The organism is Acidimicrobiales bacterium, from assembly GCA_034521975.1.
GTDB lineage: Bacteria > Actinomycetota > Acidimicrobiia > Acidimicrobiales > SKKL01 > SKKL01.
On the sequence record JAXHLR010000006.1, the window covers coordinates 172,131 to 227,970 of the forward strand.

Genomic DNA, 55,840 nt, shown 5'->3' on the forward strand with positions numbered 1-55,840 from the left:
TAGATGTTGCCCGGCTGGGCGAGCGCGAACAGGTTCGCCGCGTGTTCGGCGCTGTCGAACCGGTACGACGTGGTCTGGTAGATGGGGACGGCCACCGCCCCGGTCGTGGGGTCAGCCTGCTGTCCAGCATGGATCTGGCGGGTCTCGAAACCCAGGTCGCGGTCGGTCATCGGTCCTCCTGTGACGAATCCGCCGCAGCCTAGACCCTCAATTCCCGACCTGGCCAGTCAGAATTAGCCCTGACCGCCCGACACGTCCTGCACCCGGGTCTTCCCCGCCGAGATCCACGGCATCATCTGGCGCAGCTCGGCGCCCACCTTCTCGATGGGGTGGTCGTGTCCCCGGCGCTCCAGCTCGAGGAACCGTGGACGCCCAGCACGGGACTCAGCGATCCACTCCTCCGCGAACTTGCCGGAACGGACCTCGTCGAGGATCACCTTCATCTCGGCCTTCACCGCGTCGTTGATCACCCGTGGGCCCCGTGTCAGGTCCCCGTACTCGGCGGTGTCCGACACCGAGTAGCGCATCCCGCCGATGCCCTGCTCGTACATGAGGTCGACGATGAGCTTGAGCTCGTGGAGGCACTCGAAGTAGGCCGACTCGGGCTGGTAGCCGGCCTCGACCAAGGTCTCGAACCCGGCTTGGACCAGCGCCGTCAACCCTCCGCAGAGCACCACCTGCTCGCCGAAGAGATCGGTCTCGGTCTCTTCCTCGAAGGTCGTGCGCAACACCCCCGCCCGGGTGCCGCCGATGGCGTCGGCATAGGCCAGCGCCAGCGCCTCGGCCGAGCCGCTGGCATCCTGGGACACCGCGATCAGACACGGCACTCCCCCGCCTTCGCTGTAGGTGCGCCGCACCAGGTGACCCGGACCCTTCGGCGCGACCATGGCCGAGTCGACCCCCGCGGGCGGCACGATCTGGCCGAAACGGATGTTGAACCCGTGGGCGAAGAAGATGGCATCGCCCTCTGAGAGGTGCGGCTCGATCGACTCCGCGTACACCGACCCCTGCTCGGTGTCGGGCAACAAGATCATGATGAGATCGGCCTCGGCGGCAGCGTCGGCGACCGAGAGCACCCGCAAGCCGGCCTCCTCGGCCTTGGCGACCGAGGAGGAACCCTCGCGCAAGCCCACCCGCACGTCGATCCCCGACTCCTTGAGGTTGAGGGCGTGGGCGTGGCCCTGCGAGCCGTATCCGATCACCGCCACCTTGCGATCGGCGATGAGCGATCGGTCGGCGTCCTTTGCGTACAACACGTTGGCCACTGAGGGTCTCCTGTTCAGGTCCGAGTTGGTTTCAGGGGGTTCGTTCGAGCTTGGGGAGCGCCACGCGACCGGTTCGCTGGAGCTCCACGATCCCATAGGGTCGCAGCAGCTCCTCGAAGTCGTCCACCTTGACCGGACTCCCCTCGAGGGCGACGGTGATGGCCGCGTGGGTGACGTTGAGGATCTTCGCCTCGAAGATCTGCACCAACTCGAGGACCCGGGCCCGCTCCTCCCCCTCGGCCTTGACGGTCGCGAGCAACAGCTCACGTTCGACCGAGTGCCGCGGATCGAGCTCGCTGATCGACACCACGTTGATGAGCTTGAACAGCTGCTTGACGATCTGGTCGAGCGGCGCCGACTCGACGTCGACGACGATGGTGATGCGGCTGAGCGACTCGTCGTCGGTCGGCGCCACCGCCAGCGACTCGATGTTGTAGCCCCGCCGGGCGAACAGACCCGCGACCCGCGCAAGGACTCCCGCCTTGTTCTGCACCAGGACCGTGAGGGTGCGGTGGCCGAACTCGGTCATCGGAGCTGCCCCTCCTGCGACGGCTGCACCACGACCTCGGAGTTGGTAGCCCCGGCCGGGACCATGGGAAACACCTTCTCGCGGGCGTCGGTGCGGAAGTCGATGACCACCGGCCGGTCGTTGATGGCGTTGGCCTTCTCGATCGCGGCCGGCACCTCCTCGGGCGACTCGACCCGCATCCCGACACACCCCATCGACTCGGCCCACATCTTGTAGTCGGGAAGGTCGGGCGACAGGTAGACCTCGGAGTAGCGCTCCTCGTAGAACATCTCCTGCCACTGCCGCACCATTCCGAGGTAGGCGTTGTTCAAGATGGCGACCTTGACCGGGATGCGTTCGGCCGCGGCGGTGACCAGTTCCTGGGCGGTCATCTGGAAGCAGCCGTCGCCGTCGATGGCCCAGACGGTGCGGTCGGGCTTGCCGACCTTGGCGCCGATGGCCGCCGGCACCGAAAAGCCCATGGTGCCCAGACCGCCGGAGTTCACCCAGGTGTAGGGATGGTCGAAACCCCAGTACTGGCTGGCCCACATCTGGTGCTGGCCGACCCCGGACACCAGGATCGTGTCGTCGGGGGTCGTCGGCGAGTCGCGCAGCTGCTCGAGCACGTACTGCGGCTTGAGCGCCTCGCCCGGATCGGACGGCTCGTAGGCGAGCGGATACCGCTCCTGCCACCCACTGACCCGGGATCTCCACTCGGAACGGTCGGCCTGGGACTCGGCGCCACCGCGTTCGCGCAGCACCGACACCAGATCCTCGATCACCAGACGGCAGTCGCCGACGATCCCGACATCGGGCCGGCGCACCTTGCCGATCTCGGCCGGGTCGATGTCGGCGTGGATGATCTTGGCGTCGGGAGCGAAGCCGTCGAGCTTGCCGGTGACCCGGTCGTCGAAGCGGCTGCCCAGCGCCACCAACAGATCGGCCTCCTGCATGGCGGTGATCGCGGTGTAGGTGCCGTGCATGCCCGGCATGCCGAGGGCCAGCTCGTGGCTGTCGGGGAACGCACCCCGGGCCATCAGCGTGGTCACGACGTGGATGCCGGTGAGCTCGGCGAGCTCGCGCAGCGCCTCGGCCGCCCGCGCCTTGAGGATGCCACCACCCACGTAGAGCACCGGTCGGCGCGCCTCGCAGATGAGGTCGGCCGCGGCGCGGATCGCAGCGGGATCACCGTGGGTCTCGGGCTGGTAGCCGGGCAGATCGACCGACTCGGGCCAGTACCACTCGAGGGCCGAGGCCGGGTTCTTGGGATCGACGATGTCCTTGGGGATGTCGACCAGGACCGGGCCGGGGCGACCGGTGGTGGCGATGTGGAAGGCCTCGCGGATGATGCGGGGGATGTCGGCCGCGTCGGTCACGAGCTCGTTGTGCTTGGTGACCGACCGTGTGATCCCGACCGTGTCGCACTCCTGGAAGGCGTCGGTCCCGATCGCCCCGCTCGCCACCTGGCCGGTGATGACCACCATGGGGATCGAGTCCATGTAGGCATCGCAGAGGGGGGTGACGATGTTGGTGGCGGCCGGCCCACTGGTGACCATGGCGACCCCGGGACGGCCGGTCGCATGGGCATAGCCCTCGGCCATGTGGCCGGCGCCCTGCTCGTGACGCACGAGGATGTGGCGGATCGGCGAGTCGATGATCGGGTCGTACACCGGGAGGATGGCACCGCCGGGCAATCCGAAGATCACCTCGACACCTTCCATCTCCAGACTCTTGATCAGGGCGTGTCCACCGTTGGTCAACATGTGGGGATCCTCGAGTTCGTACAGGTCAGCATTGGGGTCGACAGGGCTGAGTGGTCAGGGAGACATGGTCCGAAAAACGACGACGACCTCCCGATGGGGAGGCCGAGGAGCGCACGCGGGGAGAGCGACAGCGTGCGCTAGGACACTACGAGAAGCTCGAACACGGTGCTCACGTGCACCAGTCTGGCAGCCACGGTCACCTCCCCGCAACACGACTCGCCACTACGGCGGGATCAGGCCTCGGTGACCGCCCCTCGCTCGGCCCCCTGGACCAGCCGGGCGAACTTGGCCAGCACCCCGGTGGTGTAGCGGGGTTCGGGCAGCTTCCAGTCCGCCCGGCGGGCGGCAAGGGTGTCCTCGTCCACCAGGAGATCGATCCGGTGCGACGCGACGTCGACCAGGATCCGGTCGCCCTCCTCCACAAAGGCGATCGGCCCGCCGGCGACCGCCTCGGGAGCGACGTGGCCGATGCAGAAGCCGTGGGTGCCTCCCGAGAAGCGTCCGTCGGTGAGCAGCGCCGCGTCGCCACCGCGGCCCACGCCCTTCATGGCGCCGGTGATGGCCAGCATCTCGCGCATCCCGGGACCACCCTTGGGGCCCTCGTAGCGGATGACCACGATATCGCCGGCCTCGATGCGACCGGCGAGGACCGCCTCCATGGCGGCGTCCTCGCCATCGAAGACCCGGGCCCGACCTTCGAAGTGATCGAAGTCGATCCCCGCGACCTTCAGCACCGCGCCATCGGGAGCGAGCGAACCTCGCAACACGGCGATGCCACCGATGTCGTGGATCGGATCATCGAAGCGGTGCACGACCTCGCCATCGGGTCCCGGCGGGTCGATCATGGCCAGGTTCTCGGCCACGGTCTTGCCGGTGACGGTCACCTCGTCACCGTGCAGCACGCCGGCTTCGAGCAGCATCGCCATCACGACCGGAACCCCACCGATCCGGTCGATGTCCCACATGTGGTACTTGCCGTGGGGCTTGGTGTCGGCCAGATGCGGCACGCGGGCCGCCACCTTGTTGAAGTCCTCGAGCTGCAGGTCGACCTGGGCCTCGTTGGCGATGGCCAGCAGGTGCAGCACGGCATTGGTGGACCCACCGAGGGCCATCGTCACCGCGATGGCGTTCTCGAACGCGCCCTTGGTGAGGATGTCGCGGGGGCGGATGCCCAACCGCAACAGGTTCACCACCGCCGCACCGCTGGCGACCGCGAACTCGTCACGGCGGCGGTCGACCGCGGCCGCCGAGGCGCTGGCCGGCAGCGACATGCCCAGCGCTTCGGCCACCGACGCCATGGTGTTGGCGGTGAACATGCCGGCGCAGGCGCCGATGGTGGGACAGGCCTCGCGCTCGATGGCGTCGAGCTCGGCGTCGTCGATGTTCCCCGCCGCGCGAGCCCCCACCGCCTCGAACACGCTGGTGATGTCGAGCACCGTGCCGTTGTGGTTGCCGGGAAGGATCGACCCCCCGTAGAGGAAGACCGACGCCAGGTTGATGCGGGCCGCGGCCATGAGCATGCCGGGCAGTGACTTGTCGCATCCCGCCAGGGTGACCATGCCATCGAGGCGTTCGGCGTGCATCACGGTCTCGACCGAGTCGGCGATGACCTCACGGGAGACGAGCGAGGCACGCATCCCCTCGTGGCCCATCGAGATGCCGTCGCTGACGGCGATGGTGGTGAACTCGAGCGGGTAGCCACCAGCGTCGCGGACGCCCTGCTTGGAGCCCTTGGCGAGCCGGTCGAGCGGCATGTTGCACGGCGTGACCTCGTTCCACGACGAGGCGATCGCCACCTGGGGCTTGCCCCAGTCGGCGTCGGTCATGCCGACCGCACGGAGCATGGCCCGTGCCGGCGCGCGCTCGTAGCCGTCGGTGACCTCGTGGGATCGGGGCTTCATGGGATCGCTCATGCCCGCAGACTAGTGAGCCTCACGATCTAACATGACCTCGAATGACACCAGCGACCGACCAGCACGCCGCGGTGACCGGCGAGGGCATCACCAAGCGGTGGGGCTCGACGAGCGTGCTCGAGGCCGCATCGTTTCGCATCGGCAGCGGAGTGACGGGACTCCTCGGTGCCAACGGTGCCGGAAAGACGACCCTGCTCGGCATGATCCTCGGCCTGCACCGGGCCGACAGCGGCACCCTCACGGTCCTGGGCCACGATCCCACAGCGCTCGGGGCCGAGGTGCGGGCCAGGATCGGGTACTCACCGGAGCATCACGTGCTGCCGCCCGACATGCGGGCCCACGACCTCGTGGCCCTCATCGCCAGGGTGCATGGCATCCCCCGGCGGGCCGCCACCACCCGTGCCAGCGACGCCCTGTGGCTGGTGGGTCTGGGCGAGGAGCGCTACCGGGCGATCGGCACGATGTCCACGGGACAACGCCAGCGGGTCAAGCTCGCCCAGGCGATCGCCCACGATCCGGTGCTCGTGCTGCTCGACGAGCCCACCGACGGGCTCGACCCGGTGCAGCGCGAGGAGATCCTGGCGCTCATCCGACGTATCGGCACCGAGTTCGGCATCGACGTCGTGTTGTCCTCGCACCTGCTCGACGAGGTCGAGCGGGTCTGTGACTCGGTGGTGATCCTGGGCAACGGCGGCGTGCTCGCGTCGGGGGCCATCGAGGACATCCGGGGCGACAGCACCGGCATCGTGGCCGAGGTCGACGATCACCTCGACCTGGTGGCGGCCGCGCTCGAGGCTGCCGGTTGGATCGTTGCCATCGACGGCACGCGTCTGAGCGTGGACCTGCACCCCGCCGATGTCGACCGAGGGCTCGACGCCGTGCGCGACGCCGTCTCCGAGGCGAACGCCCCCCTGCGGTCGTTGGTCCCCCAGCGCCTCAGCCTCGAACAGGTCTTCCTGCAGGAGCTGGCGTGAGCGATGGTGGGCCGATGAGCGACGCGGCACGCATCGCCGACCAGGGCTACCGCTCCTACGGCGGGCCACGCCACGGCACCGCCGGGTCGATCCGTGCGGTCACCCTGCACAGCATCGCTCGGGTGCTCGGCATCCGACGGGGAGCGATGGCCAAGGTGCTCCCGGTGATCATCATCGTCTTGTCGATGCTGCCCGCGGCCGTGTTCGTCGGCATGGCGGCGGTCCTGCCGGGGTCGCTGATCGAGGAGGGGGTGCTCCCCAGCTATGGCCAGTACTACGGCTACATCACCTCGGCCATCGTCATCTTCGCCGCGTTCGTCGCCCCCGAGCTGCTCTGCACCGACCGGCGCACCCGACTGCTGGGGCTGCTGCTTGCCTCGCCACTCGATCGCATCACCTACCTCCTGTCCAAAGCGCTCGCCGTGGCCATCTCGCTCGCCGTGGTCACGATCGGCCCGCCCCTGCTGATGCTGCTTGCCTTCACCTTCGAAGGGGCCGGACCCGCATCACCGGCCGACTGGCTGACGGTGTTGGGCCGGATCCTCCTGGCCGGCGCCGTCATCGCCGCGCTCCACACCTCGCTGTCGCTGGCGGTGTCGAGCTTCACCGACCGCAACGCGCTGGCCTCGGCCGGGATCCTGCTCACCCTCCTGCTCAGCGGCATCGTGACCAGCGCGCTCATCAACGGCGCCGAGTTGTCCTCCACGCTCGCGGTGCTCGACCTCCTCGGTCTTCCCTTCGAGCTGATCACCCGCATCTACCCCGACGTCGATCCGGCACGGCCCGAGCTGGCAACCGGACTGGTCGCCGCCGCCAACGCAGGCTGGACCCTCGTCTTCGCGGTCGTGGTCGTGGTGCGGTACCGGCGTCTGGTGGTCACCCGATGAGCCCGGCGACGATCCACTTCGACGAGGCCTCGAAGCACTTCGGCGATCTCGTCGCGGTGTCAGAGGTGAGCTTTCGGATCGGGGGCGGGGTGACGGCGCTGCTCGGCCCCAACGGTGCCGGCAAGTCCACGGTGCTGCGGATGATGTGCGGGATGATCGCTCCCACCCTCGGCAGGGTCAGGGTCCTGGATCGAGACCCCCGACGCGAGACCTCGCTGGCCGGCGACATCGGCCTGGTGTCCCAGCACGACGGCCTGTTCGACCGCCAGCGAGCACTGGAGTTCGTCGCCCTTGCCGCCACCTTGCAGGGCATCGCCGACCCGACCGCGGCCGCAGCCGCTGCCCTCGAGACCGTCGAGCTCGATCCCGCCGACCGACGCGTCCTCGGCACCTACTCCAAGGGCATGCGCCAGCGGGTCAAGCTCGCGCAGGCGCTCGTGCACGATCCCCGTGTGCTGATCCTCGACGAGCCCCTCACCGGGCTCGACCCGCGGCAGCGCTCGCACATGATCGAGCTGTTCCACCGTCTGGGCGACGAAGGGCGGTGCGTGGTGGTGTCGAGCCACGTCCTCGACGAGGTCGAACGCATCGGCTCGCGCATCCTCGTCATCGCTCAGGGCCGGTTGGCCGCCGAGGGCGACTTCCGCGCCATCCGGGCGCTGATGGACGACCGCCCCCACCGCATCCGCCTCCGCTCCGACCATCCTCGCGAGCTGGCCGGGGCGCTCCTGGCCGCGGGAGCAGCAATGGCGGTGCGCCTCGACGGCGCCGACGGCGTCATGGTCGAGACCACCGACATCGTCACCTTCCGGACCTCGGTGGCCACCCTCGCTCGGCGGAGCGACGCTCGCCTCTATGAGTTGGTCGGCCTCGACGACGACCTCGAGAGCGTCTTTCGCTACCTGGTCGGAGGTCGGTGATGGGCCGGCTGAGGCCGTTTCGGGCCCTGACCACCACCCTGGTGTCGGTGTCGGTGAGCCGGGCGCGCCTGACCGGTCTCGTCGCCCTGGGCGCCCTCGCCGTCGTGGTCGGGTTCGCGATCGGAGCCGCCGGACCGTCCTCGGCGACCCAGGCCGGCGCCGACCTCGTCAACGCCTACGGGCTCACCATCCTCGCTCCGATCGTGACCCTGGTGATCGCCTCTGCCACCCTCGGCGACTGCCTCGAGGACAACACGCTGGTGTACCTGTGGCTGCGACCGATCCCCAGGGCGCTGATCGTCGCCTCAGCGGGCGCGGCCGCACTCCTGACCGCAGGACCCACCGTGGTGGTGTCGCTGGTGATCGCCGCCGCGCTCACCGGTGGTGGGGGCACTCTGGTGGCCGCCACCGCGCTGGCCGCGATCCTGGCGGTGGTCGGCTACCTCGGGCTGTTCGTCCTGCTCGGACTGCTCACCAAGCGCCCGCTCGCCTGGGGCGTGCTCTACATCCTGATCTGGGAAGGGTTCATCGCCAGGGCCGGCACCTCGTCCAGTCAGCTCTCGATCCAGTACTACGCCAGGTCGGTGCTGGCCGAGATGGCCGAGGTGAGCCTGCGGCTCGGCGACGCCTCGATCGGTGTCGCGGTGGTCGTCCCGGTGGCGGCGATGGTGGTCGGCCTTGCGGCGGCGACGTTTCGGCTCAGGCACCTCAGCGTGGCCTGAACCACGAGGGTCAGCTGCCGGCCCGTTCACGCAGCAGTGAGGTCACCACCTTGCCGTCGGCCTGTCCCTTGGTGGCCTTCATGACCGCGCCGACGAAGAACCCGGCGACCTTCTGGTTGCCGTCGCAGTAGCTCGCCCACTCGTCGGGGTGTTCGGCGATCAGCCCGTCGACGACCGACGCCAGCTCGCCGGTGTCCATGGCCTCGAACCCGTGCTCGGACGCGAGCTCCTCGGGGCCGCGTCCGGTTTCGACCATGTCGGCGAGCACCGTCTTGGCCTGGGTGGCGGTGAGCTCACCGCCGGTCTCCATGGCGATGAGGCGGGCGAAGGCCCGGGGGTCGAGGCGGTCGGCGCCGTCGACGGCGAGGTTGTTGTCGATGTGGGTGAGCACGCGGTCGGGAGCGGCGCCGGCTTCGATCGCCGCGAGGGCGAGGGGGTCGAGGTCGCGTTCGACGGTCATGGCCGCGGCCGACGGTTCGACCCCTGCTGCTTCGGCCACGGCCCGTCGACGGTCGGCGGGCAGCGGCGGGAGCGCCTCGTCGATGGCCCGGACATCGTCGTCGCTGGGCTCGAGCGGTACCAGGTCGGGTTCGGCGAAGTAGCGGTAGTCCTCGGCCTCCTCCTTGGAGCGCAACGTGTGGGTCCGACCGTCGGCCTCGTCCCAGTGGCGGGTCTGTTGGATCACCCGCTCGCCGGCTTCGAGCAGATCGACCTGTCGGAGGGCCTCGTAGTCGATGGCTCGGCCAAGCGACCGCAGGGAGTTGAGGTTCTTGATCTCGCACCGGGTGCCGAAAGGGTCGCCCGGGCGGTTGACCGACACGTTGGCGTCGACCCGCATCGAGCCCTCCTCCATCCTGGCGTCGGACACGTCGATGGCGAGGATGATCGCCCGCAGTTCGGCGACGTACTGGCGCGCCTGCTCGGCGGTGCGCAGGTCGGGCTTGCCGACGATCTCGATGAGCGGGACGCCCGCCCGGTTGTAGTCCACCAGGGAGTACCCGGCCTCGTGGATGCGACCGCCTCCTCCGACGTGGGTGCTCTTGCCGGTGTCCTCTTCGATGTGGGCCCGCTCGATCCCGACCCGGGTGCCGTCGGGCAGCTCGAGCCAGCCTTCGACGTTGGTGGGCAGGTCGTACTGCGACACCTGGTAGTCCTTGGGCATGTCGGGATAGAAGTAGTTCTTGCGGGCGAACACCGACCGGCGGACCTCGCAGTGCAGGGCACGACCGAGGCGCATCGCGTAGGTGACCGCAGACCCGTTGACCACCGGCAGCGAACCGGGCAGGCCGAGACACACCGGGCAGACGTTGGTGTTGGGCTCGGAACCGAACTGGTTGGGGCATCCGCAGAACAGCTTGGTGGCGGTGGAGAGCTCGCAGTGGACCTCGAGGCCGACGACCATCTCCCATCCCTCGGGCAGCACGGTGTCGCTCACGACGTCACCTCCTCGCGCACGGCGGCGGCTTCGAGCACCGCCGCGGTCCGGAACATGTCGATCTCGCCGAGGGACGGTGCCAACACCTGGACCCCGACCGGCAGGCCGTCGTCACCGGTACCGAAGGGGACCGACATGGCGGGGTCGCCGGAGAGGTTGGACGGGATCGTGCACACGTCGTTGAGATACATGGTGAGCGGGTCGGCGGTCTTGTCGCCGAGGGGGAAGGCAGTGGTGGGCGAGGTGGGCGACAACAGGACGTCGAAGCGCTGGTAGGCAGCGGTGAAGTCGCGGATGATCAGCGTGCGCACCTTCTGGGCCTTGCCGTAGTAGGCGTCGTAGTAGCCGGCGGACAGGGCGTAGGTGCCGAGCATGATCCGCCGCTTGACCTCGTCGCCGAACCCCGCGGTGCGGGTGGCCAGGTTCATCTCCGGGGTCGTGGCCGCGTCGACGCGGAGGCCATAGCGCACACCGTCGTAGCGGGCCAGGTTGCTCGACGCCTCGGCGGGGGCGATCAGGTAGTACGCCGACAGGCCGTAGACCGCAGCGGGGACCGACGCCTCGGCGACCTCGGCCCCGGCGGCGGCCAGGACCTCGGCCGCCTCGTTCACCCTGCGGGCCACATCGGGGGCGATGCCCTCACCGGAGAGCTCGGTCACGACGCCCACCCGCAGACCGGCGACACCGTCGGTGAGGTGACGGCGGACCGGTGGTACCGCTCGGGGGATCGAGGTGGAGTCGGCGGGATCGTGACCGCCGATGACCTCGAGGACCATCGCCGCGTCGTCGACGGTGGTGGCGAACGGACCGATCTGGTCGAGCGACGAGGCGAAGGCGATCAGCCCGTAGCGCGACACCAGCCCGTAGGTCGGCTTCACCCCGACCACGCCGCACAACGCCGCCGGCTGGCGGATCGAACCTCCGGTGTCGGACCCGAGGGCCAGCGGCGAGAACCCGGCCGCGACCGCGGCCGCCGAACCGCCGCTTGAGCCCCCGGGGACCCGGGAGGTGTCGTGGGGATTGCGGGTGGGGCCGAAGGCCGAGTTCTCGGTGGAGCTGCCCATGGCGAACTCGTCGAGGTTGGTCTTGCCGACCATCACCGCCCCCGCGTCGGCGAGGCGCTGCACCACGGTGGCGTCATAGGGCGGCCGCCACCCGTCGAGGATGCGCGACGAGCAGGTGGTGGCGACACCCCGGGTGCAGAGGTTGTCCTTGAGGGCGATGGGCACGCCGGCGAGGGGGCCGGGGTCCTCCCCCGCCTCCACCCGCTGGTCGATCGCGGCCGCGACCGAACGGGCGGCCTCGGCGGTGACCAGGTTGAAGGCGTGTATCTGGTCCTCACGAGCCTCGATGGCGGCGAGGTGCTCGTCGACGACGGCGAGCGCGCTGCGCTCGCCCGACCGGACCGCGGCAGACAGCGACGCGGCGGTCATGGTGTCTCCCCCAGCACGGGCGGCACCCGGAACATGGCGTCCTCGGCCGAGGGGGCCTCGGTGAGCACCTCGTCGCGGTCGAGGGTCGGGCGCACCTCGTCGGGCCGGAACACGTTCGCCAGCGGATAGGGATGAGCGGTGGGCTCGACGCCGGTGACGTCGAGGGCGCCGACGTCGCGTGCGTGCTCGAGCACCGCGGCGAGCTGTTCGGTGAAGTGGTCGAGCTCGTCGTCGGCGAGCTGCAGGCGGGCGAGATCGGCCACGTGGGCGACCTCGTCCCGGGAGATGGGGGCAGACATGGTCCCCGAGCCTACCGGTGGGCCGAGGGACCGCTGTCGTGGCCGTGGCACCCCTCGCTGACACCGCGACCGGCGCCCCTCCCTCCAGTCGACGGTCAGGTGGAGTGGCGGTCGACGATGCGCTGGGCGCGGGCCAGCACGGGTGCGTCTACCAGGGCACCCTCGAACCGGAACGCCCCCTCACCGGGACGGCGACCGGCTTCGGCCAGCACGGCCTCGGCCCAACCCAGCTCGGCGGGTGACCCGAACACCGAAGCGGCGACAGCAACCTGGCGCGGGTGGATGCAGAGCTTGGCCCCCATCCCGAGCGCCGCGGCGGACCTGCAGTCGGCTTCGAGACCTGCATCGTCGTCCATGGCGAGAAAGGGGCCGTCGATGGGCGGCGGCTTGCCGGCAGCCGCCGCCGCGAGTGCGAGCCGGGAGCGTGGCACCAGGAGCAGCGGCTCCGACGGGTCGACCCCAAGTGCAGCCGAGTAGTCGACCGCTCCGAACGCCAGCAGGTCGACCGCTTCGAGGGTTGCCAACGAGTCGCAACGAAGGATGCCCCGGGGGGTTTCGACCAGCGCGATCAGCACCTCGATCTGCGGGAGTGCGACGCGGACCCTGTCGACCACGGCTGCCGACTCCACCTTCGGGACCATCACTCCGCGGAGCTGTGGCAGTTCGGCGAGGACGGCCAGATCGGCCTCGAGGTGCTCGTCGGCGTTGAGCCGGACATGGACCGGCTGATCGGCGAGGTCGTCCACGAGCGACCGGCGGGCGGCATCCTTCGCCGACGGGGCCACGGCGTCCTCGAGGTCGACGATGACCGCGTCGGCGCCCGAGTCGAATGCCTTCGGCACACGGTCGACCCGTGTGGCAGGAACGAAGAGATAGGTCCTGGGCGTCATCGCTCGACGGCCGCGGTGGCGCTCATGGTCGTCGTCCCCCGCGGGTCGACCGCGACCAGCTCGACGGACTCTGCTTCGTTCCGATCGCCGCGGAGCCGGAGGGGGGCGCCGGCGAATGCAGGCGCTTGACCACGGAAGCGGAACCCAGCCAGGTGGTCCCGCTCGGAACCGAGCAGATCGAGGAGGAGAACCGCTTGCAGCGGCCCATGCACGACCAGACCTGGGTAGCCCTCGACGCCGGTTGCGTAGGCGAGGTCGTAGTGAATCCGGTGGGCGTTGTAGGTGAGCGCGGAGAACCGGAAGAGCATCCGGGAATCTGGAACGACCGTTCGTTCGAGGTCGGCCGACGCAATGGGCTCGCGATCGTCGGTGCCCGACGCATCAGCCTGCGGCCGCGAAGGACTCGAGCTGGTCGAGGCCGGACGGTAGACGAGGTCCTGCTCTTCGACGACGCCGAGCTGGCCCTCCGATGAGATCTCGTGCCGGACGGTCACAAAGATCAGCCGACCGCTGCGCCCCTCCTTCTCGACCGGGTCGGAATAGGTCGTCGTACGAGTCAACGGCGAACCGACCGCGAGCGGTGAGCGGAACTCGACCCGCCCGCCTGCGAACATCCGTCGATAGGTACCGTCGGTGGGCGCGGCGGGCATCGGGACATGTCCGTCTTCCTGCAACCCAGACTGCCGCGACTCCGGGAGGAACGCGAGCCAGTGCCACAGCGGAGGGAGCGGATCGCCCGGTCCCGGTGGTGGACCCTCGGCCTCGATCAGGTCGTGCAACGCCCGGACCGATCGAGGGTTGACCTCGTCGTGGGCAGTGAGGGGTTCGCGCGTCATCCCGATCTCGTCGCCTGGTCCGATCCACCGATGAGTCCGGAGGCACGCAACTGCTCGAGCCGTTCGGGGCCGAGACCCAGCAGCTCGGTGAGCACCTCATCGGTGTGCTCGCCGAGGAGGGGCGCCAGACGGACCTCGGGTGGGTTGTCGGCCGACCGCAGCACCGAGCCGGGCGCCGGGTATGTTCCGATGCCGGGCTGGTCGACCGACGCGAAGATCTGACTCTGGGCGAGCAGAGAGTCGTCATCGATCACCAGTTGCTCGACCGTGCGGTACGAACCCCACAGGACCCCGCTCGCGTCCAACTCCTTGGCCACCAAGTCATAGGGACGACTCGAGAACCAGGGGCGAAGCAGCGCGGCAAGGACCTCACGGTGGCGGTACCGCTCCTCCTCTCGACTCAGATCGGCCTCGAGCGACGTCTCGAGCGCCGCGACGACCTGCTCGAGGCGAGTGACCTCCAGGAGGTGCTTCCATTGACGTGGGGTGAGCGCCACCACCATCACCCGCTCGCCGTCGGCCGTGGCGAAGTCGCAGCCGAAGCTGCCGTAGAGGTAGTTGCCTTCACGCAGGCGGCTCCTGCCGTTGATCGCCACGTCACCGACGAACCCCAGGTGAGCCATCGTCGCCACCGCCACATCGGCCAAGGCGACGGTGATCGACTGCCCCTCGCCGGTGATCGTGCGATGACGCTCTGCCGCGAGCACCGCCATCGCCGCGTGGACACCGGTGAGGAGGTCCCAGGCAGGCAGAACGTGGTTGACCGGTTGATTGAGCGTCTCGGGTCCGGTGATGAGGGGGAGCCCCACACCCGAGTTGATGGTGTAGTCGACCGCTGGTCCGCCGCTGCTGAGCCCCTCGATCTGGACATGGATGAGGTCCTCACGCTCGGCCCGAAGCGCCTCGTAGCCGAGCCACTCCTGTCCAACCGCGTTGGTGAGCAGGATCCCACCAGCGGGCGCCTGTGCGCGCAGGAGGTCGGTCACAAGCTCGCGCCCCTCATCGGAGCGCAGGTCGATCTCGATCGAGCGCTTGGCTCGGTTGAGCCCTGCCCAGTAGATGCTCACACCGCTCGGAGCGAGGGGAAGCCGGCCCACGTCGGTCGCTCCTCCGACCGGGTCCACCCGCACCACCTCGGCACCGAGCTGGGCGAGCGCCATGGCACCTGACGGCCCGGCGACATAGGTCGAGACCTCGATCACCCGGAGGCCTTCGAGCGGTTGCCAGGCACCTGCGGTCAACGGTTCACTCCGATGTCTCTCGGCTGGATGTGCATGCCCGGACTGTAGATGAGCGCTCACATACATGTCGAGGTCCAGGAGGGTGTAGCGTCGTGCCCACCATGGGGAGGGCCTACCGTCGCACTGTCGGACACGACCGGGACGCGACCTTCGATCCCCTTGCCGAGGCCAATCGGCAGTTCCTCGCTCATGATCTGGACCGACCGCGTTCGATGCACGCCGCGGTCTCGCTCATCCACGCCCACCAGGTCGTGAGCACCCGGATCGAACGCACGCTTCGGCCCCTGGGGCTGACCTTCGCCCGCTACGAGGTGCTCATGCTGCTCTCGTTCTCTCGCTCCGGCTCCCTGCCCATCACCAAGGTCGGCGAGCGGCTCCTGGTCCACCCCACCGGCGCCACCAAGCTGGTCGACAAGCTCGAGGCCCAGGACTTGGTGTGCCGCAAGCCCAATCCGCAAGACCGCCGCGGCACCTTGGCCGAGATCACTCCGGCCGGGCGTCGACTCGGCCAGCGCGCCTCATCACTGCTCGGCGAGATCGGCTTCGGCGTCGACCTGCCCGACCCAGACCTCGAGACACTGATCGAACTGCTCCGGACCGTCCGATCGATGGAAGCCTGACTCGCAAGGCGCGCCCCCTTCGGGCCGGGTCTGCCCTGACCGGCGACGCTAGGAGCCGACTCGCCGGGCGAACTCGACGGCACGCTCGTTGATGAGCTCGCGGTCGTGGTCGAGGGTGGCGACGTGGTAGCTGCGTTCGAGAGCGACACGTTCGACCGGCCCGCCGACCGACGCGGCGATGTGCTCGCTGTGCTCGGGGGCGACGACGTGGTCCTGGGGGCTGGTGAGCAGCAGCACCGGGCACTCGATGGACCCGAGTCGACCGGCGAGCTCCTCGCCCTCGGTGAGCAGGCTGATGAGCGGCTTGACCGGGGTCTGCTCGTAGGCGAGCTCGGTCTGGTCGGGGTCGGCGATGTCGTTGCCGATCGCGTCGAACGCCTCCACCCCGGCATCGGCGAAGGCCTCGAGCCCGGCGAGGGTCTCGGCCGAAGACCCAGGGGGCGGGCATGCGGGGTTGATCAACACGATGCCGGCGATGTCGTGGTGTCGGGACGCCAGCCACAGGGTGAGGGTGCCGCCCATGGACAGCCCGGCGACGACCACCCGTTCGCATCGACCGGCCAGGTCGACATAGGCGGCTTCCGCCGCGGAGGACCAGTCGTCCCAGGCGGTGTCGAGCATCTCGTCGAGTGAGGTGCCGTGCCCGGGGAGCAAGGGCATCTCCACGCTGAACCCGGCGTCGACGAACGCCTCGGCCAGGCCACGCATCGACTGGGGCGTGCCGGTGATCCCGTGAAGAACCAGCACCCCGATGGGGCCGCCCTCGGCCGACAGTGGCTCGGCACCGGGGAGCACTTCGGCCCGGGCCTCGCCTTCGCGACGAATGGCGGTGTCGGGGGTGGGTTCGGGCATGGTGCTCCTCGGAGGGTGTGCGACCGGGTGGCTCAGCGGTACGGATCGTCGGTCGCGGGCTCGTCCCACCAGTCGTCGGGCGCAGGTGACCAGTTCGGATCCTCGTAGATGCAGTCGACCGGGCACGGCTCGACGCACTTGCCGCACCCCGAGCACAGCTCGGGGATGATGACGACGTCGATGCCGTGGTTGAAGATCGCCCCGAACTGGGGCGGGCAGTGGCGGATGCAGGTGTCACAGTTGATGCAGATCGACATGTCGATCCACAGCGGGACGTTCTTCCACTTGGGGTTGCGGGCGCGGGTCTCGAGGCGCCCGGGGCGCGACGCGGGTGTGGCCTCGGTGGCGGTCGCGCTGGCGTCGTTGCCGATGTCCCCCATGTCGGTACCTCCCTCTCACTCCACCCTACCGGTGTCGCGGCGGCGTCTTGTAGCGTTCACGCCGTGAACCGGCATCTGTTCCTCAGTTCGGAGTGGATCGAGGCGGCGCGCCAGATCCGTGACGAATACCACGACCGGCTTCCGCCCGCCCCCGTCGCGATTCGGGCCAACGTCACCGTCACCGATGCCCCCTTCGCCGACCAGTCGATCGCGGCCTACCTCGACACCAGTCAGGGCACCCTGATGCTCGACCTGGGTTCGATCGAGGACCCCGAGCTCCACATCCGGGTCGACTACGCCACCGCACGACGCCTCTTCGTCACCCGGGACCAGGGCGCTGCCATGGAAGCGTTCATGACCGGTCGCCTCGTCGTCGAGGGCGACTTCGCCAAGCTGATGGCGCTGCAGGGCCAACCCTTCGACCCCGTCGCCGAGGAGATCGCCGCCCGCCTCAGCGAGCTCACCGAGACCTGAGACCCGCCATCTGGAGGTCGGGGGGCTGGTCCTTGGTGGATCGAACCGACAGGGCACACATCATGCCCGCCACCGCGACCCCGGCGCCGACGAGGTAGGCCTGGGAGTACGACCCCACCAGCCCCTCGTCGGACACCCTGCTGGCCTGGACGGTCTGCAGGATCTGGATCCCCGCCACCACCGAGATCTGGGTCATCATCTGCTGGGCGGCACCGGCGATGCCGAGATCTCGCTCGTCGACGGCATTGGCGATCGATGCGGCCATCGCCGGCGACGCCGCCCCCATCCCGACACCCGAGAGTCCGAGCACCAGCACGATGAAGGGGTCGGGCGTGCCGGGAGCGACCTGGGCGAGGCCGACCATGGACGCCACCACGCACAGCGCGCCGAACGTGCCCGAGTTGCGCTCGCCGACCCGCACGGCCAGGTAGCCGGCGATGGGACCGGCGATGGCGAACAGCAGTGGCCGGGCGATGGACAGCAACCCGGTGCGGGTCTCGCCGTAGCCGAGGACGTCCTGGAGCAGCAGTGGGGTCATGATGAACCCGCCCATGTAGGCGAAGTTGGTGAGCATCAAGGCCCCGATCGGCATCGCGAAGTTGCGGCGGCGCAGGTACTCGAGCGGGACGAGCGGGTACGCGAACACCTTCTGACGCCACAGGAAGAGCACGATCCCCACCGGCAGCCAGGCGAACCCGGCGATGACGACCGGATGGTCCCAGCCCAGCAGCGGCCCCCGGTTGAGGGCGAGGACCGCGAACGCGGCAGTGCCACCCAACAGCACCGATCCGACCACGTCGAAGGGCTGGCGTTCGGTGCGCTCGCTCTCGGGCAACAGCGCGAACGCGATCAACAGGCCGGCGAGCACGAAGGGCACCTGACCGAGGAAGATCCACCGCCAGCCGAAGGCCTCGACGATCGGACCGCCGGCGACGACGCCGAGCACCGGTCCGCCGGCCATGACCAGCGACCAGTATCCCATCGCCTGCACCCGAGCCTCGCGGCTGAACAGGCGGTTGATCATCGCCATCGATGCCGGACCGCAGGCCGCTCCCAGGGTGGCGCCCAACACCCGGAAGGCGATGAGCGACCCGGCGCTCCAGCTCACGGCGGTGGCGGCGGCAAAGACCGCGGCTCCGCTCAACCCGATCAGGTAGATCCGGCGGTGGCCGTAGGTGTCGCCCAGCTTGCCCGCGGTCGGCCCGATGATGGCGAAGGCGAGCATGGGACCGGTGATGACCCAGGTGAGGGTGGCTTCGGTGGCATCGAGATCGCGGGCCATGCGGGGTATCGCCACCGCGAGGATCGTGATCGTGAACCCGACGGTGAAGAGCCCGAACAAGGCGGTCGCCAGCACGATCCAGGGATAGCGGGCGCTGTCGCCGAGCCGCCGCTGCACCCGCTCTCGCCACATGAGCGGCCACGGGACCACACTGATCGGCGTGATCCCCGGGGCTTCGGTGGTGAGGTCGGTGGGGCCGGACCGTCCCTCAGTGTCCACGACGGCCGAGACTACTCATGCTCACCGTCGCCCCCTTCGGGTAGCCAGAGACTTCGGTCACCTCACCGAGGACGTCCGCTGACCGGGATTTCCACCCCCGAGTCCTCGTCGCACCGACGCGGCGTCCGACCACTCCCCCATGCTCGAGCGCAAGCTCCGTCGACGCGCCCGGAGAGGTTGGCCCCAACGATCTGTCGAGGCCGCCCCGCCCCCGGCGCCATGGGGGATCGACTCCGAACCTCCGCGACCCATCCTCAGCGAAGGTCCGTCCGGCTCGGTCATCTACGTGGGCCGCGCTCCGGTGTTCGACCGCCGTCTGGGAGTGGCGGGGTTCCAGCTGCTCATCGACGAGTTCGAGCCCGGCTCCGCACCCGATGAGCGCCGCCCCTCCCACGACGCGCGGCGCTCGCGTCAGCTGCTCACACGGGCGTTGCTGGAGGTGGGCCTCGACAGCCTCATCGGGGGCAAGCTCGGCTTCGTCGAGGTCCCCGTCGACGTGCTCGCCGACGGGGCGCACCTAGCCCTTCCTCCCCATCGGATGGTGCTCGAGGTCGGCGGTGAGATCGACGAGCGCGGAGTGGAGGTGCTGCGTCAGGTCCGAGCCGACGGCTACCGAGCGGTCATCGGGTCGCTGGACCGGTGCAGTGATCGGGCCGAGGCGGTCCGGTCCTGTGCCGGAATCCGGGTAGATCACCGCGACGCCGGAGCCGACGACGCCGTGGCCGAGGTGCTGAACCACACCCCTCGTGCCCAGGTGCTGGTCACCCACCTCCCCGACACCGGAGCGGTAGAACGGTGCCGCCAACTCGGCGCGACGTGGATGCGAGGCGATGTGTTGCGCCCCGCCGAGCAGATCGACGAACCGACGGTCCCGCTGCAGCGCTTCACCGTGTTGCAGCTGCTGGCTGCGCTGGAACGCCCCGAGGTCGACTTCGACGACATCGACGACCTCGTGAGCACCGACCTGGGCATGTCCTACAAGCTGTTGCGGATGGCGAACTCGAGCTACCTCGCGCTCGAACGGCGGGTCGAGCGCACCCGTGACGCCATCGTCTACCTGGGGATCGACACCGTGCGGGCCGCCGCCGCACTGCTCGCCCTGTCGGAGGTGACCGACCACCCGCCCGAGATCGTGCAGCTCAGCCTCATCCGGGCCCGACACTGCGAGGAGTTGGTGCGCCGACAGCATCCCGAGCTGACCCACGCCGCCTTCACCACCGGGCTGTTCTCCACCCTCGACACGCTGCTCGGACTGTCCATGGATCAGATCCTGTTGCGGATCCCCATCGCCGACCGCATCGCCGACGCCCTGCGGCACCGGGCAGGGGCGCTCGGATCCGTGCTCGAGATCGTCATCGCCTACGAGCGCGGGGACCTGGCGCGGCTCAACCTGCTCGGCGCCGACCCGTCGGCGACCGTGCTCGGCTACCGCCAGGCCCTGGCCTGGATGAACGACATCGTGCTCGGACTCGACGGCCCTCCCCGGCTGGCCCATCGCTGAACGCGCGGCCCCGGGAGGGGCCGAAGAGCGATGGCCGGCCTCAGGCGCCGGCAGCCGCCGAGCTGGTCACGCTCTCGCGATCGTCGACCACCCCGTCGATGCCAAGGTTGCGCATCGACTCCACCGACCGGTTCGACGCGTCGAGCCGGGTCCGCCAGTCGGCGTGAGCGGCGACCTCGGCGGCGAAGCGGGCCTTGCGGATCGCGACGCGACCGACCGGCTTGGTCTCGGTCCCGGGTTCGTACTGGGCGTCGATGGCATCGCGGATCATCTCGACCGCATCGGCGCGCAGCTGCGACACCCGGGACGGGGTCACGCCCAGGAACTCTGCCAGCTCCTCGAAGGATCGCTGCTCGATGTAGTGACCGACCACCACGATGCGGTGCCGCTCGGGCAGGTGCTTCAGCGCCGCACGGAGATAGCCCTTGAGCTCTTCCTGCTCGAGGACCTCATCGGGGCTGGAGGCGCTCCGATCGACCAGTCGCTCCAGCGGGCTGGTGCCCTCATCGTCGGTCGGTCGCAGCTCGAGCGACTGAACGACACCGCGATGCACCCGTCCACGCAGCTCCTGGATCTCCGATTCGGCGACACCCAGCTCGCCGGACAACTCGGTGTCCGATGGGGTGCGGCCGGTTCGGCTGGCGAAGGCCTGGGTGGCAGCATCGGCCTGACGTGCCATCTGGCGGGTGGAGCGCGGCGCCCAGTCGGCGCTGCGAACGGCGTCGAGCACCGCGCCCCGGATCCGACGGGCGGCGTAGCGACCGAAGGGCACGCCCCGATCGGCGTCGAAGCGCAGTGCCGCCTCGACCAATCCGAGGGTGCCGGCGGCGATGAGCTCGCCACGGTCGACGTGGCGAGGAAAGCCTGCGCTCGCTCGCAGCACGAGGTGCTCGACCAGCGGAAGGTGAGAGTCGACCAGTGCTTGCTGTTCGGCGTTCATCCTGGTGTTGCTCCCCTGCGAGTCCCGATGTTCCACGCACAGGGCATCGAGCGAACAACGCCAGAACTGGAGGGCTTTTCACGGCTCGAGCTCGAAATGATCCGCTGGCCCCATGCCGTTCGACCCATCTTGGTCCGCAAGCTCGGAGCGGGGTGGGTCGAACGACCTGTACAGCGTAAGAACGCGATGCCGGGAGGGTCGCTCGCGGGGACGCGGCGTCCGCGCGGTCAGGACGGTCGAGGAGCGCGGGGCAGACGGCCGAGATCGTCGGAGCGCACCGTCGCCGCCGACTGGTTGGCGCGCTGGATCTCGGCGTGGACCTCCTCGCGGTGCACCGTGACGCTTCGGGGTGCATCGATCCCGAGGCGGACCTGGTCGCCCCGGATCTCGAGGACGGTGACCACCACCTCACCGCCGATGACGATCGATTCGTTGGATCGGCGTGACAGGACCAGCATCAGGCCGCCGCCAGCGGCATGCGGGCGGAGTAGTCCGAGTCGCCGAGGACGATCTGGCGTCCCTCGCGCGTGGTGGCGTTGACGATCAAGGGACCGAGAAGGTTGGCGGTGACGGCTTCGTCGCTGAAGGTGAGCAGGCACAACACGAGTGCATCGGCAGGGTCGGTGAGTCCGAGCGTCTCTTGATCGGGCATGGACAGCTCGGGTTCGTAGTCGGGGAAGAACGCCCACGGCACCGCCGCCAGGAAGGCGAGTTGCGGATCGTCGAGGGCCTGCAACCAGAAGTAGGTGCCGTCGTCGCCGGCGTCGAGGAGGGCGAAGCGACGCGCGTCGGGGAAGCCGAGCAGACCGTCGGGAAAGGTCAGGACCTTGGTGTCGTCGACCTCGACCGCGCCCAGACGTTCGGACTCAATGAGCACCGTCTGAGCCTACCGATTCGGAGTGTGCGGGTGGGGACCCTTGGGGGCTGGGTGAGGAGGCGGCCGTCCCCGGCCGCGCCTGGTCCTCGGGCATCGCTCCCGCCTCGTCGACGGAGCGACCGCGGCCGGCGAGGGCCAACGCCCCTCCCAGGAGTCCGGCCAGCACCCACACGACCACGAGGGTGGCGGCGTAGATCGCGAGTGCGGTGGGCACCGACTGGCGGCCGAACAGCGCCGCGCCGAGGACCGGAGCGGCCACCACGGTGCCCACCACCAGGGTGATCCCGAAGTGCATGCCGGGCTCTGGGCTCGACAGCTCCCTCGCCACCCGTGATGCCAGCTGATGATCACTCATCGCGATGCTCATCGATCCTCCGTTCGTACAGCAGTGAGGCCCACAGCTCGCTGGTCGCCCGTCGCCCGTCGATGGCCAGCACCGGCAGGTCCAGCTCGAGGAACAGCTCGGGTTCGGCTGCGGTATCGACCTCGACGACGTCGAGCCCGTCCACGCCACCCAGCGCGAGGGCCTTGGCCGCCAGGTGGTCGCTGAGCTGCCAGGCCTTGGCCACCAGCCGCACCTGATCGGCCTGCACCGCCTGGAGCATCGACTCGGCCCAGGCATGGCCCTCGCGCCCGGGAGCGAGCTCAACCAGCAACACCGTCGCGTGACCGCTCCCCCGCCAGCGACTGGCCCTGGCCCGCGCCTGGCCCGGCGTCGTGATCTCCAGCCACGGTGGTGTGCCCTCGACCGGTTCGGACCGGGCGATCACCACGTCGGAGACATCGAGACCCAGCTGGGCAGTGAGCGCGTCCGCCGCCAACCGCGACGATGCCAGGTCCCCGACCACGGCGATTACCGGTGCCGCGGTGTCGGGAAGCGCCTCGCCGGGCACGAGCTGGTCGAGGTGGGCGAGCAGCGACCTCAGGTCGAGGTCGCGCAGGCGCCGGGTGCGTGGGGCCGGGACCGCAGCCAGACCCGACGACCGTGGGCGTGTCATCGGCGATACCGCGGCGCTCGGGGCAGCGACCGAGGCAGCGGCGGTCTGGTGGTGGGCATGGTCCGAACCCACCGCGGCGTCCCGCTGGGCAGACGCGAGTGCCAGGGCGAACTCCGCGACCTGCGGTGAGCCGACGTCGTCGACAGAGCCGCCGGTCTCGCGACGGTCGTCGACCGCCAGCGCCATGGCCAGGAACGGATCATCGTCGTGCCCATCGGCTCCCGCACCGTCCGCGGGGCGGCGCTGCTCGGGCCCATCGACCTGGTCGCGAAGGGTCGCACCGTCGTGCTCCACCACCACCTCGAACCACTCGTGGGCGAAGAAGCCGGCGAATCCGCCGCGGCGGCTGCGAGTGGCGTCGACGATCGTCACATCGGGTCCGAGCTCGCGTTGCACCCGCTCGAGGAGATCCTCGAGCCGGGGTCCGTCAAACTTGAGCAGGTTCTTCAAGGCTCACCGTCCCGAGGGTCTCGATGGTCAGATGCTCGGCCAGCTCGTCGTAGGAGAGGACCGGAAGCTGGGGAATGATGCGAACGAGGAACCGGCGCAGCGGGGACCGCAGCATCGGCGCACAGACGAGCACGGGCGATCGTCCGGTCGCCTCGGCTGCCATGAGGCGTTCGGCGACCGCCCGGCTGAACGCTTCGGCGTGGTCGGCCTCGATGGCCAGGACGCGTCCTTCCTCACCTGGCTGCACCGACGACACCAGCGCCCGCTCGAGCATCGGTTCGAGGGTCAGCACCGGCAAGCTGCCGTCCTGGGCGTAGCCCATGGAGATCGCGGGGCCCACCGCCGACCGGGCGGCGTCGATGAGCTGTTCGGTGTCGCGGGTCTGGCGGGCGCGCTGACCAACCGCATCGAGGATCCGGACGAGATCGCGGATCGACACCTGTTCGGCAAGCAGCCCCTGGAGCACCAGCTGGATCTCCCCGGGGGTGACCTGGGCGGCGGTCAGGTCCTCGACGATCGCCGGGTCCGAACGCTTCACCAGGTCGACGAGGCCCTTGACGTCCTGGCGACCCAGCAGGTCGGGGGCGTGGCGCCGACAGATCTCGGCCAGGTGAGTGGTGATGACCGAGGCCCGGTCCACCACCGTGCCGCCGACCGCTTCGGCGTGGGCCCGGTGACCGGTGGGGATCCACTTCGCGGGCAGTCCGAAGACCGCTTCGCGGGTCTCGGCCCCGGGGAGCGCGGCGAGGTCGTCAGCGATGACCAGCACCTGGCCGGGTGGAGCCGACCCCCGACCGACCTCGACGCCGTGGAGACGGACCACGTAGGTGCCGAGCGGTAGATCGAGGTTGTCGCGTGTGCGGACCGGCGGGATGATCACGCCCATCTCCATCGCCAGCTTGCGCCGCAGCCCGCGGACCCGGTCGAGCAGGTCGCCGCCGGCGGTGGGATCGACGAGATCGACCAGGTCGACCGCCAGCTCCAGGCTCACCGGCTCGACCTTCATGGAACGGGCGAGCTCAACCGGGTCGTCGGGATCGGGAGGCGGAGGCATGCGCTCGGGCTCGGCATCGAGCTCGGCGGCCTCCTTGCCGAGCCGCCGACCGACCACGAGCAGGGTCGATCCGACGACGAGGAAGGGAAGCACCGGGAGACCGGGCACGAATCCGATGCCGATCAAGGCGATGCCGCCGGTCTTGAGCGCATGGTGCTGGGCGGCGAACTGGCGGAACACGTCGGTGCCGAGGTCGGACTCGCCGGCGGCTCTGGTGACGACCAGGCCGGCCGAGATCGACACCAACAGGGCGGGGATCTGGGAGACGAGCCCGTCGCCCACGGTGAGGAGGCTGTAGCGCGAGACGGCGTCACCGACGGGCAGGCCCAACTGCGCGACCCCGATGACGAGACCGCCGATGAGGTTGACGACGGTGATGATGATGGCGGCGATGGCATCGCCCTTGACGAACTTGGACGCACCGTCCATCGCCCCGTAGAAGTCGGCCTCGGCGCCGATCTCGGCCCGGCGAACCCGCGCCTCGTTGTCGTCGATCACCCCGGCGTTGAGGTCGGCATCGATGGCCATCTGCTTGCCGGGCATGGCGTCGAGGGTGAACCGCGCCCCCACCTCGGCCACCCGGGTGGCCCCGTTGGTGATCACGACGAACTGAATGATCACCAGGATCAGGAAGACGACGAGCCCGACCACGATCGAACCGGCGATCACGAAGTTGCCGAAGGCGTCGATGACCTCGCCCGCTTCGCCCCGACTGAGGATGAGGCGGGTCGAGCTGACGTTGAGGCCCAACCGGAACAAGGTGGCGACCAGCAGCAGCGACGGGAACACCGCCAGGTCGAGCACCCGGCTGACGTTGAGGCTGGCGAGCAGCAACAGGACCGCAGCGGCGATGTTGATGGTCAGCAACAGATCCAGCAGCCACGTGGGCAGCGGGATCACCATCATCGCCACCACGAAGATGACGGCAGCTGGGAAGAGGGTCCTTCCGATGCGTCGGTCGCTCACAGCTCTCTGTCGGTTGCCGGGCGTCCGTGCCGGTGGGTCTCCGCCGTCCTGGCGGGAGAACTCGCTGTTGGTCTCGCTGGTGTTCGGCAGCAACCTGGCCGAGATGAGGCTAGGACGCGTGCTCTTCGGCGGCGCCCTGGTCCCGCAACCGTCGTCGGGTGCGGTTCGCGGCGGCCAGATCCGAGAGCGCGGGGTCCCAGGTCACCGGCACCTCGAGCAGGTGCTCGCCGCTGATCGAGGGATGCAGACGCAGACGGTGGACGAAGGCGAGGACGGTGGCGACACCCTCGAACAGAGTGCGGGGGATCTCCTCGTCGACCCGACAGGATGCATAGAGCGCACGGGCGAGCGGCCTGGACTCGACGATCGGCACCGACGCCATCCTGGCCTCGTGTCGGATCCTCGAGGCGACGGCGTCGGCTCCCCGTGCCACCACCCGGGGGGCACCGGTCTCGGGGCGGTACCGCAGCGCCACCGCGACGTGAGTCGGGTTGGTGACCACCACGTCGGCATCGCCGACGGTGGCGATCATCCGGTTGCGGGAGGCGCTCATGCGGATCGCCCGCTGGCGGGCCTTCACCTGTGGATCGCCCTCGGTGTTCTTGGTCTCCTGCTTGACGTCGTGTTTGGACATCATCATGTCCTTGTCGGTGCGCCAGCGCTGGAACGCGTAGTCGGCGAGGGCGATCACCAGACCGACCACCGCGGTGATCCTGACGATGGCAAGGGTGCTGCCGGCCACATAGGCGATGGCCGAACGAAGCTCGAACTGCATGTCGCCGCTGAGGTCCCTCGCCACGCCGTACAGCAGCGGGATGGAGACCAGCCCGACGACCGACATCTTGGCCACACCGGTGGCTGCCTGCCACGCGGTGCGGACCGAGAACAGCCGCTTGAACCCCTGAATGGGATCGATCCGCTTCGGCTGGGGCTTGAGCGGCTTGCCCGAGAGCACGAAGCCGACCTGGGCCAGGGTCACCCCGATCGACAGCAGCATCGCCCCCACCAGAAAGACCGAGAGCAGGCCGAACACCGACACCGCCAGCGATGACGTCACCTGGTGCATGGAAGCGACCTCGGGCCGCGCGATCACATCGGGGAGCCTGGTGAACAGGTCGGTGAGCCGGCCCCCGACGCCCGAGATGAGCAGCGGGATCACGAACGAACCGCCGAGCACCGCGACCCACCCGTAGAGATCCTGCGACTTGGCGATCTGGCCTTCCTTGCGCGACTCCCGACGCTTGCGCGGGGTGGCCTTCTCGGTCTTCTGACTCTTGTCCTCGGCCACCGCTCACCCCCCGAACCAGGCGTTGGGAGCCATGACCGACTGCTCCACGATCCGCGCCACGGCCGCGGGGAGCACCGCCAGGGTGAGCCCACCGAGGAAGATCAGCACCAGGATCTTGACGTTGAAGCCGATGACCAGGATGTTGATCTGGGGAGCTGCCCTGCTCAGCAGCCCCAACGCCACCTCGGCCAGGAACAGCGCGGCCAGCATCGGGAACGCGATCTGGGCCGCGGCCACGAAGAAGGTCGTGACGTCGCCGACGAGGAACTCGGCGTAGCCGTCGAGCTGGAGCCCGCTGAGCGGCGCCGCCTCGAAGCTGGCCATCAGGCCCCGGACCAGCATGAGATGGCCGTCGATGGCGAACAGGATCGTGATGGCCACGAGCTGGAACAGCCGACCCATCGGGGTGGACGACGCGTTGGAGAACGGGTCGTACAGCGACGCGCTGGCAAAGGCGCCTGCCATGTCGATCATCTGACCGGCAGCCTGGACCGCGGCGAAGAACAGCTGCACGACGAAGCCCAACGCCACACCGACCAGCGCCTGGTAGGCGAGCATGGTCACGAAGGTCGTCGTCTCGAGCACGCCGGGGTCGGCATCGAAGGTGGGCGCCAGCAGCATCGCCAGCGACACCGAGATGGCCAGCTTCACCCGGATGGGTACGGCGTTGGAGTTGAACGGCGGCGCCACCGCGATCCACGCTCCGGTACGCACCAGGGCGAAGAGGAACCCGGCGAGAAGCGTGGGGTCGATGTCGAGGACCATCGGGGCGCGTCGTCCGGCTCAGCTGAGGAGGGTGGGGACGAGCTCGAACAACGACTCGGTGAAGGCCACGGCCTCGGCCAGCATCCAGGCGCCACCGACGAGCAGCACCACCGCGGTGCCGATGAACTTGGGCACGAAGGTGAGCGTGGGCTCCTGGATCTGGGTGACCGACTGCACCAGGCCGACGCCCAGGCCGAGACCGAGGGTGGTCAACAGGATGGGGCCGGCCAGCTTGGCGGCCAGCAGCATGGCCTGGAGGCCGATCTGCACCACCATCGAATCGGTCATGACAGCTCCCTCATCGGTAGCTCTCCAGCAGGGTGCGGGCGATGAGCGACCATCCGTCGACCATCACGAACAACAGGAGCTTGAACGGCAGCGACACGAACACCGGTGGGAGCATCATCATGCCGAGCGACATCAGCACCGCGGAGACGACCAGGTCGATGATCAGGAACGGCACGAAGATCACGAAGCCGATGATGAAGGCACTCTTGAGCTCGGAGAGGATGAACGCCGGTGCCACCGTCGTGATCGGAAGGTCCTCGACCTCCTCGGGCGCGTCCTGACCCGACGCCTCCACGATCATCTGCAGCTCGCCCTCACGGGTGTTGATGAGCAGCCAGTCCTTCAGCGGCGCCGAGGCGGCGTCGTAGGCTTCGCCCTGGCTGATCTCTCCCGCCAGCAAGGGCTGGAGGCCCTCCTCGTTCATGGCGCTCAGCGTCGGAGCCATGACGAAGAACGAGAGGAACAGCGCTAGGCCGATCACGACCTGGTTCGGAGGCACCGTCTGCAGCCCCAGGGCGTTGCGGGTGAGCGACAGCACGATCACCATGCGGGCGAAGCTGGTGAGCATGATGAGCAACGACGGGGCGACCGACAGCACCGACAGGGCCAAGATGATGACCACGCTCTGGCTGGGCGCCTCCCCCTGGCTCAGGTCGATCGAGAGCGAGGCGTTGGGCCCCTCCGGCTCATCGAGCGGGTCGGCCTGTCCGGGCTGTCCCGGCGTCGGGGCACCGGGTGCCGCAGGCGTGGGCACCTCGGGCTCGGGAGCGACCTGGGCCGCTGCCGGCCCGGTGACGAGCAGCACGAAGATGCCGAGCAGCGCCGCTGCCGCGGCCAGTCGACCCACGATCCCACGCACCGACGGCGAGGTCGGCGGGGGTCGCTTCCACCGTGTCGGTGGAGGAACGGACATCTGGGTACCACCTCATGGGCGGCTGCGATCACGACCGTCGGACGGTCGACTCCCGTAGCGCCTCGAAGAAGTTCATCCGTGCCGGCTCGGGAGCACCGGTGACCTCCGGCCACCGTGAAACCTCGTGCTCCACAGGAGGCGCAGTCCGTTCGGCCTCCTCGTACTGGGATTCATAGCGGTCGACCAGCTCGGGGGCCTCGGTGAGCAGGGTCACCGACTGGTCGGTGACCCCGACGACCAGGCCCCGTCCTCCGACGCGCACCACCGCCACCGACGCGCTGCGCGACAGCGAGGTGCGGTCGAGCACGTCCACGCGCGGCCCACCGGCCGAACGGCCCAAACGAAGACCACCGCGACGGCGCAACACCTTGGCGGCGACGAGGATGATCGCCACCACCATGCCCAGCGAGGCCGCCAGGCGGATCAGCACCTCGACCGCGTTGATCTCGGGGGCCATCAGTGGTCCTCGGCCCGATCCACGATCTCAGAGATTCGGACGCCGAACTCCTCGTCGATCACCACGACCTCGCCCCGTGCGATCAGGGTGCCGTTGACCAACAGGTCGATGGGGCTCCCGGCCACCTTGTCGAGCTCGACGACCGAGCCGGGGGTGAGCGACAGGAGGTCGGCGACGGTCATCCTCGACCGGCCGAGCTCGGCGGTCACGTCCATCTCGACGTTTCGCAGCAGGCTCAAGGACCGAACCCCCTCGGTCGCTCCCGGCACGACGTCACCCGCGCCGGCGGTGCCCGGTCGGGGGGATTCGACCTCGGGGAGGTCCATCCCGCCGGTCGGGGGTGCGTCGCCGGCCTCTACGTCGCCGGGATCATCGCCGTCGCCGGGGATGCCGATTCCGACGGTGGCCACATGATCGGTTCCGAGGAACAGACCCGAGGCGACCAGCGTCTCCCCGGAGCCACCACCGGATGCGGGGACGTCGGCGAGCCCGATGGACCCGATCCCGAGGCGAACCTGGTCCTCGTGCACCTCGTGGGGCCCGGCCAGTTCGGCGATGACCGGCGACAGGGCGTCGGCGAGCCCGTCGGCATCGCTCAGTCCCAGCGCCTTCAACAGGCTGGGACGCACCACGAGCACGAGGCGTTGACTCGGAGCGGGCCCGGCGGGAACCACCAGCACGAAGGCGTCCTCGGCGGGCAGCAGCTCGTCGAGCACCTCCTGGGTGTCGGCCGGGCCGGCGACCAGCCCGTCGGCCGGGAACCTGGCCGCCGCGGCGACGACCCGTTCGGTGAGGACGGGCAGCGCCTCGGCAAGGGATGTGGTGGTGGCCGGGGTCATCGAGGACCTCCTGGGACGTGGGTGGTGGGATCTGGGCCGATGATCTGGGCGGCAAGGCGCTTCCCTGCCTTGGCGGGACGCACCTCGAAGGTCGGGACCCCGTCGACCAAGGCCGACAGCGGTTCGTCGACACCGTGGTCGAGCGCGATCACATCCCCGACCTCGAGCGCGAGGATCTGGCCGGAGGACAGGCGTGCCTGGTCGAACTCGACCACCAGGTCGACGGGAACGTCGAGCAGGCGGTCCGACAGGCGCTGGCGCATGGTCTCGAGGTCGCCCCGCCCCGCCTGGGCGTGGGTTGCGGCCTGAGCGATCGTGTCGAGGATCGGCTGGAGAGCGGAGTACGGATAGCAGAGCGACGCCACGTTCTCCTCGGCGCCCAGCTTGATCTCGAACATCACGACAACGGTCATGTCCGACGGCGCCACGATCTGGGCGAACTGCGGGTTCGACTCGTGCTGGATCACCGCGGGGCTGATCCTGGTGACCGACTCGAACGAGTAGGCCAGCTCCTCGAGCGCCCGGTCGGTGATGGTTCCGACCAGGCCCCGCTCGATGTCGCTCAAGGGCCGATCGGGCCCGGCACCCGAGCCGTGACCGCCGAGCATCAGGTCGACGATGGTCATGCCGGTGGACAGCGGCAACTGGAAGATGGCGACACCCGGCAGCGGATCGATCGACAGGATCGACAAGTGCGCGGGGTTCGGGGTGTCGCGGATGTACTCGTCGTAGCTCAGCTGCTCGATCGACAGCACCGACACGTCGGAGACGACGCGCAGGCTGCTCGAGAACAGGGTGGTGAGCTGGCGGGCGAAGGTCTCGTGCACGATCTGCAGGCTGCGGACGTGCTCGCGGCTCAGCTTGTTGGGTCGCCGGAAATCGAACGCTCGCACCTGGCGATCGCTGTCGACGCCATCTTGTCGGGGGACCGTGGTGGACACGGATCGGTGATCGGCGAGCGTGGGAAGCTGATGAGGGCCGACCGGCCCATTTCGAAAAGTTCGGGCGCTACTGGGTGACGAACTCGGTCAGATAGACCTCGAGCGCCTGGTCGTCGAGGACCTCGTTCGCTCGATCGAGCAGCTCCGCCTTGGTGTCATCGAGGTTGTCCGAACCGGTCAACTCCGAGATCTGTCGTCCCGCGAACATGGCGATGAGCTGGTCGCGCAGCTGGCTGCCGTGGTCGGGAGTGAGCCGCATGGTGCCCTCATCGTCCGCGAACGACTCGAACTCGCTGGTGGTGAGCACGGCCACCCCGACTCGGAGGAACCGGCCTCCGTCGAGGTTGAGCGTCATCGGCTCGAGCTCGACGACCACACCGGGTTCGACCTCCTCGGCGGCCGCGTCCTCGGTTGCAGCGTCGGTCTCGGCCCCGGCGTCGGCCCCGGGAGCGCCGACGTAGTAGCCGCCGGCAGCGATGCCCGCAGCCAGCACCAGGGCCGGCAACAGGTTCGACCGGCCCTTCTTCGCCTTCTTGGACCTCTTGTCCTCCGCGGCGGCTGATGGCTCGGTGGTGGGTTCGTCGGTCATGGTCATGGCTGATCGCCCCCTCCGTGGGGCTCCATCGACAACACGGCGATGTCAACTCTGCGGTTCTTGCTTCGACCTGCCGCCGTGTCGTTGTCGCCGAGCGGTCGTTGCTCGGCATAGCCACTGGCGGTCAGGCGATCAGGCGGGAAGGCGTAGGCCTCGAGGAAGTACTGCAGCACCGAGGTGGCCCTTGCGGTCGACAGCTCCCAGTTCGAGGGGAACCGGGCGTTGGCGATGGGAACGCTGTCGGTGTGGCCCTCGATGGCCACGTGGTTGGGCAGCTCGACCAGAGCCTCGGCCAGCCCATCGAGCACCTCACGCCCATCGGATCGCAACGATGCGGATCCCGCATCGAACAGCACCTGGTCGCTCACGATCGACACGACCAGACCGCGCTCCTCGTGGCGGAAGTCGATCACGTCTGCCACCCCAGTTGCTCGAGCGTGCTCGGTGATGGCTCGCTCCACCTCGGCGAGCTGGGCCGACTCGACAGCACGTGCCTCGGCCTGTTGCTCCTCGCGCTCGAGCGCGTCGACGGCGTCACCGAAACGGTCCGGGGTCATGATCTGGGTCTCGGCCAGGAGCCGCTCGATCTCGAGCGAGGGCCGTTCGACCCCGTCGAGGACGCCAGGGCCTCCCGCCCCCGGTCCCGCGGCGCTGACGCCCATGCCCAACGACGAGGCGAACCCCGAGCGGATGTCCTCGAGCTTGGCCAGGTCGGCGGTGCCGATCGACCACATCACGATGAACAGCCCCATGAGCAGCGTGATCATGTCCGCATAGGGGATGACCCACGCCTCGTGGTTCTCGTGCTCCTCCTCGTGTTCGACGTGGCCCTTGCTCTTACGCACTTCTGCGCTCCTCCATGCGGGCCGACCGGGCCTTGGGCGGCAGGTAGGACGTCAAGATGTCGTCGAGCATGCGGGGGTTCGAGCCCGCCTGGATCGACAGCACCCCCTCGATGATGAGGTGCTTGTGGGCCAGCTCCTCGGCGGAGAGGCGCTTGAGCTTGTTGCCGATCGGCAGGAAGATCCCGTTGGCCGCGAACACGCCCCAGAAGGTGGCGATGAAGGCCGCAGCGATGCCCTTGCCGAGCTGGGACGGGTCGTCGAGGTGGCTCAAGGTCGCGATGAGGCCGATGACGGCGCCGATGATCCCGAAGGTCGGCGAGAAGATCCCGACGGTGGTCATGAACTGGGCGTTCACCTTGTGCCGCTCGCGCATGGCGTTGACCTCGGTCTCCATCACGTCGCGCACCATCTCGGGGTCACCGCCGTCGATGGCGAACTGCAGGCCTCGGCGCATGAAGGGATCGTCGATCTCTTCCACCTCGTCCTCGAGGGCGAGCAGGCCTTCGCGCCGAGCGCGCTCGGCGAAGGACACGATGGTGTCGATCGAGGTGCTGGGGTCGCCGGTGTCGCCGGGCTTGAACGCCTTGAGCAGCGCCCGCCCCACGTTCTTCACGTCGCCGATCGAGTTGGACATCATCGCCGCGCCGAGCGACCCGACGATGACGATGAGCAGCGCTGCGGGGACGCCGAAGAAGGCGTCGGGGGACACGCCCTTGAGCAGCGAACCGATGAAGACGCCGAGCAGGACGAGGATGAGGCCGATGAGCGATGCCGGCTCCATCTCAGGTCTCCTCGGTGTGTTCGGCCACCAGTCGCAGCGGCGACGCGGGAGCGACGCCATCGGCGGCGGCGCCCTCGTGGCCGGCTTCGGCGGTAGCCAGGATCCGGGCACGGAAGGCGATGATCCGCTCGACCACCTCGTCGACGGTGTCGGCGACGACGTACTTGGTGCCGTCGACCAGGCTCACCACCGTGTCGGGTGTGATCTCGATCCGTTCGATGAGATCAGCGTTGATACCGAACTCAGTTCCGTTGAGTCGTCGCAGGAGGATCATCCGAATCCGTTCTTTCGATCCCTTGGTTGTCTCTGGGCACCGGGGTCATCGGAAGTCGCCCCCCGGTCATGAGGACTGGGGGGCGAATTCATCCGACGCCGCGCCGGTCAGGTCATCGCTTGAGGTTGACGACCTCTTGGAGCAGTTCGTCGGAGGTCGTGACCACACGGGAGTTCGCCTGGAAGCCGCGCTGGGCGACGATGAGGTTGGTGAACTCCTGGGCCAGGTCGACGTTGGACATCTCGAGCGTGCCGGTGGACATCAGCCCCCGGCCACCGGCCCCGGAGGTCCCGATCTGGGCGAGGCCGGAGTTCATGGTGGCCCGGTAGTTGGAACCGCCCACCTTCTCGAGCCCCTCGGGGTTGGCGAACGAGGCGAGGGCGATCTGGCCGATCGCCTTGGTGCCACCGTTGGAGTACGAACCGACGATGAGGCCCTCCTGGGACACGGTGAACGATTGCAGCGAGCCCGCGGCCGACCCGTTCTGATCGAGGATCGCGACCGTGCTGAGATCGCCGAACTGGGTGAGACGGTTGGGCCCGCCCTCCCGGCCGAACGACAGCTCGAAGTCGCCGGTGAACGACGCCGGGAGCCCTGCGGTCACGTCCTCCTCGAAGTCGGTGGTCAGCTCACCGTCGGGCCCGAAGGCCAGCGACGCCACCGCGCTGTAGGTGCCGGTCAGCTCGCCGGTGTCGGGATCGACGTAGTCGATCGCGACGTCCCACGCGTTGTCGCCGGTCTTCTCGAACTGGACCGACAGGGTCCACGGGTTGCCCTGCTCGTCGTAGATCTCGACCGAGTTGGCGATGGTGGTGCCGTCGTCGGCGTCGCCCGGCAGGTTGCCACCGAGCGACACCCTCTCGGTCGTGACCGGCGCGGTGAGATCCCCGACGGGGATCTCGAGCTGGCCGACGCCGGCGTTGGTGTTCACCTCACCGGCGGCGTCGGCGCCCCATCCCTGGACGAAGCCGCCCTCCTGGGTGACGAGGCGGCCGAGGGCGTCGATCGACAACGACCCCGCCCGCGTGTAGAGCTCCTGGCCGGCCTGCTCCACCACGAAGAACCCGTCGCCCTGCACCGCGAGGTCGGTCGCCCGGCCGGTGCGCTGTAGCGCACCCTGACCGAAGTTGGTGGTGATGGCGGCGATGCGTGAGCCGAGACCGACCTGGGCGGGGTTGGTGCCGCCGAGCTCTTCCTGGGCGGCACCGCCGCCCCGGACCATCTGGCTGAGCACGTCCTGGAAGACGGTGGTGCTCGACTTGAAGCCGGTGGTGTTGACGTTGGAGATGTTGTTGCCGACGACGTCCATCATCGTCTGGTGGTTCCTGAGGCCGGAGATGGCCGAGAACATGGAACGGATCATTGGGTGCTCCTCGCGGGTGGGTAGGTGGGAATCGGATTGGGGGGGGGTGGTCAGGCCTCGTCGGCGGAGGCCGACTCGGTGGTGGTGTCGGTGGTGTCGGTGGTGGTCTCGGTGCTGGTCTCAGGCTCCTCGGAGGTCTGGTCGGGAGCGGGTTCGTCTCCCTCGGTCCCGGGCGGGGCGATGTGGGAGATGGCGCCGAGCGGCACCTGCTCGTCACCGACGTTGAGGACGATGCCCTCGGGGTCGGTGGTGGCCGATCCGGCCACGCCGGTGCCGGTCGTCCCGTCGGTTCGCAGGAAGGTGATCTCCTGGCCCACGAGACCCCCGGCGGTGCTGAGCGCCATCGCCCAGGTCTGTTCGGACACCTGGGTGGCGATGTGCTCGAGCTTCTCGACCGAGGTGAACTGGGCGGTCTGGGCGAGGAACTCCTGTGGGTCCGAGGGCGAGAGCGGGTCCTGGTACTTGAGCTGGGCGACCAGGAGCTTCATGAACGTGTCCTTGTCCATCTCGGTGGACGACTTGTCGGCTTCACGGCCAGGGGCGCCCCAGTTGTCAGGCGTTGCGGGGGAGACGGGTGGGATGAACGACATCGGTGGGACTCCTGAGGGTCAGAGGGTGAGATCGAGCCGGCCCGCGGCCACGATGGGTGTCGGTTGGGGACCGCTGGCGATGGTGGGAGGAGCGCCGAGGGCGCCGTCGGTGTCCGCCCGGCCACGGCTGGCACGACCGGTGGTCTCGTCGCCACCGGACCCGTCGTCGGCACCGTCGCCGGCCATGGTGTCCTCGCCGACGTCGAGCGAACCGATCCCGACACCGGACCGGGTGAGCTCGGCTCGCAGCTCGGGGAGCGCTCCGACGAGTGCTTCGCGGGCGGCGACGGTCTCGGTCACCGCTCGCATGGTGAGCCGGCCGTCCTCCAACGCCACCTCCAGGTGCACACTGCCGAGCTCGGCGGGCCGTAGCGCCAGCGCGATCCGGTGGGATCCGTCGGCGAGCTGGCGGAGCGGCCGAACCACCCGGGCAACCTGTTGCCACGGGTCGTCGCCTTCGAGCGAATCGAGTTCGGCGTCGAACATGGCCTCGGCCACCGTGGTCGGAGCCTTGGCCGACGCCGCTGCATCCGGCGCGGGGGCGGACGCGCTGGGAGCGGTGGTGGTGTCGAGCACCGCCCGCGTTGCGGAGCGGCTCGACCCCTCCGAGTTCGCCTCGGCCTCAGCGCCTGCAACCTGGGCCGGCGCCGGGGTCTGGAGCGCGGATACGCCATCCAGTTCGGCGGAGCCGGCAGCCCCGGCCTCTTCACCCAGGGGTCCGCCAGCCGCATCCGGCGCCGCGGCCCCGGTCCCGGCCACCTCGGCGTCGAGCTCGGGGGCCGTCTCGGTCGTCGCGCCCTCGGCGTCGGGGGTCGTGACCGTGTCGGCGCCGTCAACCACCGATGCCTCGCCATCGGATGCGCCATCCTCGAGTTGGGCCCCAGCAGCAGCGAACTCTCTCTCGACCACCTCGCCCTCGGCAGCTTCGACATCGGCGGCCGCAGGCTCACCCTCGACCGCCTCGCCCTCGGCAGCTTCAGCATCGGCGGCCGCAGGCTCACCCTCGACCGCCTCGGCGTTCGCGGCCCCGGCATCGGCAGCGAGCTCGGCCGGGACCTCGGTGACCAACACCTCTGCGGTGTCATCCGCACCGCTCTCGACCTCGACCTCGACGAGCGCCGCGGCCACCTCACCGTCTTCGGTCTGCTGCGATCCCTCCTCGGTCCCGGCCGCGTCGCGGCGACCCAGGGCGGCGAGCGCGCCGGCCAGGATGGCCATGAAGTCCGATTCTCCGGTCTCGGGATCGACGTCGGTCTCGGACCGGGGCTGAGCGTCGTCGGAGGGTGGGGTGGGCGCGACGAGCGACATGATCTGCATGTCAACGAACTCCGTTCATGGCGGCGAGCACCTTGGGCACATAGGCCTGGGTCTCAGCGAAGGGTGGAACTCCACCGTGTCGTTGCACGGCACCGGGCCCCGCGTTGTAGGCGGCGAGCGCCAGCTCCGGGGATCCGAAGGCGTCGAGCTGGGTCCGCAGGTACCGGGCCGCGCCGTCGATGGCCTGGGCAGGGTCACGGGGATCGATCCCCAGCCCGGCGGCAGTCCCGGGCATGAACTGCATCAAGCCCTGGGCACCGGCAGAGCTGACGGCGTTGGGATCGAAGCCGGACTCGACCTGGGCGACCGCGGCCAGCAACCGAGCGTCGAGACCGTGGCGAACCGCAGCGGCGTTGAACAGCTGCGAGTACGGGACCGAGGAGACGGGCCGTGCTCCGGCGGAGGCCACGTCGAATCCCCCACCGAAGGCTTGCACGCCCCCCGTGGGTGCGCCCGGCGCCGCCGCGCTGTAGCGGCGGATGGCGGTGATGGGACGATCGATCGGTTCGACCTTGACCACGTCACCACGACGGGGCGCGTGGACCATCTGACCGTCGCCCAGGTAGATGGCCACGTGGTTGACCGGTTGTCCGAACGCCAGCACGTCACCCGGTCGGGCATCGGCGAGGGAGGCCACCGGCTGGCCACCGCGGGCCTGGTCCCGGCTGACGCGGGGCAGCTCCATGCCGAGGTCGCGGTGAACCCGCTGGACGAACCCGGAGCAGTCGAGTCCCTGGTCGGGGTTGGTGCCACCCCACAAGTAGGGAACACCCAGGTACTCCATCGAACGCTGGACCACCTCGCTGCCGCGGCCGAGCGGAGCGGCCAAGCCGCGCGCCGCGAACGATCCCGACAGGCCGCCGGCCCTTGCGAGAGGACCGGCCCCGCGCGACTCCAGCTGTCCGAGAACCTGCGCGAAGCCGGTCCCGCCGACCGATCCCGTCTCACCCGCGCCGCCGGGCCGCCGCTGAGGCTGCGGGTCGAACCGGGCCCGGATGTCGTTCATGCGGGCTTCGATGGCGGCGAGGCCGCCGGTGGGTGTGGTCATGAGTCCTCCCGCTTGCGGGCGGCCAGCCGCGGCGACACCAGATCGTCCAGCTCGGCCTGCTCCTCGCGCGCTTCCTCGACGGAGTGACGGTCGCGCATCCGCTCATCGAGACGTTCCATCGCCGAGACCTTCCGCGCCGCCTCGGTCCAGGCGTCGAGCTGCTGTCCGAGCAGCAGTTGGGCGTTGGCCTCCGCGCTTCGGGCGGCGATGACCGCCATCGACAGCAGGTCGTCGCGGTCGCGGTCGCTGCGGAACTGCGACGACGACGACCGCTCGGTGCGGGTCCGGCGGGCCTCGTACTGGTGGGCACGGCTGGCGAGATCGGCGCCGGCCTGGATGAGCCGCTGGCGGGCCAGCAACAGATCGGCCCTGGCCTGCTCCTCCTGGATCTGGCGGACCCGGGCCACATGCTCGAACCGGAAGCGGTAGCGCTTCATGACGCCACCGTCGCCGGGTCGAGCCCAAGGGCACCGGCGAGCCCCTGCCAGGCCTGGCCCGGGCCCGAGACCTCGTTCAGGTCCTGGCGGAGGAACGCCTCGATGGCGTCGTGGCGAGCCACAGCCTCGTCGACCAGAGCGTTGCTCCCGGGCTGATAGGCGCCGATCTCGATCAGGTCCTTGGCCTCGCGATGAGCGGCGAGCAGCTGCCGGAGCCTCACGACCAGCGCCTGCTGTTCGGCAGTGGTCACCGCGGGCGCCACCCGGGACACCGACTCCAACACGTCGACGGTCGGGAAGTGTCCCGCCGAAGCCAGCCGTCGCGAGAGCGCGATGTGACCGTCGAGGAGCGATCGGGCCGTGTCGCCGATCGGGTCGTTGAGGTCGTCTCCCTCGACCAGCACCGTGTAGATGCCGGTGATGCTGCCGTGCTCGGAGGCGCCCGCCCGCTCCAGCAACCGGGGCATCAGCGCGAACACCGACGGGGGATATCCCCGTGTGGCAGGCACCTCGCCGGCCGACAACCCGATCTCGCGCTGGGCCATCGAGAAGCGGGTGAGGCTGTCCATCAACAGGTTCACGTGAGCGCCCTGGTCCCGGAACCACTCGGCGATCCGGGTGGCAGCGAAGGCGGCCCGCAGGCGCACCAGCGCCGGGGCTTCAGAGGTCGCCACCACCACCACCGATCGGGCCAGGCCCTCGGGGCCCAGGTCGCGCTCGATGAACTCGCGGACCTCCCGGCCACGTTCTCCGATGAGGGCCAGGACCGAGACGTCGGCATCGGTGCCGCGCATGATCATCGACAGCAGGCTCGACTTGCCGACCCCCGACCCGGCCATGATCCCGATCCGCTGTCCACGGCCCACCGGCACGAGGGTGTCCAGCACCCGCACACCGAGGTGCAACGGGGTGTCGACGGTCGGGCGGCGAAGAGGATGCGGTGGCGCGCCGGCCAGCTCGACCCGTTGGGCGTCGGCCAGACTGGGGCCCTCGTCGATCGGCGAACCGAGACCGTCGAGCACCCGTCCGAGCAGCTGCCGGCCCACCGGCACCGTCAACGAGCCTCCGGTCGCCTCCACCGGATCGCCGGCACGGAGTCCGTGCAGGTGCCCGAGGGGCATGGCCACGACCCCGTCAGGTCCGATGGCGACGACCTCGCCGAGCATCGACCGGTCGGGAGGACCGACCTTGACGGCGTCGCCGATGGCCACATCGACACCATCGACCTCGAAGGTGAGGCCGACGACACGCCGCACCTGGCCCACCCGGACGGGCCGAGCAGCGCAGAGCGCGGTGTGGGTGCGCGTGGACAGGGTGGAAGCGGTCATGGCGCGAGGGCCTCCCGCGCCCGCTCGAGGGCGGTGTCGATGCGGGCGTCCAGCCGGGCGGCACCGGCCGCGACGAGGCAACCGCCCCGGCGGATCGACGGATCGGAGACGAGGGTGAGGGCCCGGCCAGGTGCGAGATCACTGACCTCGCCCAGCGCCGCCAGGTCGTCGGGATGCAGGTGGGCCACCAGCTCGTCGTGGTCGGGAGCCAGCGCCAGGGCCCGCCGGAGGGCGTCGCGACCGGGATCGGTGGCGGTGACCACCTCGCGGTCGAGGATCGATTCGGCCAGGGCGACCGCCAGGTCGACTGCGGTGGCTTCCACCTCCGCGAAGGTGGCCGCGTCGCGGTCGGCGAGGTCGGTGGCGCTGGCCTCGAGCGCGTCGAGTGCGTCCGCGACCCTGGCTTCGATCTGGCGCCGCGCCTCGGCCTGTGCGGTCTCGAGACCCTCGCGGTGGCCGGCGGCGCGGCCCTCGGCCAGGCCCTGCTCGAAGCCGGCCGCATAGCCGTCCTCGGCTCCTTGCGCGCGACCGGAGTCGAAGCCCTCGTCCCACCCGGCGGTACGGATCGCATCGAGGGCGTGGTTGCCGGTCTGGCGGGGACGGCCGGCGACCAGGCGTGGCAGGTCGGACACCGCGGCGAAGGGATGGTCGCCGACGTGATCGTCCTCGATCCCTCGGATGACTCGGGCGCTGGCAGGTTCGGTGATGGCCATGTCAGTCGATGAACTCCTCGCCGGATCGGGTGAGCACGATCTGACCGGCCTCCTCGAGAGCCCGGATGATCCGCACGACGGCACCCTGGGCGTCCTCCACGGCCTTGAGCCGGACCGCGCCGAGCATCTCGATCTCCTCGAGCAGGTTCTCGGCCGCGCGCGACGAGATGTTGTCGAGGATCTTTCGCCGCACCTCCTCGCGAACACCCTTGAGCGCCAGCGCCAGGTCCTTGGAGTCGACCTGGCGGAGCACCTGCTGGACCGCCTTGTCGTCGAGGGTGAGGATGTCCTCGAAGACGAACATGCGGCTGCGCACCTCGTCGGCGAGCACCTCGTCGAAGTTCTCGAGCCCCTCGAAGATCAGCCGTTCGGTGGCCCGGTCCGAGCGGTTGAGCAGGTCGACCAGCGTTTGGACACCGCCCACCGAGGAGAGGTCACCTTGCTGGAGCACCGACGACAGGCGGCGCTCGAGCGAACCCTCGACCGCGGCCACGATGTCGGGCGAGGTGCGGTCCATGGTCGCGACCCGGACCGACACGTCGCGCTGGAGCTCCTCCGGCAACCCACCGAGCACCATCGCTGCCGAATCCGGCGGCATGTAGGCCAGAACCAGGGCGATGGTCTGAGGGTGCTCGTCCCGGATGAACCCCAGCACCAGCCGCGGGTCGGCCTTGCGGAGGAACTCGAACGGTGCGCTCACCAGGCTCATCGACAGGCGAGAGAAGATCTCCTCGGCCTTGCCCTTGCCGACGCTGGCCTCGAGCAGCTCCTTGGCGTAGTCGACCCCACCGACGGCGAAGTGGTGACGAGCCGACGCGGTCACCGCGAACTCGTTGAGCACGGCCTCCACGACGTCCTCGCTCACGTCGTTCATCCGGGCGACCTCGGACATGATCTCGGTGACCTCGGTCTCCCGAAGGGTCCTCAGCACCTTCGCTGCGCGCTCGGTGCCCATCGACATGAGCACGACCGCCGCCTTCTGAGCCCCGGTCATGCGCTCTGCCGATCTCGATTCGACCAGGCTCATCGGCCGGCCCCCCGTCGGTCACCGAGCCAGCCCCGCAACAGCTGGGCCACCTCGTCGGGCTGGTTGTCGATCATCTCGGCCACCTCGTTCGCCACGGTCGCCTCGCTCTCGACGGTCGGGGTGCCGACACCACCGATGAGGTTGTTGAGCGACACGAGGTCGAGCGAGTTGCCCGCAGCGGTGTGGGCGTCGGCCGCCTCGTTGACCCTGGCCATCTGTGCCGGGGTGAGCGAGTCGGGCGCGGCACGCTCGATGGCTCGCATCTCGATCGAGTCGGCCAGCGCCGCACGCCGCTTGGCGGCCTTGCGCATGGTCCGGTAGCCGAGCGCCAGGACGATCAGCACCACGACCACCAGGGCGATCGTCTGGTAGAGCTGCATCTGGGCCTCCGACGCCGCGGTGTCGTCGGCTTCGGCCAGATCGGCAGCCATCTGGTCGGCAACGCTGGTGTCGAAGGGCATGGCGCTCACCGCCAGCAGGTCGCCCCGGTCGGGGCGGATGTCGGCGCCGGCGGTCACCACCTGCTCGATCTGGTCAACCATCTCGGGGGTGACGGTCTCCTCGTCCACCAGCACCGCGACCGACATGCGGGTCACCTTGCCCGGTGCCCGGTTGGTGGCTTCGACGATGCGGTTCACCCCGAACACCACGTTCGACTCGTCGAGGGTGTACTCGGTCGGCGGACCCTCGGCATCGACGGCCTCGCCGTCGGGTCCCAACACACCCGTTGCCGCCTGGCCCGGCCCGGTGTACTCCTCGTTTCGAACCTGCTCCTCGAGCGCCACCCGACCGCCGTCCTCGTCGGCGACGTCCTCGTAGAGCTCTCGGGTCACCGTCTGCTCGTCGAAGTCCAGCTCGGCGGTGACGTTGACCACGGCCTTGCCCGGTCCAACGACCGAGGTGAGCATCGCCTGGAGCTCGCTGGCGACCGACTCCTCGAAGGCGTTGACCTGGCGCATGTTCATGTCGTTGCCGGCGTAGTCGACCGAGCGCTGGCCGGGGGCCGCCAGCACCATCCCGGTCGAGTCGGCCACGGTGATCTGGCCGGGTCCCAGGCGATCGACGCTGGAGGCCACCAGGTTGACGATCCCCTGCACCTGTCCACCATCGAGGGTGGTACCCGCTCGAGTGCTCACCAGCACCGAAGCGCTGGCCTCACGGTCGTTGAGCGCGAACGCCGTGTCGCGGGGCAACGCCAGGTGCACCGTGGCCCCCTCGATGGCGTCGATCGAGCGGATGGTGCGGGCCAACTCACCCTCGAGCGCCCGCTGATAGCCGACCCGCTGACTGAACTCGGAAGCGGTGATGCCCTGGTCGTCCAGGATCGACCAGCCAGCGGAACCGCCCGCCGGCAATCCGTCGGCCGAGAGACGTATGCGGGTCTCATAGAGCTCACCTCGGGGAACCTGCACCGTGGTCCCACCGTTCTCGAGGCGGTAGGGGATCCCCTCGGCCGACAGCTGCTCGGTCACCGCGGCCGCGTCCGCTGGTTCGAGGTTGGTGTACAGCGCCGCGTACTCCCCCTCGCCGGCCAGGCGGGTGAACAGGAACACCCCGGCGAACACCGCGACCACCGCGCCGGCCATCAGGGCCTTCTGGCCCTTGGTGTAGGTGGCGTTGAGCGAGCTGGCCCGCTCCTTGAGGCTGACGAGGTCGAACCCTGCCATCAGATCTGCATCCTCATGATCTCGTTGAACGACTCAACCGCCCGGTTGCGCACCGCGACGGTGAGCTGGGTGGCGAGCTGGGTCTGGGTGGCCTGCACCATGTAGTCCTCGACGGCGGCCAGGTCGCCGGTGGCGGCGGCTTGGGCCAGGCGGTCGGTCTCCGCGTGCGAGGCCTGGAGGTCTTCGAGCGCGGACGCGATCTTCGAGCCGAACGCGGTGCCGCGCTCCTCGGCCGCGGGGTCGACCTGCTGGTTCGGGCGAACCGAGGGCGTGAACCCGGCGGGAACGATGCCGCCGGCGCCGCCGATGCCCGGAGGTGGTTGGATCGGCATGATCAGCGTCCGATCTCGAGGCCGCGCAGGTAGGCATCGCGGGCTCGCTCGAAGACGGTCACATTGGCCTGGTAGGCGCGCTGGGCGATGATGAGGTTGGTCATCTGGTCGCTGAGGTCCATGTCGGGCATGCGCACCATTCCCTCTTCGTCAGCAAGGGGGTGGGAGGGGTCGTAGCTGAGGCGGCCCTCGGGATCGCCGAAGAGCGCCCCCGCGACCCGCACGCCGGAGCCGACCTTGCCCCGCTCGAACTGTGCGGTCTCGGCGACGATCTGGCGTTCCTGGTAGGCGGGATCCTCGGTCGACCGGACGGTGTTGACGTTGGCGACGTTGTCGGCGGTGGCGTCGATCCAGGTCTTGAACAGGTTCATGCCCGAGGCGGCGATCCCGAGCGATCCGAACATCGTCATGTCACTGTCCCGTGATCGCGGTGCGAAGGAGGCGGAACTTGCCGTTCATGGCCTCGACGACGAGTTGGTGGCGGAGCGCGGTCTCGGTCAATCCCACGATCTCCTCGTCCAACGCCACGTTGTTGCCGTTGAGCCGGGTCGCGGCGGTGGAACGGGAGATTGCCGGGTTCATCGCCGACGGATCGCCGCGGTCGATGGCGGTGCGCAGCGAGTCCTCGAATTCGACCCGGTTGGCGAGGTAGCCAGGGGTCTCGACGTTGGCGATGTTGTCCTCGGCGGCCTGGCGACGAAGGCTCAGGCCCTGCAACGAGGCCTGCAACGCCTGGAAGGTGGGATCACCGATCTGCATCAGCAGACGCCCCGGCGAGCAGAGCACATCGTTGGCATCACAGAGACCTCGCGCGAATCGATCAATCGGACTCGCCAGTCCTTGGCGATCGACCGAGCGCTCCGTGCTCGCTGCGAGGGGTCGGCGTCACCCCTCCCCCGCTGAGCCTTCGTCGCCGAATGATGCGATCGGCCCAGTTCCTCAGCGACCCGCCCCCTCCCAGCCCCGCTTCATGAGGATGTGGGCCAGGTCGTCGATCAGCTCGGGGAGCGCGTGGTCGATCTCCAGCTCGGGGAAGCGCACCGGTTGCCAGCCAGACATCGTCAGCTTGCGATCGCGCCGCTTGTCGCGCGCCGACTCGACCACACCGTCGTGCCAGAAGGGGTGATCGACCTCGACCGCCACCTGCCAGCGCGGCCAGGCGAGGTCCACGACGATGTCCTCACCGTTGACCAGGACGAGGGGCATGTTGACGATCGGCGCAGGCAACCCCCGACCGGTGATCGCCTCGATGACGACGAGCTCGAGGTCCGAGCGGGCGACGCCTCGCCACTCTGCCCGCGAGAGCAGCGCCTCACGGAAGATCACCGCTGCGGGACGACCGGGCTGGAACAACCGCTTCGAGGTCGCCATGAGCGTCCCAAGGGTGCAGCGCCGCTCGGCCAGCGCCTGCTCGATGGCGCTGACCGTCTTCCGACGCCCGAGCATCGCCGCGGAGTCGAAGAGCGTCCGCGGCGGGCTGGTCAAACGGATGCCGTCGGATCGCCGACCAGCCACGTCGACCGGATCGATCCGGCGGGAATGATGGATGATCAGACCGTCGAGGGTCAGCCGTGCGCCGCGAGGCAACAACACGTGGACACGGGTGTCGCGCATGCCTCGGTATCCCCATTCCTGGCCCGCGGTGGTGAAGCCGATCGCAGCCAGCGGCTGGCGGAGGCAGGCTGCCACCATCCACTGGATGCGACCCGCCGGAACCGAGGGCGAGCGATAGACCCCCGGACCCATGCGGATCAGCCGTTGCGACGCGATCGTCCGATCGGTCTGACGGGCGGTGAACCCGAGGGTCTCGAAGTCAGCGCGAGTGATGACGCCGTGATGGGCGACCATCCACCGGTCGTACTCCAGCGGGACGGGCACGGTGCCTCCCCTGGTCGTCGATCGCCGGGGGAAGGCTCAGGTCAACATAGAGCGAGCGCGCTCGCTGCGCAATGGCCCAACCGGCCCGCGACTCGCAATGGCAGCGTTTTCCTCCCACAGGGGGAGCAAACTGCTGCCATTGGCAGGGGGAGGCGGGGCGGCCGGGGCGCAGGAGCGAGGGTCAGGCGTCGTGGTCGACCATGCTCGGCGCCGGCGGCTCGTCGACGATGGAGGGGCGACGGGGGACGCTCTGGTGCCGGGCCAGCTCGCCGCCGATCGCGTCTTTGGCCGCGGCGACCCGCTCGGCGGTGGCGTTCACCGCCTCGAGCAGCAGTCGGGCCCGCTCGTGCAACGCCTCGGGCATCGTCCCCATGCCCTCGGGGGGATCGAACCCACCGATGGCCTCGAACTCCGACTCCAGCTCGAGCAGGCCGTCGGGATCCACGTGGCCGAGCGCCGCCTCGATGCGATCGAGGACCGCGGTCCACACCCGCAGCTCCGGGGAACGGTCGTTCATCCCGAGAGGTCCAGGCCGCCAGCCGAAGCCGCCGGGGCGCCGGCGGAAGCGGCGCTCAGCGACTGGTAGGCCTCGGCCCAGGTGTCGCGGAGGGGCTGCACCAGCGAGCGGGCCTCGGCCACCAGCGAGGCGCTCTTGGTGATGTTCGCCCGGCCGAGCAGGTCGGCGAGCCAGGTGTAGAGGTCGGCCATGGCCTGCGCACCGTCCCAGCGGTCGAAGTCGAGCGCGCTGTGCAACTCGGCGACGATGTCCTGCGCGTGGGTCAGCGCCTCATGGGAGCCGGCGACCTCGCCTCTGCCGATAGCGACGGTGGCGTCGTCGAGGTCCCGGAGGAGTCGATCGTAGAGCAGCACCAGGAGCCGTTCGGGTGGGATCGTGCCGACGCCGTCGGCGACGAACTTGCTGCGGGCGGTCGTGGTGGGTGCATACATGGGAATCCGTTCCCCTCGTGGCTACTGGTTGTAGTTGGCTTGGAGGCCGGCGAGCTGGCTGGTCAGCCACTGGCTCTGGTTCTGGAGCTGGCCGAGCATCGACTCGAGCGCCGTGTACTGACGGCGGAGCCCGGCCTCCCGCTTCTCGAGACGCACGTCCCAGGCCTCGATCTGGCGGTTGAGGTCCTTGATCCGGTTCTCGCGGGACTGCTCGGCGGTGGTGAGCTGTCCGTTCACCGCGTCGAGCGCCCGGTTGGTGGCGGTGGTGAGTCGCTTGGCGGCGCCCGGCTCGTAGTCGACCGTTCCGACAGCCCCGGTCTGGCCGGCGGCCACGTCCACGGTGAGTCCACCGAGGCGCTCGTGGAGGGTGCTCATGGCCACCCGGAGGCTGCCGTCGTCTCGGACCGTCACCTCGGCGGTTTCGCCGTCGACGGTGGCTGCGAAGGTGCCGTCGCCGTTGTCGGTGACCTCGACGGCGTAGCTGCCGGGCTGGGCCCGCCAGCCGGCCCGGACGTAGGTGAGGTCGCCGGTGGTCTCGGCGCCGTCGACGAAGAGGCGTTCGACCGCGACGGGGTCGCTCTCGTAGGCCGCGGCGAAGGCGGCCTCGTCGAAGGTGACAGTTCCATCGCGCTGCAGCTCGACGCCGGCGAGGCCCGGCGTTCCGAGAGCGCTCTGGCCGACGGCACCGGTGAGAGCGCTGGTGAGGCGCCGGGCAACCGTGCGCACCGTCGAGTCGCCGGTGAGGATCGACCGCTCGTTGGTCTCGGGGTCGTAGTCGGTCAAGCCGTCGATCTCGGCGAGCGCCCCGTTGACGGCGTCGACCATCGCCGCGACCTTGTCGCTGATGCCGGCGACGTCGCGCTCGACGTCGATGGTGACCTCGGAGGTGGTCTTGGCGTGGAGGGTGATGGTGGCGCCCTCGATCAGGTCGTCGATGGTGTTGGTGGACCGGGTGACGGTGATCCCACCGACGTCGAGCTGGGCGTCTGCGGCGCTCCGGGTGATGGCGAACGGATCGGTCCACCCGGTGCTGGTGACCGAGAACGCGTTGTCGACACCGGTCTCCTCGGCGGTGAGGATCAGCCGGTGCTCGCCGGAGGTGACCTGCAGCGTGCTGGCGGTGACCCCGACGCCGGCGTCGTTGATCTGGGTGACGAGCTCGCCGAGGGTGCCCGCTGTGTCGAAGTCGTGGGTGGTCCCGTCGGCGGTGATGCTGACCGTCCGGCCGTCGAGGGTGGCGTCGAGCCCTGCGAAGCTGTCGCCACTCGACTGCTGCATCGCCTGGGCGAGTGACTCGACGGTGAAGCTGAGCGAGTTGCCCGGCGCACCGGTGCCGGCGGAGACCGACACGGCGTCGGGGTTCGAGGAGGTGGCGGTGAGACCCCGCCAGTCCGTGCTCGATGCGAGCTCGTTGGCCGCGGTGCGGGCCGAGGAGATCCTGGAGCGGACCGAGGCGTAGGCGTCGAGGCCGGCCTGGGCGATCTTCGCCCTCTCTTGGAGCCGGGTCTTGGGGATCGACTCGACCTGCATGAGCTGTCGGATGATCGCGGTGGTGTCGAGCCCGGAGGCCAGGCCGTCGATGTAGCTCACGCTCGCTCCCTCGGTCGGTGGTCAGGTGGACTGACCGGGCCGGAGGGGGAGCGGACCCCGTTGTCCGCTCCCCCTCTCTGGCTCGGTGGGGTACTAGCCGAGGAGCCCGAGCACCGACTGGGGCATGGCGTTGGCCTGGCCCAGCATGGCGGTGCCGGCCTGCTGCAGGATCTGGTGCCGGGTGAACTGCACCATCTCGAGGGCCATGTCGGTGTCGCGGATGCGGGACTCCGAGGCAGCCAGGTTCTCGGTGGTGACCTGCAGGTTGTTGACCGTCGACTCGAAGCGGTTCTGGACCGCACCGAGGTCACCACGAAGGGCGGAGACGTCGTTGATCGCGCCGTCGATGAAGTCGATGGCGTTCTCGGCGTCGTTCTCGACGTCGATGCCGCCGACACCGAGGGTGGTGGCGTCGACGCCACCGATCGCAACCTCGATCGTCTCGCCCTTGTTGGCGCCGACCTGGAACTTGGCAGCATCGCCAGCAGCGGCATCGATGTCGCCGGGGCTGATGCCGAGATCCGCGAGGGCAGTGTCGGTTCCGGAGTCAGCGAGCGTGAAGGTCTCGGTGTCGCCGAGCCCCCCGATTTCGAGGGTGAGGCTAGAGCCAGCACCAACGGTCTCGCCGGAGACCGACACCTTGTCGGTGAAGGCCTGGGCATCGGCGTTGCCACTGGCGGCGAGCGCCGACTTGATCGCGGTCTCCAGCGCGGCTGCAGCTGTCTCGACGTCGTCGCCAGCGAGGGCGGACATCGATACCGTGACCGCGCCGGTCCCGTTGATGTTGATCGTGAACTCGTGACCAGCGGTGGTCGTATAGGCACCATCGGCATCGAGTCCGGTGACGCTCGCGGGGGTCGAGCCGAAGCTGCCGTCGAGCAGCTTCTGCGAACCGAACTTGGTCGAATCCGCGATGCGGTCGATCTCGGCGGAAAGCTGGTCGATCTCTGCCTGGGCCGCCGCACGGGCGTCGCTGTCGTTCGAGGCGTTGGAGGCCTGCACGGCCAGGTCACGCATGCGGTTGAGCATGCTGTGGACCTCGTTGAGGGCGCCTTCTGCGGTCTGCACGACCGAGATGCCGTCCTGGGCGTTGCGGGTGGCCTGGCGAAGACCCGAGACCTGCGCACGCAGACCCTGGCTGATCACGAGGCCGGCAGCGTCGTCGGCCGCCCGGTTGATGCGGAAGCCCGACGAGAGCTTCTCGAGGCTCTTGCCCATGACGTTGTTCGTCTGGGACAGGTTCCGGTACGAGTTGAACGCTGCGATGTTCTGGTTGATCCTCATTGTTCCGTCTTCCTCCTTGAATGTGGAACTCGGTACCAACCCATGTGGAGCTGGGACCTACCGCTTCCTGCGGCAGGCGATCGATCGGACCGGCCGAGGGGCCGATGAGGCTTCGCCCGCGAATTTCCGCGCCGGCCACCGAGAATGGTTCACCTGGCCCAGTCCGCGCGCATCGTGGTCGACCGATCCCGTAGGGGGAGATTCGCGACGACGAAAGCCTCATCACCGCGGCGTCGCTGCCGAACGGTCCGTCATGGCCCCCTCTGCCGTCGCCGACCGCCTGAGCACGCTCAGCCAGACCCTGTGGCGACAGCGCGCCCTGGTCGAGGTGCTGCTCTACCGTCTCGAGGTCCAGCAGATGGTCCTCGCCGCCGGCAAGTCGCGCTGGATCGACATGTCGGCCCGCGACGTCGAGGATGCCATCGACGGCCTCCGCTCCGAAGAGCTCGTCCGGGCCACGTCGGTGGCTGGGGTCGCACCCCTGTTGAAGGTGCCCGAGACCGCGAGCCTGACCGAGCTGGCCGTCGCCGCCGGCGAACCGTGGGACCAGATCCTTCGCGATCACCAGGCGGCGTTCCTGTCGCTGATCGCATCGGTCGAGGCGGTGAGCCGGGACAACCGGGAGCTGCTCAACCACGGGTTGCGTGACACCCACGACTTCTTGTCGAGGGTGGCCAGCGCGCCCGGCAACGACGGCTACTCGGTGGAAGGCACCAGCACCCGACAGCTCGCCAAGCCCACCCTCATCGACTGGGACGTCTGATGTCGGACTTCTCGTCGCTGCAGACCGCGCTGTCGGGGCTCACCGCCCACCAGAAGGCGGTGCAGACCGCGGGGCACAACATCGCCAACGCCGCCACCCCCGGCTACAGCCGCCAGCGGGTCGACCTCAAGTCCAGCGGGGCCGGCGTGGTGCCGGCGGTGTGGTCCAAGCCCGACGGGATCGGCAACGGGGTCGAGGTCTCGACCATCGTCCGCATCCGCGACCAGTTCCTCGAGGCCAGGGCGGTGCGCGAGGTGGGCACCGGCGCCCACCTCGAGCGCCTCGGCTCGATCATGGACCGCATCGAGATGATCTTCCCCGAGCCCAGCGATGTGGGGCTCGCCCACCAGCTCTCGGACATGTGGGCCTCGTTCGACGACGTCGGCAACCAGCCCGGCTCGAGTGCGCCTCGCATCTCGTTGCTGGAACGGGCCGGCACCGTCGCCAGCGAGCTGAACCGGGCCGCGACCGAACTGGCCAACCTCCACCAGTCGAGCGTCGACCAGGCCGACGCGCTCGTCACCGAGGTGAACACGACCGCCGCCCGCGTCGCCGAGCTCAACCAGTCGGTCCGCAACGCCACCGCCGCCGGCTTGGCGCCCCACGACCTCGCCGACCAGCGCGACCGGCTCATCGACCGCCTCGGAGAGCTGGTCGGTGTGACCACCCAGCCAGGTGAGCACGGCACCACCAACGTGTTCCTCGGCGGCACCGCCCTGGTCCGCGGCGACCGGGCCGAATCGCTCGTCCTCGACACCGAAGGCGACCTGCCCGCCCCCCACGACGGTCTCGACCTGACCAACACCCAGGTCCGTTGGGCCAAGGACAACTACCCCGCTGCGGTCACCTCGGGTGAGATCGCCGGCCTGATGGAAGGCGCCAACCGCGCCATCCCCGACCAGCTCGCCGACCTCGACGCGGTCGCCGACACCCTCATCACCCAGGTCAACGACCTTCACGTCCAGGGGTTCGGCCTCGACGGTGCCGACGGCCGCCAGTTCTTCGCCGGCACCGATGCCGCCACGATCCGCGTGCACGACGACGTGGCCGGCCAGCCGGACAACGTCGCCGCGGCCGCACCCGACCCGGCCAACCCCGGCAGCCCCCTGGGCGAGCTCGACGCCTCGTGGGCCCAGGCCCTCGCCGCGCTGGGCGACGCCCCCGACGCGCCGGACCAGGTCTACAACGACATGATCGGGGCGCTGGGCGTCGAGACCCAGGCCCTGCACCGGCGTCAAGCGATCCAGGGCGAGGTCATCCGCCAGGTCGACGACGCCCGCGAAGGTGTCAGGGGCGTCAACATCGACGAGGAGATGGTGTCGCTGGTGCAGTCCCAGCACGCCTACGCCGCCTCGGCCCGGCTGATGACCACCATCGACGAGATGCTCGCCACCCTCATCACCCGCACCGGTGTGGTCGGGCGCTAGGAGCCACGATGTCGCGGATCACCAACACCACCACCTCACGGGCCGTGCTGGCCAACATCCAGAACACCGCTCGCAGCCTGGCCGATGCCCAGGACAAGATCTCGTCGGGCAAGCAGGTGCGCAAGCCGTCCGACGGGCCGGCCCAGGTGCTGACCGCGCTCGACCACCGCAGCCAGATCCGCCGCAACGAGCAGCTGGGTCGCAACGTGCTCGACGCCCGCAGCTGGCTCGACAACGCGGACAGCGCGCTCACCCACTCGGTGACCGAGATGACCAGGGCCCGGACCCTGGTGGTCAACGGCGTCAACGGTGCCACCGATGCCCAGGGACGCTTCGCTCTCGCATCGGAGATCCGCACCATCGCCGAGGGCCTCGTGCAGACCGCAAACACCAAGCACCTCGGCCGTCCCATCTTCGGCGGCACCACCGGCGGCGACATCGCCTACGACGCCAGCGGGAGCTACCAGGGCGACCAGGGCAAGATCGCCCGCACCATCGCCCCCTCGGTGACGGTGCAGGTCAACCGGTCCGGTCCCGAGGTCTTCGGCACCGAGGACGCGGGCGATCCGATGAACGGCAACGCCTTCCAGATGTTGAACGCCGTCGCCGACGCCCTCGAAGCCGGCGACATCGAGACCGCCCGCAGCGGGCTCGACGCCATCGACGCCGCCACCGCGCGCATCGAGCGGGCCCAGGTCGAGATGGGCGCCCGCGCCAAGCAGCTCGACGAGGTCCACATCCGCAACGAGGACGTCGCCATCGAGCTCAAGTCCGCCCTGGCCGAGGTGGAGGACACCGACATGGTCGAGGCGATCATCACCCTCCAGGCCCAGGAGATGGCCTACCAGGGAGCACTCGCGGTCACCGCCAAGGTCGTCCAGCCCACGCTGCTCGACTTCCTGCGCTGAACCTGGGCGTTCGCCCTCATCAGGACCCGCTCACCGCCGACCCACCAGCCAGTTCCTCGAACCTCGGGAGTCGTCGTGAACATCCTCGTCGTGGACGACAGCAAGACCATCCGCATGCTGGTGAAGCGCAACCTCAAGCAGGCCGGGTTCGACCACGCCACGATGTTCGAGGCCGAGGACGGCCCGTCCGGGCTCGAGGTCGCCCGTGCCGAGCCGCTGGATCTCATCCTGTCGGACTGGAACATGCCCGAGATGAGCGGACTGGCCTTCCTCCAGGCACTGCGTGACGAAGGGTTCGACACCACCTTCGGGTTCATCACCTCCGAGTCCACCCCGTCCTACCGCGACCAGGCGCTGTCCGCCGGTGCTGCCTTCCTGCTGTCGAAGCCGTTCAACGCGGAGGCCTTCGCCGACGCGCTCGCCGTCGCCACCACGTGAAGCCCCCGCGGGAGGCGGCGCTGCCGCCCGTCCCGATCCAGGAGTCGGTCGCCGACTTCTACAGCACGCTGTTCGGGACCGGGTGCGCAGCCAGCAAGGTCACCCCCTCCGACATCGGAGCCGACGGCAACCATGTGGTCAGCGTCTACCACGACGACCTGGGTCGCATCGCCGCGCTCGTGACCGGAGACTCGGCCTTCGTGACCGCCAGCGGGGCCGCCCTCGCCATGATCCCCGCCTCGGCCGCCCGCGACGCGCTCGAGGGCGGCACGATCGACCAGAACCTGCTCGAGAACTTCCGCGAGGTGTGCAACATCACCGCCTCCATGCTCAACACGGCGACCACACCCCACCTCAGCCTCGTCGATGCCTGGCCGACCGACCACGCCGACCTACCGAACGAGGTGTGGGACGTGCTCGCGTCGCCCAGAAAGCGACGCGAGTTCGCGGTGACGATCAACAGCTACCACGACGGCCGCCTCGGCATCGTGATCCACTGACCACTCCAGGAGCGCCGATCAGCGGGTGAGGAGGTCGACCTCGGTGCCCTGACGCACCGTCGTGCCGGCGGCGGGGTCGGTGGAGCGGATGTTGCGCGGCGGACCGATCCTGCTGCCCACCGACAGCCCGTGGTCGCGGATCTCGGCGATGGCCTCGGATTCGGTGAGCCCCGACACGTCGGGGACCTCGACCATCGGCAGCCCCGTCGACACGATCACCCGCACCGTGGAGCCTCGCGGCACCAGCTCGCCCGAGACCGGCTCGAGAGCGATCACGAACCCCTCGGGGATGGTCTCGCTCGACGACTCGCCCCGCTCCGGGACGAGGCCGTCCTCATCGAGGAGGGCGGCCATCTCGTCGTAGGTGGTCTCGACCGGGACCGGTGGCAGCTCGCGGGGGGCCGGACCGGACGAGATCACCAAATCGACGGGGTCGAGCTCGGCCAGCGGCTCCTCGTGACTTGTCCGGATCACATGGCCCTCGGGGATCTCCTCGTGGTGCTCGGGCCTCTCCTCGCCGACGACCAGATCGGCTTCCTCGATGCGGCGGACCGCCTCGTCGCGAGGCAGCTCCGGGAGCCCGGGTGGGAGATCGGCCAGCGCGTTGCCCCGTGAGACGTAGATCGTGAGCACGCTGTCGGCGCCCTCTTCCAGCTCGGTGCCGGCCGCCGGTTCCTGACGAACGACCTCGCCGACCGAGGAGCCGGTCTCGCGCCAGTCCTCCACCTGGACCTCCCAGCCGTAGTCGGACACCAGGTTGCGGACATCGCTCTCGAACAGCCCGCTGTAGTCCTCGACCTCGTGGGTGGGTGTCTGCAGCGCGGTGGTGGCGAACACCGTGCCCGCGGCAGCGACCGCCACCACCACCAGGGCCGCCGCGACCCACGGCCAGCGGCGCCTGCGGGTGCGGGCTGCACGGCGCTCGTCCCGGGCCTGGCGGCGCTGAGCTCGCCGCGCCTGGCGCTTGCTGGGCGGTGCCGCGCCGTCGCCGGCACCATCGATGGCATCGGGACCAGGGACGACGACGGGCTCGGCGTCGTCGGGAGCGATGTTGGTGAGATCGGGTTGGGGCTCGGCATCGTCGCCGACGGGGGTGGCAGCGCCCGGCAGCACGAGCGGGGTCGGCCGTGGCAACGACTCGGCCGCGGCCATGAACGAGATGGCCAGTTCTCCGGCGTCGGGGCGATCGGCCGCATCGGGCCGGCACGCACGTTCGAGCACCGGCCGGAGGGGGCCGAACAGGTCACGGTCGAGCTCGACCGGCGTGTCGATGCGGGCCATGAGCGTGGCGATCGGTGTGTCGGCGGCGAAGGGAACCGTGCCGCTGACCGCCTCGATGAGGGTCAGACCCAGGGAGTAGACATCGGACCTGGGCTCGACGTGCTCGCCCTTGGCCTGTTCGGGCGACGCGTACCGGACGGTGCCCAACACCGTTCCGGACGGTTCGGTCCAGCCCGCCTCGGCCAGGGCCCTGGCCAGCCCGAAGTCGCCGATCCGCAAGCGTTCGTCGTCGCCGAAGAGCAGGTTGGCCGGCTTGATGTCGCGGTGGATGATGCCGCGCCCGTGGGCGTACTCGAGACCCCGGGTGGCCTGCAGCCCGACCAGCAGCGCCTGGGAGAGCGTCAACCGGTCGCCGTGGTCGAGCACCCCCCGGAGGCTGCCGCCACCGAGGTACTCGGTGACCAGGTAGGGGACCTCGTCACGCCCCCAGTCATAGACCGCCATGATGTGGGGGTCGTTGAGCGCCGCCGCCGCCTGGGCCTCGGCCTGGAACCGGCGGAGGAACTGCTCGTCGGCCGCCAGGTTGGGGTGCAGCACCTTCACCGCGACGCGCCGCCGGAGCCGGACGTCGTCGGCGAGGTAGACCATCGCCGACGCACCCGTACCGATGGGGGCGACCAGCCGGTACCGCCCGTCCAGCACTCGCCCGATCTGATCGCTCGTGCGCGAAAGGGCCACGGTGGAAGGGTAGACGGTCACTCCCCGCTCCCGGTGGCACGGTGGATCCGACCACCGGGTGGGCCCCGAGGTGGGAACCGCCCACACGGTGCGACATGATGGGTGGATGCAGTTGCTCGAGCGGGACCTCACCCGCCGGATGCTCTTCGCCGGCCTGCTGGCACTGGCCGTCGCGGGCATGGTGATCGCGGTCTCCAACGGACGCACGTCGCCGAACGCCGCGGCCGACCGGTCCGACGCGGTCGACGCGCTGGTACCCGACGAAGGAGCCGACGTGTTGCGACAGAGCACGGTCGGGATCGACGTGGGGACGGGGTACCAGGCCCGGCTGGTGATCAACGGCACCACCGTCCCCGACGACCAGCTGGCCGGCGACCAAGGACTCGGCCAGTACTTCTTCACGCCCGGCCCCGGACAGGTCCTCGAGTCGCTCCACGGCGGACAGAACTGCATCATCGCCACCTACTGGCTGGCAGCAGAGGGACCCGAACAGGGCCAGACCACGCGCTGGTGCTTCTCAGCCGCCTGAGGCGTCGGTGTCGCCGGCGATGACCTCGCCGGTCTCGAGCAGGTGCTCGAAACCGGCCTCGTCGAGGATGGGCACGCCGAGCTCGGCGGCCTTGTCGAGCTTCGAGGTG

Annotated in this window: 62 protein-coding genes and 1 pseudogene (2 of these 63 only partly in view); 13 read left to right on the forward strand and 50 right to left on the reverse strand. The window is 69.5% G+C overall.

Annotated features, from left to right (window positions below):
• The 5 genes and pseudogenes from U5K29_10180 to ilvD all read right to left on the reverse strand — a co-directional run.
• Positions 1-170, reverse strand: partial view of a bifunctional o-acetylhomoserine/o-acetylserine sulfhydrylase gene (locus U5K29_10180; protein MDZ7678906.1) — the 5' portion only. The gene continues 1,438 nt to the left of window position 1, outside the view; 170 of the gene's 1,608 nt are visible here — the first part of the coding sequence; the start codon lies at positions 168-170; its stop codon lies off the left edge, out of view.
• 63 nt (positions 171-233) lie between these two features.
• Complete coding sequence (ilvC, locus tag U5K29_10185; protein MDZ7678907.1) at positions 234-1,265, reverse strand: ketol-acid reductoisomerase; 1,032 nt, start codon at positions 1,263-1,265, stop codon at positions 234-236.
• A gap of 31 nt (positions 1,266-1,296) precedes the next feature.
• The gene (gene ilvN, locus U5K29_10190; protein ID MDZ7678908.1) at positions 1,297-1,794 is read right to left on the reverse strand and encodes an acetolactate synthase small subunit; all 498 of its coding nucleotides are present in this window, start codon (positions 1,792-1,794) and stop codon (positions 1,297-1,299) included.
• A 26-nt stretch (positions 1,795-1,820) separates the two neighbouring features.
• Positions 1,821-3,536: pseudogene (locus U5K29_10195) on the reverse strand (acetolactate synthase large subunit).
• Between the two features lie 233 nt (positions 3,537-3,769).
• Positions 3,770-5,449 (reverse strand): dihydroxy-acid dehydratase, encoded by a 1,680-nt coding sequence (gene ilvD, locus U5K29_10200; GenBank protein ID MDZ7678909.1) that lies wholly within the window; start codon positions 5,447-5,449, stop codon positions 3,770-3,772.
• Between the two features lie 41 nt (positions 5,450-5,490).
• Between ilvD and U5K29_10205 the strand changes: the two genes are divergently transcribed.
• The 4 genes from U5K29_10205 to U5K29_10220 are packed head-to-tail and all read left to right on the forward strand — an operon-like array spanning position 5,491 to position 8,952.
• A complete protein-coding gene (locus U5K29_10205; protein ID MDZ7678910.1) occupies positions 5,491-6,423 on the forward strand; it encodes an ABC transporter ATP-binding protein in 933 nt (310 codons plus the stop codon).
• Positions 6,420-7,310, forward strand: a complete 891-nt coding sequence (locus tag U5K29_10210; protein ID MDZ7678911.1) for an ABC transporter permease — start codon at positions 6,420-6,422, stop codon at positions 7,308-7,310. The genes U5K29_10205 and U5K29_10210 overlap by 4 nt, the downstream gene beginning before the upstream one ends.
• Positions 7,307-8,230: an ABC transporter ATP-binding protein gene (locus U5K29_10215; GenBank protein MDZ7678912.1), complete on the forward strand. Its 924-nt coding sequence runs from the start codon at positions 7,307-7,309 to the stop codon at positions 8,228-8,230. The genes U5K29_10210 and U5K29_10215 overlap by 4 nt, the downstream gene beginning before the upstream one ends.
• Positions 8,230-8,952: a hypothetical protein gene (locus U5K29_10220; protein ID MDZ7678913.1), complete on the forward strand. Its 723-nt coding sequence runs from the start codon at positions 8,230-8,232 to the stop codon at positions 8,950-8,952. The genes U5K29_10215 and U5K29_10220 overlap by 1 nt, the downstream gene beginning before the upstream one ends.
• A 10-nt stretch (positions 8,953-8,962) precedes the next feature.
• On the opposite strand, the gene gatB is transcribed toward U5K29_10220, so the two are convergent.
• From gatB to U5K29_10250, 6 genes are all read right to left on the reverse strand, one after another.
• The gene (gene gatB / locus U5K29_10225; GenBank protein MDZ7678914.1) at positions 8,963-10,387 is read right to left on the reverse strand and encodes an Asp-tRNA(Asn)/Glu-tRNA(Gln) amidotransferase subunit GatB; all 1,425 of its coding nucleotides are present in this window, start codon (positions 10,385-10,387) and stop codon (positions 8,963-8,965) included.
• A complete protein-coding gene (gene gatA, locus U5K29_10230; protein MDZ7678915.1) occupies positions 10,384-11,820 on the reverse strand; it encodes an Asp-tRNA(Asn)/Glu-tRNA(Gln) amidotransferase subunit GatA in 1,437 nt (478 codons plus the stop codon). The genes gatB and gatA overlap by 4 nt, the downstream gene beginning before the upstream one ends.
• Positions 11,817-12,119, reverse strand: a complete 303-nt coding sequence (gatC, locus tag U5K29_10235) for an Asp-tRNA(Asn)/Glu-tRNA(Gln) amidotransferase subunit GatC (protein MDZ7678916.1) — start codon at positions 12,117-12,119, stop codon at positions 11,817-11,819. The genes gatA and gatC overlap by 4 nt, the downstream gene beginning before the upstream one ends.
• Positions 12,120-12,214: 95 nt before the next feature.
• Entirely contained in the window at positions 12,215-13,009 is a 795-nt protein-coding gene (locus tag U5K29_10240; GenBank protein MDZ7678917.1) for a CoA ester lyase, read from the reverse strand.
• Positions 13,006-13,845 carry a hypothetical protein gene (locus tag U5K29_10245; protein MDZ7678918.1) on the reverse strand — a complete coding sequence of 280 codons (840 nt, stop codon included), beginning with the start codon at positions 13,843-13,845 and terminating at the stop codon, positions 13,006-13,008. The genes U5K29_10240 and U5K29_10245 overlap by 4 nt, the downstream gene beginning before the upstream one ends.
• Positions 13,842-15,086 carry a CoA transferase gene (locus U5K29_10250; protein ID MDZ7678919.1) on the reverse strand — a complete coding sequence of 415 codons (1,245 nt, stop codon included), beginning with the start codon at positions 15,084-15,086 and terminating at the stop codon, positions 13,842-13,844. Before U5K29_10250 ends, U5K29_10245 begins: the two co-directional genes overlap by 4 nt.
• Positions 15,087-15,187: 101 nt before the next feature.
• On the opposite strand from U5K29_10250, the gene U5K29_10255 reads away from it, so the two are divergent.
• Positions 15,188-15,706, forward strand: coding sequence for a MarR family transcriptional regulator (locus tag U5K29_10255; GenBank protein ID MDZ7678920.1), 519 nt, complete (start codon positions 15,188-15,190; stop codon positions 15,704-15,706).
• Between the two features lie 48 nt (positions 15,707-15,754).
• Here U5K29_10255 and U5K29_10260 read toward each other — a convergent pair whose 3' ends face one another.
• Both U5K29_10260 and U5K29_10265 read right to left on the reverse strand, forming a co-directional pair.
• The gene (locus U5K29_10260; protein MDZ7678921.1) at positions 15,755-16,558 is read right to left on the reverse strand and encodes an alpha/beta fold hydrolase; all 804 of its coding nucleotides are present in this window, start codon (positions 16,556-16,558) and stop codon (positions 15,755-15,757) included.
• A 32-nt stretch (positions 16,559-16,590) separates the two neighbouring features.
• Positions 16,591-16,938 carry a 4Fe-4S binding protein gene (locus U5K29_10265; protein ID MDZ7678922.1) on the reverse strand — a complete coding sequence of 116 codons (348 nt, stop codon included), beginning with the start codon at positions 16,936-16,938 and terminating at the stop codon, positions 16,591-16,593.
• A 63-nt stretch (positions 16,939-17,001) separates the two neighbouring features.
• Between U5K29_10265 and U5K29_10270 the strand changes: the two genes are divergently transcribed.
• On the forward strand, positions 17,002-17,412 hold the full coding sequence (locus U5K29_10270; GenBank protein ID MDZ7678923.1) for an SCP2 sterol-binding domain-containing protein: 411 nt from the start codon (positions 17,002-17,004) through the stop codon (positions 17,410-17,412).
• On the opposite strand, the gene U5K29_10275 is transcribed toward U5K29_10270, so the two are convergent.
• Entirely contained in the window at positions 17,399-18,913 is a 1,515-nt protein-coding gene (locus tag U5K29_10275; GenBank protein MDZ7678924.1) for an MFS transporter, read from the reverse strand. The two genes, U5K29_10270 and U5K29_10275, sit on opposite strands and share 14 nt — an antisense overlap.
• A 139-nt stretch (positions 18,914-19,052) precedes the next feature.
• Between U5K29_10275 and U5K29_10280 the strand changes: the two genes are divergently transcribed.
• Positions 19,053-20,414 (forward strand): HDOD domain-containing protein, encoded by a 1,362-nt coding sequence (locus tag U5K29_10280; GenBank protein MDZ7678925.1) that lies wholly within the window; start codon positions 19,053-19,055, stop codon positions 20,412-20,414.
• A 40-nt stretch (positions 20,415-20,454) separates the two neighbouring features.
• Here the strand turns inward: U5K29_10280 and U5K29_10285 are convergent, their stop codons facing one another.
• The 34 genes from U5K29_10285 to U5K29_10450 all read right to left on the reverse strand — a co-directional run bounded on the left by U5K29_10285 (position 20,455) and on the right by U5K29_10450 (position 49,207).
• On the reverse strand, positions 20,455-21,354 hold the full coding sequence (locus tag U5K29_10285; protein ID MDZ7678926.1) for a sigma-70 family RNA polymerase sigma factor: 900 nt from the start codon (positions 21,352-21,354) through the stop codon (positions 20,455-20,457).
• 227 nt (positions 21,355-21,581) lie between these two features.
• Positions 21,582-21,812, reverse strand: coding sequence for a carbon storage regulator CsrA (csrA, locus tag U5K29_10290; GenBank protein ID MDZ7678927.1), 231 nt, complete (start codon positions 21,810-21,812; stop codon positions 21,582-21,584).
• Entirely contained in the window at positions 21,812-22,231 is a 420-nt protein-coding gene (locus tag U5K29_10295) for a flagellar assembly protein FliW (GenBank protein ID MDZ7678928.1), read from the reverse strand. The genes csrA and U5K29_10295 overlap by 1 nt, the downstream gene beginning before the upstream one ends.
• Complete coding sequence (locus U5K29_10300) at positions 22,221-22,586, reverse strand: hypothetical protein (protein ID MDZ7678929.1); 366 nt, start codon at positions 22,584-22,586, stop codon at positions 22,221-22,223. The genes U5K29_10295 and U5K29_10300 overlap by 11 nt, the downstream gene beginning before the upstream one ends.
• A complete protein-coding gene (locus U5K29_10305) occupies positions 22,579-23,679 on the reverse strand; it encodes a hypothetical protein (GenBank protein ID MDZ7678930.1) in 1,101 nt (366 codons plus the stop codon). The genes U5K29_10300 and U5K29_10305 overlap by 8 nt, the downstream gene beginning before the upstream one ends.
• Entirely contained in the window at positions 23,657-25,699 is a 2,043-nt protein-coding gene (gene flhA / locus U5K29_10310; GenBank protein MDZ7678931.1) for a flagellar biosynthesis protein FlhA, read from the reverse strand. Before flhA ends, U5K29_10305 begins: the two co-directional genes overlap by 23 nt.
• Positions 25,700-25,808: 109 nt before the next feature.
• On the reverse strand, positions 25,809-26,987 hold the full coding sequence (locus U5K29_10315) for an EscU/YscU/HrcU family type III secretion system export apparatus switch protein (protein ID MDZ7678932.1): 1,179 nt from the start codon (positions 26,985-26,987) through the stop codon (positions 25,809-25,811).
• A gap of 3 nt (positions 26,988-26,990) precedes the next feature.
• Positions 26,991-27,752: a flagellar biosynthetic protein FliR gene (fliR, locus tag U5K29_10320; protein MDZ7678933.1), complete on the reverse strand. Its 762-nt coding sequence runs from the start codon at positions 27,750-27,752 to the stop codon at positions 26,991-26,993.
• Positions 27,753-27,770: 18 nt separating this feature from the next.
• A complete protein-coding gene (locus tag U5K29_10325) occupies positions 27,771-28,040 on the reverse strand; it encodes a flagellar biosynthetic protein FliQ (GenBank protein MDZ7678934.1) in 270 nt (89 codons plus the stop codon).
• A gap of 10 nt (positions 28,041-28,050) precedes the next feature.
• Entirely contained in the window at positions 28,051-28,953 is a 903-nt protein-coding gene (gene fliP, locus U5K29_10330) for a flagellar type III secretion system pore protein FliP (protein MDZ7678935.1), read from the reverse strand.
• A gap of 28 nt (positions 28,954-28,981) precedes the next feature.
• Complete coding sequence (gene fliO / locus U5K29_10335) at positions 28,982-29,410, reverse strand: flagellar biosynthetic protein FliO (protein ID MDZ7678936.1); 429 nt, start codon at positions 29,408-29,410, stop codon at positions 28,982-28,984.
• Entirely contained in the window at positions 29,410-30,249 is an 840-nt protein-coding gene (gene fliN / locus U5K29_10340; protein ID MDZ7678937.1) for a flagellar motor switch protein FliN, read from the reverse strand. The genes fliO and fliN overlap by 1 nt, the downstream gene beginning before the upstream one ends.
• Complete coding sequence (gene fliM / locus U5K29_10345) at positions 30,246-31,190, reverse strand: flagellar motor switch protein FliM (GenBank protein MDZ7678938.1); 945 nt, start codon at positions 31,188-31,190, stop codon at positions 30,246-30,248. The genes fliN and fliM overlap by 4 nt, the downstream gene beginning before the upstream one ends.
• Before the next feature lie 67 nt (positions 31,191-31,257).
• Complete coding sequence (locus tag U5K29_10350) at positions 31,258-31,785, reverse strand: flagellar basal body-associated FliL family protein (GenBank protein ID MDZ7678939.1); 528 nt, start codon at positions 31,783-31,785, stop codon at positions 31,258-31,260.
• Positions 31,782-32,630: a flagellar motor protein MotB gene (locus U5K29_10355; GenBank protein ID MDZ7678940.1), complete on the reverse strand. Its 849-nt coding sequence runs from the start codon at positions 32,628-32,630 to the stop codon at positions 31,782-31,784. Before U5K29_10355 ends, U5K29_10350 begins: the two co-directional genes overlap by 4 nt.
• On the reverse strand, positions 32,623-33,411 hold the full coding sequence (locus tag U5K29_10360) for a flagellar motor protein (protein MDZ7678941.1): 789 nt from the start codon (positions 33,409-33,411) through the stop codon (positions 32,623-32,625). Before U5K29_10360 ends, U5K29_10355 begins: the two co-directional genes overlap by 8 nt.
• 1 nt (position 33,412) lies before the next feature.
• The gene (locus U5K29_10365; GenBank protein MDZ7678942.1) at positions 33,413-33,685 is read right to left on the reverse strand and encodes a flagellar FlbD family protein; all 273 of its coding nucleotides are present in this window, start codon (positions 33,683-33,685) and stop codon (positions 33,413-33,415) included.
• A 112-nt stretch (positions 33,686-33,797) separates the two neighbouring features.
• On the reverse strand, positions 33,798-35,048 hold the full coding sequence (gene flgF / locus U5K29_10370) for a flagellar basal-body rod protein FlgF (protein MDZ7678943.1): 1,251 nt from the start codon (positions 35,046-35,048) through the stop codon (positions 33,798-33,800).
• 50 nt (positions 35,049-35,098) lie between these two features.
• A complete protein-coding gene (locus tag U5K29_10375; GenBank protein MDZ7678944.1) occupies positions 35,099-35,638 on the reverse strand; it encodes a flagellar hook capping FlgD N-terminal domain-containing protein in 540 nt (179 codons plus the stop codon).
• An 18-nt stretch (positions 35,639-35,656) separates the two neighbouring features.
• Complete coding sequence (locus U5K29_10380) at positions 35,657-36,955, reverse strand: flagellar hook-length control protein FliK (GenBank protein MDZ7678945.1); 1,299 nt, start codon at positions 36,953-36,955, stop codon at positions 35,657-35,659.
• A 1-nt stretch (position 36,956) separates the two neighbouring features.
• Complete coding sequence (locus U5K29_10385) at positions 36,957-38,003, reverse strand: transglycosylase SLT domain-containing protein (protein ID MDZ7678946.1); 1,047 nt, start codon at positions 38,001-38,003, stop codon at positions 36,957-36,959.
• Positions 38,000-38,440, reverse strand: a complete 441-nt coding sequence (locus tag U5K29_10390; GenBank protein MDZ7678947.1) for a hypothetical protein — start codon at positions 38,438-38,440, stop codon at positions 38,000-38,002. The genes U5K29_10385 and U5K29_10390 overlap by 4 nt, the downstream gene beginning before the upstream one ends.
• Entirely contained in the window at positions 38,437-39,768 is a 1,332-nt protein-coding gene (locus U5K29_10395) for a FliI/YscN family ATPase (protein ID MDZ7678948.1), read from the reverse strand. The genes U5K29_10390 and U5K29_10395 overlap by 4 nt, the downstream gene beginning before the upstream one ends.
• Positions 39,765-40,481 (reverse strand): FliH/SctL family protein, encoded by a 717-nt coding sequence (locus U5K29_10400; GenBank protein MDZ7678949.1) that lies wholly within the window; start codon positions 40,479-40,481, stop codon positions 39,765-39,767. The genes U5K29_10395 and U5K29_10400 overlap by 4 nt, the downstream gene beginning before the upstream one ends.
• 1 nt (position 40,482) lies before the next feature.
• Positions 40,483-41,508, reverse strand: a complete 1,026-nt coding sequence (gene fliG, locus U5K29_10405) for a flagellar motor switch protein FliG (protein MDZ7678950.1) — start codon at positions 41,506-41,508, stop codon at positions 40,483-40,485.
• The gene (fliF, locus tag U5K29_10410) at positions 41,505-43,175 is read right to left on the reverse strand and encodes a flagellar basal-body MS-ring/collar protein FliF (protein ID MDZ7678951.1); all 1,671 of its coding nucleotides are present in this window, start codon (positions 43,173-43,175) and stop codon (positions 41,505-41,507) included. The genes fliG and fliF overlap by 4 nt, the downstream gene beginning before the upstream one ends.
• Positions 43,175-43,507, reverse strand: a complete 333-nt coding sequence (locus U5K29_10415; GenBank protein ID MDZ7678952.1) for a flagellar hook-basal body complex protein FliE — start codon at positions 43,505-43,507, stop codon at positions 43,175-43,177. The genes fliF and U5K29_10415 overlap by 1 nt, the downstream gene beginning before the upstream one ends.
• 2 nt (positions 43,508-43,509) lie before the next feature.
• Positions 43,510-43,917, reverse strand: a complete 408-nt coding sequence (flgC, locus tag U5K29_10420) for a flagellar basal body rod protein FlgC (protein MDZ7678953.1) — start codon at positions 43,915-43,917, stop codon at positions 43,510-43,512.
• 1 nt (position 43,918) lies between these two features.
• Positions 43,919-44,266 carry a hypothetical protein gene (locus U5K29_10425; protein MDZ7678954.1) on the reverse strand — a complete coding sequence of 116 codons (348 nt, stop codon included), beginning with the start codon at positions 44,264-44,266 and terminating at the stop codon, positions 43,919-43,921.
• A gap of 180 nt (positions 44,267-44,446) precedes the next feature.
• A complete protein-coding gene (locus U5K29_10430) occupies positions 44,447-45,385 on the reverse strand; it encodes a hypothetical protein (protein MDZ7678955.1) in 939 nt (312 codons plus the stop codon).
• Between the two features lie 181 nt (positions 45,386-45,566).
• Complete coding sequence (locus U5K29_10435) at positions 45,567-45,902, reverse strand: hypothetical protein (protein MDZ7678956.1); 336 nt, start codon at positions 45,900-45,902, stop codon at positions 45,567-45,569.
• Positions 45,899-46,333: a flagellar export chaperone FliS gene (gene fliS / locus U5K29_10440; GenBank protein ID MDZ7678957.1), complete on the reverse strand. Its 435-nt coding sequence runs from the start codon at positions 46,331-46,333 to the stop codon at positions 45,899-45,901. Before fliS ends, U5K29_10435 begins: the two co-directional genes overlap by 4 nt.
• Before the next feature lie 21 nt (positions 46,334-46,354).
• A complete protein-coding gene (gene fliD, locus U5K29_10445; GenBank protein ID MDZ7678958.1) occupies positions 46,355-47,923 on the reverse strand; it encodes a flagellar filament capping protein FliD in 1,569 nt (522 codons plus the stop codon).
• Between the two features lie 93 nt (positions 47,924-48,016).
• Complete coding sequence (locus tag U5K29_10450) at positions 48,017-49,207, reverse strand: flagellin (GenBank protein ID MDZ7678959.1); 1,191 nt, start codon at positions 49,205-49,207, stop codon at positions 48,017-48,019.
• 253 nt (positions 49,208-49,460) lie between these two features.
• On the opposite strand from U5K29_10450, the gene U5K29_10455 reads away from it, so the two are divergent.
• From U5K29_10455 to U5K29_10475, 5 genes are all read left to right on the forward strand, one after another.
• Positions 49,461-49,970, forward strand: a complete 510-nt coding sequence (locus U5K29_10455; GenBank protein MDZ7678960.1) for a flagellar protein FlgN — start codon at positions 49,461-49,463, stop codon at positions 49,968-49,970.
• Positions 49,970-51,397, forward strand: coding sequence for a flagellar hook-associated protein FlgK (gene flgK, locus U5K29_10460; GenBank protein MDZ7678961.1), 1,428 nt, complete (start codon positions 49,970-49,972; stop codon positions 51,395-51,397). Before U5K29_10455 ends, flgK begins: the two co-directional genes overlap by 1 nt.
• Before the next feature lie 8 nt (positions 51,398-51,405).
• Entirely contained in the window at positions 51,406-52,305 is a 900-nt protein-coding gene (gene flgL, locus U5K29_10465; GenBank protein MDZ7678962.1) for a flagellar hook-associated protein FlgL, read from the forward strand.
• A 75-nt stretch (positions 52,306-52,380) separates the two neighbouring features.
• Positions 52,381-52,743: a response regulator gene (locus tag U5K29_10470; GenBank protein ID MDZ7678963.1), complete on the forward strand. Its 363-nt coding sequence runs from the start codon at positions 52,381-52,383 to the stop codon at positions 52,741-52,743.
• Positions 52,740-53,243: a hypothetical protein gene (locus U5K29_10475; GenBank protein ID MDZ7678964.1), complete on the forward strand. Its 504-nt coding sequence runs from the start codon at positions 52,740-52,742 to the stop codon at positions 53,241-53,243. The genes U5K29_10470 and U5K29_10475 overlap by 4 nt, the downstream gene beginning before the upstream one ends.
• Positions 53,244-53,261: 18 nt before the next feature.
• Here U5K29_10475 and U5K29_10480 read toward each other — a convergent pair whose 3' ends face one another.
• Complete coding sequence (locus U5K29_10480) at positions 53,262-55,202, reverse strand: protein kinase (protein MDZ7678965.1); 1,941 nt, start codon at positions 55,200-55,202, stop codon at positions 53,262-53,264.
• A 106-nt stretch (positions 55,203-55,308) separates the two neighbouring features.
• Between U5K29_10480 and U5K29_10485 the strand changes: the two genes are divergently transcribed.
• Positions 55,309-55,731 carry a hypothetical protein gene (locus tag U5K29_10485; protein ID MDZ7678966.1) on the forward strand — a complete coding sequence of 141 codons (423 nt, stop codon included), beginning with the start codon at positions 55,309-55,311 and terminating at the stop codon, positions 55,729-55,731.
• Here the strand turns inward: U5K29_10485 and ligA are convergent.
• Positions 55,720-55,840, reverse strand: the final stretch of a protein-coding gene (ligA, locus tag U5K29_10490; GenBank protein ID MDZ7678967.1) for an NAD-dependent DNA ligase LigA. The gene runs 1,955 nt beyond the window's last position; the window shows 121 of its 2,076 coding nt (coding positions 1,956-2,076); the start codon falls outside the window, past its right edge — the gene reads right to left on this strand; the stop codon is at positions 55,720-55,722. The two genes, U5K29_10485 and ligA, sit on opposite strands and share 12 nt — an antisense overlap.

Coding starts and splice junctions, on each gene's coding strand:
- U5K29_10385 (MDZ7678946.1), bottom strand. CDS start 38,003: ATGACCACACCCACCGGCGGCCTCGCCGCCATCGAAGCCCGCATGAAC.
- fliN (MDZ7678937.1), bottom strand. CDS start 30,249: ATGACCCCGGCCACCACCACATCCCTTGCCGAGGCGCTGCCCGTCCTC.
- U5K29_10245 (MDZ7678918.1), bottom strand. CDS start 13,845: ATGACGCGCGAACCCCTCACTGCCCACGACGAGGTCAACCCTCGATCG.
- U5K29_10260 (MDZ7678921.1), bottom strand. CDS start 16,558: ATGCCCGAACCCACCCCCGACACCGCCATTCGTCGCGAAGGCGAGGCC.
- gatC (MDZ7678916.1), bottom strand. CDS start 12,119: ATGTCTGCCCCCATCTCCCGGGACGAGGTCGCCCACGTGGCCGATCTC.
- U5K29_10215 (MDZ7678912.1), top strand. CDS start 7,307: ATGAGCCCGGCGACGATCCACTTCGACGAGGCCTCGAAGCACTTCGGC.
- U5K29_10415 (MDZ7678952.1), bottom strand. CDS start 43,507: ATGCCGATCCAACCACCTCCGGGCATCGGCGGCGCCGGCGGCATCGTT.
- U5K29_10265 (MDZ7678922.1), bottom strand. CDS start 16,938: ATGGGGGACATCGGCAACGACGCCAGCGCGACCGCCACCGAGGCCACA.
- gatA (MDZ7678915.1), bottom strand. CDS start 11,820: ATGACCGCCGCGTCGCTGTCTGCCGCGGTCCGGTCGGGCGAGCGCAGC.
- ilvD (MDZ7678909.1), bottom strand. CDS start 5,449: ATGAGCGATCCCATGAAGCCCCGATCCCACGAGGTCACCGACGGCTAC.
- U5K29_10425 (MDZ7678954.1), bottom strand. CDS start 44,266: ATGCAGATCGGTGATCCCACCTTCCAGGCGTTGCAGGCCTCGTTGCAG.
- fliR (MDZ7678933.1), bottom strand. CDS start 27,752: ATGGTCCTCGACATCGACCCCACGCTTCTCGCCGGGTTCCTCTTCGCC.
- U5K29_10280 (MDZ7678925.1), top strand. CDS start 19,053: ATGCTCGAGCGCAAGCTCCGTCGACGCGCCCGGAGAGGTTGGCCCCAA.
- U5K29_10435 (MDZ7678956.1), bottom strand. CDS start 45,902: ATGAACGACCGTTCCCCGGAGCTGCGGGTGTGGACCGCGGTCCTCGAT.
- fliS (MDZ7678957.1), bottom strand. CDS start 46,333: ATGTATGCACCCACCACGACCGCCCGCAGCAAGTTCGTCGCCGACGGC.
- U5K29_10285 (MDZ7678926.1), bottom strand. CDS start 21,354: ATGAACGCCGAACAGCAAGCACTGGTCGACTCTCACCTTCCGCTGGTC.
- U5K29_10300 (MDZ7678929.1), bottom strand. CDS start 22,586: ATGAGTGATCATCAGCTGGCATCACGGGTGGCGAGGGAGCTGTCGAGC.
- U5K29_10375 (MDZ7678944.1), bottom strand. CDS start 35,638: ATGTCGTTCATCCCACCCGTCTCCCCCGCAACGCCTGACAACTGGGGC.
- U5K29_10240 (MDZ7678917.1), bottom strand. CDS start 13,009: ATGACGCCCAGGACCTATCTCTTCGTTCCTGCCACACGGGTCGACCGT.
- ilvN (MDZ7678908.1), bottom strand. CDS start 1,794: ATGACCGAGTTCGGCCACCGCACCCTCACGGTCCTGGTGCAGAACAAG.
- fliG (MDZ7678950.1), bottom strand. CDS start 41,508: ATGAGCCTGGTCGAATCGAGATCGGCAGAGCGCATGACCGGGGCTCAG.
- flgL (MDZ7678962.1), top strand. CDS start 51,406: ATGTCGCGGATCACCAACACCACCACCTCACGGGCCGTGCTGGCCAAC.
- U5K29_10400 (MDZ7678949.1), bottom strand. CDS start 40,481: ATGGCCATCACCGAACCTGCCAGCGCCCGAGTCATCCGAGGGATCGAG.
- U5K29_10390 (MDZ7678947.1), bottom strand. CDS start 38,440: ATGAAGCGCTACCGCTTCCGGTTCGAGCATGTGGCCCGGGTCCGCCAG.
- flgK (MDZ7678961.1), top strand. CDS start 49,970: ATGTCGGACTTCTCGTCGCTGCAGACCGCGCTGTCGGGGCTCACCGCC.
- U5K29_10485 (MDZ7678966.1), top strand. CDS start 55,309: ATGCAGTTGCTCGAGCGGGACCTCACCCGCCGGATGCTCTTCGCCGGC.
- U5K29_10325 (MDZ7678934.1), bottom strand. CDS start 28,040: ATGACCGATTCGATGGTGGTGCAGATCGGCCTCCAGGCCATGCTGCTG.
- U5K29_10380 (MDZ7678945.1), bottom strand. CDS start 36,955: ATGCAGATCATGTCGCTCGTCGCGCCCACCCCACCCTCCGACGACGCT.
- U5K29_10350 (MDZ7678939.1), bottom strand. CDS start 31,785: ATGACCATGACCGACGAACCCACCACCGAGCCATCAGCCGCCGCGGAG.
- U5K29_10360 (MDZ7678941.1), bottom strand. CDS start 33,411: ATGGAGCCGGCATCGCTCATCGGCCTCATCCTCGTCCTGCTCGGCGTC.
- U5K29_10205 (MDZ7678910.1), top strand. CDS start 5,491: ATGACACCAGCGACCGACCAGCACGCCGCGGTGACCGGCGAGGGCATC.
- U5K29_10220 (MDZ7678913.1), top strand. CDS start 8,230: ATGGGCCGGCTGAGGCCGTTTCGGGCCCTGACCACCACCCTGGTGTCG.
- fliF (MDZ7678951.1), bottom strand. CDS start 43,175: ATGGCAGGGTTCGACCTCGTCAGCCTCAAGGAGCGGGCCAGCTCGCTC.
- flgF (MDZ7678943.1), bottom strand. CDS start 35,048: ATGATCCGTTCCATGTTCTCGGCCATCTCCGGCCTCAGGAACCACCAG.
- fliP (MDZ7678935.1), bottom strand. CDS start 28,953: ATGTCCGTTCCTCCACCGACACGGTGGAAGCGACCCCCGCCGACCTCG.
- U5K29_10395 (MDZ7678948.1), bottom strand. CDS start 39,768: ATGACCGCTTCCACCCTGTCCACGCGCACCCACACCGCGCTCTGCGCT.
- flgC (MDZ7678953.1), bottom strand. CDS start 43,917: ATGACGATGTTCGGATCGCTCGGGATCGCCGCCTCGGGCATGAACCTG.
- U5K29_10455 (MDZ7678960.1), top strand. CDS start 49,461: ATGGCCCCCTCTGCCGTCGCCGACCGCCTGAGCACGCTCAGCCAGACC.
- U5K29_10365 (MDZ7678942.1), bottom strand. CDS start 33,685: ATGATCCTCCTGCGACGACTCAACGGAACTGAGTTCGGTATCAACGCT.
- fliO (MDZ7678936.1), bottom strand. CDS start 29,410: ATGGCCCCCGAGATCAACGCGGTCGAGGTGCTGATCCGCCTGGCGGCC.
- csrA (MDZ7678927.1), bottom strand. CDS start 21,812: ATGCTGGTCCTGTCACGCCGATCCAACGAATCGATCGTCATCGGCGGT.
- U5K29_10450 (MDZ7678959.1), bottom strand. CDS start 49,207: ATGAGGATCAACCAGAACATCGCAGCGTTCAACTCGTACCGGAACCTG.
- U5K29_10255 (MDZ7678920.1), top strand. CDS start 15,188: ATGGGGAGGGCCTACCGTCGCACTGTCGGACACGACCGGGACGCGACC.